Genomic DNA, 57,671 nt, shown 5'->3' with positions numbered 1-57,671 from the left:
TGCCTTACAAGTATCACCCTGCTCGTTATTTCTCCCTGTATTTTAGTATTATAAAAATCATCATCTCTGGCCTTATTTTAGGCTTATTCTCGTGGGTTATTGCTCGTTATTTGCAAAAGCCATTAGATAAATTAAGAGAGGTGAGCCATCGACTTTCTGAAGGTGATTTTACGATTAAAGTGGCGGATGAAATTGGCCATTCAGTGCGCGAGTTTAGTGAGTTGGCACATGACTTTGATAATATGACAGGGGAAATACACTCTCTTGCTGAAAAGCAAAAAAGGTTGATCAGAGATGTCTCTCATGAATTACGAACCCCACTGGCTAGACATAACTTAGCTCTGCATTTATTAAGAAAGAGAACAGATAACGAGCATATGCATTTGCTTGATCGTTTAGAAAATGAATCGGCAGAAATGAATAATTTGGTTGGTGAGATTTTAGAGTTTAGCCAATTAGAGAACGCGCGGTATTCTACAAAATTAGAATCACTGATTTTAGACAGTTATTGTGAAGCTCAAATTACGCAATTACGTTCAGATTTAAAATCAAATCAAACCTTAGAAACACGATTCTCCCTTGGGACAGACGTTGTGATGGTTGATCGTCGCCTTTTAGCTCGATGTGTAAATAACCTCATTAGCAACGCCATTAAATACGCGGGAGATAACGCGACCATTCGGTTATTGATCACCCGTTATCAAGAGAATGAACTGCATTATATTGCGGTTATTGTTGAAGATGATGGGCTTGGTATTCCTGATCATCAACTGAAAGATATTTTTGCGCCATTTGCTCGTTTAGAGTCAGCCAGAGATAAGCAATCAGGGGGCTATGGTTTAGGACTGGCTATAGTAAAAGAAGCAATGTCAGTGATGAGAGGAAAGGTCGTAGCAGAAAATCGTAAAGAAGGTGGGTTAAGGATCTCGTTGTTATTTCCGCTCTAGTTGCCATCTAAGCTATTAACACCACTTATAAAAAACCGAGTACATAAATGCACTCGGTTTAGATTGAACAGAATGTATTAAAGACTATTATCCATTTTTAGGGGGAGTAAACGCCGTTAATGTTGGAGCAACGCCTGTGAATTTTTCAATTTTCACAACACCAGAATTACCACAGTTCCCATTGGCTAAACGAGACGTAGGAATATCCATGGTCAGTACATTTGGTCCACCATTCTTACACATGCCCGTCTTAGGATCTAAATCAGGCCACGCACCTTCGTGGATACAGACGCTGCCTTTTTTGATTCCATCAGAAACATGTGCGCCAACCAGAACTTGACCACGTTGGTTGTAAGCGCGAACTAAATCACCATCTTTAATACCACGAGCTTTTGCATCTTCTGGGTGGATCGTAATCGGTTCACGATTTTGCACAGCATATTCTTCACGAAGATCCGCGTAGTTAAATTGGCTGTGTAAACGGTGAGCTGAGTGGGACGTCATTAACTGCAACTCACCATCAGTGTAATTAAACATCCACTCTGTTGGTTCTATCCACATTGGGTGTGGAGGGCAATCATCCAGTTTGTAACCTTCAATGGTTTTGGAGAAGATTTCAATTTTTCCACTTGGAGTACCCAATGGGTTCATGATTGGGTCTTGACGGAAATCACTAAAGCGGATGAACTCTGCGTTCTTCGCGTTCCACTTCATTTCAATAAGCTTGTTCGCTTCCCAGAATTTAGAGAAATTCATCATAGGTACGCGTGCGTTACGACCGCCTTTTTGTGCTGTTTTATAGAAATCACGAAGCCATTCCATCTCCGTTTTGTTTTCCATATACACATTTTTACCGCCAGGTTTAATGTACTCAGCAAGGTCGGCGAACACATCTAAATCACTACGAGCTTCATGTTGAGGTTCAATCACTTGCTTCATAGGAACAAGGTGCTGATTAGAGTAATCGCCTGTCATTGTCAGGTCATTACGCTCAAATGAGGTCGTAATCGGTAGAACGATATCGGAATGCTTCGCCGCGGCAGTCCAATAAGGTTCAGAAATGACGATCATTTCAGGTTTTTGCCACGCTTTGATTAAACGGTTCGTGTCTTGGTGATGCGTAAAGTTTGCACCGCCCGCCCACCAGATCATTTTCAATTCAGGGTAGGTAAGTGTATGGCCGTTGTGCTGATATTCTGTGCCTGGTTTTTCTAAACATTCAACAATACGAGCAACAGGGAAAGCAGTAACAGAACCTTGAACGGCCCAATCGTTACCACCGGCAGAGCTCCCACCTAACGATGGGGACATCGCAGGTAATACACCCGCATCACGCGTTGGGTTACCGCCGTTTGAATAGTGGTAGGAATAACCAAAACCACCGCCAGGTAAACCAACTTGACCCAACATAGAAGCAAGAACTGTTAGCATCCAGTGACGTTGCTCACCATGTTGTTGACGTTGCATACCCCAACCAGCCATTAGCATGGTGCGGTTTTCTTTGAAGATCTTAGCCAGTAGTTCCATTTGTTTTGCCGGAACACCACAGATCGCTTCTGCCCATTGTGGGGTTTTCTCAATGCTGTCTTCTTTACCCATTAAGTACGCTTCAAATTGATCAAAACCAACCGTGTACTTAGCAAGGAATTCAGTATCGTGTTGTTCTGTTTTGATTAACTGGTAAGCAATACCCATCATCATCGCAACATCAGATTGCGGGTTAGGGGCAATCCATTGTGCTTTATCACCAAAGAACTCAGCCGTTTCTGAGCGCATTGGGTCAATAATAATGACTGTTTTTCCAGATTTTTTCAGTTGATGGAAGAACTCAAGTCCTTGTCCATCACTTGAAGACCACGCAATTTTAAGAGTGTTAAGTGGGTTTAAACCCCATAGAACAACCACATCACTGCTTTCTAAAATAACAGGGTAAGTCGTTTGTTGTTCATATACTTCAATAGAACCAACCACGTGCGGCATAATTACTTGAGCAGCACCTGTTGAATAATCACCTAAGTGACCAGCGTAACCACCGGACATGCTCATGTAGCGTTGAAGTAAAGTCTGAGCTTTATGCAATACACCACTTGAACGCCAACCATAAGAACCTGCGAAGATCGATTCTGGGCCATACGCGTTACGAATTCGTGTATGTTGCTCATGGATCAGTTGATACGCTTGTTCCCACGATACTTGAACAAATTCGTCACTGCCGCGAACCCCTTGAGGGTTACTTGGGTTTTCTAGATACCCTTTACGAACCATTGGGTATTTTACACGTGCTTTAGTGTGAACCTGAGAAGGTCCTGTTTGTTGCAAGCTGTTTGGTACGGTTTGAGCTAACCCACTTTTTGTCGCGATAAGCTGACCATCTTTGACTTCACAAAGTAATGGTCCCATACGACTTGAGGTTAGAATTAATGCATCTGTACGACCAAGCGTAGAGGCGTTCACAGATAACGGAGCGATAGACGTGATCGCTAATGCACCCGCTGATGCACCTGCGCCTTTTAAAAAGCCGCGACGAGTAATAGTAGTCATAGTCACTCCCTTATTGATGAGTTGCCACGTCTTTCGCGTGGTTTTGGAAGAATTTAGTCAAGATCTCAAGGTTAAGCTCTGAGATATCGGTGCGAGCGCCCATGCTTTTAGCGACAGGTCCCCAAGAATTCACAGTGAAGTGATTTGGTGGGATTTTGGCGTGACAGGTTGCACAGTAGACATTATCTAGCTCTTCTGCGTAATCCCATAATGGTTGGTTTGAAGCCAGAACAGGTGCATCGATAGTGCCTGTTAGATCAGCACTGCGCCATTCGTTGCCGTAAGCATCGGTATTTACACTGCCTAATACCAGTGCTTTGATGCCCGTATCAGTCAGGCTAGCAATGATAGAACGTTGGCCTTCACCCATATAGATAACAGATTCGGCGCCCTTCATTTGGTAGCCAGAAACAGTCACCGTACGCTTGCCTTCATCGTTACTAACCGTTATTAGTTCAACCGTTGGATTGATTGTTGCTAAGTCAGCCATTTTGATGCTTTCGATCGGGTAAACTTTTTCTGCATCAGCTTTGGTGTTTTTAGCCATGTCGAAAAGGTGGTCAAACGCAGAGGTATCTAATGTGGCTTGTGGTGCAAAGTGAGCGACGCCTTTATGGCAATCAATACACGTTTGGTTATTTTCTTTCGCGTATAAATGCATTTTTTGTGCACTTGCTGATTGGTCGTAGGTTTCCATTGCATCAAAGCTATGGCAAGAACGACAAGTAGCAGAATCGTTGTCACGCATTTGAGCCCAGACGGTTTCAGCCATCGCTAAACGATGTTCTTCATACTTTTCGTCAGTGTCTATTTTTCCAGTAACAAACTCGTGATAGATGTCTTTAGACGCACGAATCTTTGTAATTAGGTAATCAATAGGTTCTTCTGGAATATGGCAATCTGCACATTCTGCACGGATGCCTTTTGGGTTACTAAAGTGAACAGAACCTTGGTATTCATGTAACGGTTTTTCCATCGTATGACATGAGACACAAAATTCAGTGGTTGATGTAGCGTGAAGTACGGTCTGCGTACCCCCCAAAGTTATCCAACCGATGGCAATACCAACGGCAGCGATTAAAGCGATATAACGTTTTTTCATAATATGATCCTTGATATAGCCATATTCTTTGTATGGTCAATCACGAATCCTACCACTTTTGTATTATTTTTCTATGAATTAAGTGCTATTTATGTCAATAAATTTAACTTTGTTTTCTAAATTGAGCTTTCTATTAATAAGACTTCATTTTATGGCGTTTTTTTAATGTTAGTTTCTTCTTTATTTGTTGTTGGGTTACGTTTTTTTGTTGCACCCTATTTCTTTTCATTTACAAAAATTTACGAATGCAAAGAATGTAAATTTAATACAAATAGAAACGATTATCATTTATATTCCATCTTAGAATTTAATCACCCGTTTTATTAATGAAAGATTTGGAGATAATGGAATATGTTTTCTAAAAGTCAGTTGGCTCTTGTTATTGGCGCAGTTTTATCTACCCCTTTTGCTTACGCTGAAACAGACGCATCAACTACTGATGAGCACATGGTCGTTACTGGTCGTGATTACGGTTATAAAGCAGACACAAACTCAACATCAATGCGTATGGAGGCAACTCAACTAGAAACTCCTGGGCAAGTAACGGTTATTGATGAGCAAATCATTGATGAGCAACGTGCGAGTACACTAGGTGAAGTGCTGAAGAATGATGCGAGTATTGGTGCAGGTGCAACAACGCGTAACCGTGAACAATTTACTCTACGTGGTTTCGGGCTAAGTAGTAGTTCTGGTTTCTTACGTGATGGAAAACAGCATTGGTCTCATTATCGTCAACCTATTGAATTATTAGAACGTGTGGAAGTTTTGAAAGGCCCATCAGGTTTATTGTATGGTCAATCAGCTCCTGGTGGTCTCGTTAATATGGTGGCTAAGAAGCCAACGTATGAAACTCAAGTAAATATCAGCCAAGATCTGGGTTCTAATAATAATTCACGAACAACTGCTGATGTAAGTGGTTCATTAAATGATGCCCAAACATTACGTGGTCGTGCGATTGTTTCAAAACAAACTTACAACTCATGGCGTGAATACAGTGATGGAACGGTTCCTTCAACGGAACGTTTTGTTGGCGGATTATTTCTGGATTACGATGTAACGGAAGATGTGACTGTTTCGCTACATTATGACCGTACTATTGATGATGGTAGCGTAGATTCAGGTGCTTACATTAAAGACGGGAAAACCGTTATTGGTGATGATCATATCTGGGATGCCCAGTGGTCAAAAATTGAAAATGATGTTGAAAATATCGGTATTGATGTCGCTGCAAATCTGACAGAAACATGGCGTATTAATGCGAGTTATAACTACCAAGACTTTAATCGTCATGATGTAGAGAGTTTTCCGAAAGAAGAAACCTATGACCCTACAACGGGTAGCTATACCCAAGGTGGTAGTGATCGTACTGATAAGTGGGTATTCCAAACAGCAAGCATTGATCTTATCGGAGAATTCGATGCGTTGGGTGTAAGTCACCAAATGTTATTGGGCAGTAACTGGTTAGGTTATAGCTACGATCGTTTAGAGTACTCATTTAATAGTACTACTGCAACGGTTGGTGAACCAGCTGAGGCACCGGTACGTAACCCAAATAAAGATCCTCGCGATACAAGTTCAGAATATAATAACTGGGGTTTCTATGCCCAAGATATGATTACATTTAATGATCAGTGGCAAGCACTTGTTGGTGTTCGTTTTGATCGTCAAGTTGAAGAGGGCCTAGCTGAAGAGGCGACTTCTCCAAAATTTGCGGTAATTTATCACCCAACAGATACGGGTTCAATTTACGCAACCTATTCTGAAAGCTTTGAAATGCAAGGTGAAGTTTCGGGCAGTGAATATGTAAATGATGGCCAAAAATTAGATCCTTTACGCGGTAAGCTATACGAATTAGGTACAAAGTGGGAGCTAATGGATAACCAATTGTTCGTATCTGGTGCCGTATTTGATATTACTCAAGAGAATTCAACGATTGATGTTGATTTAGGTAATGGTCAGAAAGAGAAAACGCAATCAGGTGAACGTGTTCACCGTGGTGCCGAATTAGCGCTGCAAGGCTTTATCACTGAAAAGTTATCGATGAGTGGTTCTGCAACTTATTTGGATGCTGAATATGCAAAAGATGAAAAATACCAAGGAAATCGTCCTGCGGATGTTCCTGAGTACTCAGCAACAGTATGGACTCGCTATGCATTCACAAATAATACGGACGCAAACCTAGGTGCGATTTATGTAGGTGAACGTTACGGTGATGCTGCGAATACTTTTAAGAAAGACGGGTACACACGTTTTGATTTAGGTTTATCTCATACCGTCAAATATGATCAAGATCTAACATTTGTGGCTCGCTTTAATGTTGAAAACGTGTTGGATACAGATTATCTAGCAGGTGGTGGTTCAACAGGTAAAAATGGTTATGAAACAGATGGTGCGTCAAATGTTGTTATTGGTGAAGGCCGAAACTACATGGCGACACTACAAGTTAAATACTAAGTTAGCGTAGCGAATATAAGGGAGACTTCGGTCTCCCTTTAATGCGTTTATTTGAATGTGAATTTTATCCTTTAAACATGATAATTAAGAAATCGACAATATGAATATTTTAAAAACCAGTATCGGTATCGCCCTAGCTACCATGATCACAACCGCTCAAGCCTCTACGCTTGATCAAGCACTATCTATCGAAAATAAATCGAATGCAGCCTCTGCTGTGAGCCAAACAAAAATAGATAAGAGTGCTGAAGCGACATTAACGTATAAAGCTGAAATTGAGCAGCTACAAGAAGAAGTCAAAAATCTTGCCGTTTATCGTGATCATTTGACTGGTTTAGTCGATAGTCAACAAAAAGAAATGACCAACTTAAACACTCAAATTGAAACCATTAAAGACACTCGTCAAGGCGTAGTACCCTTGATGTATAAGATGCTATCTGGCCTTACGGTATTAGTTGAACAAGATAAACCAATCAAGATTGCAGAACGTCAGCAACGCATCGAAAAACTTGATCACATGATGACAAGAGCGGATGTGAGCGATGCAGAAAAATACCGCCGTATTCTGGAAGCGTATCAAATCGAAATGGATTACGGCTCAAAACTGGGGTCATACCAAACTCAAATTATGATTGGAAATGACGAAGTGATAGATGCGGATATGCTGCATTTAGGTCGAGTGTCTTTATTGGCTCGCCGTTTAGATTCTTCGCAGTACTGGAGTTGGAATACTTACCGTAACGAATGGGCATTATTAGATTCTTCATTCAATGACGATTTAGCGAAAGCTTACTCAGTGGCTTACAAACAAGTCGCACCGAGTTTATTGGCTTTACCCGTGTCTTTATCACTGAAAGAGGTGAAATAACATGTCAATCAAACCACTTATTTTAGCGATGTCTTTATTCGGTTTTTCCCTAAACACGTTAGCGGCAAGTAGCGAATTAGTTCAAGAAACAAAGCAAGCAAGCCATGTTCAAAAACAACACAATGCCGAACGTGAAGCTGGCTTTATGCTGACAGAGAAAGAATTTAAAGCACAAAAGAACGCCTTGATTGCTGAGCGTAAAAAATTGCAAAAAGAGAGCGATGAACTGAGTTCTGTATTCAGTAATAATGAGCAATCACTTGCCACGCTAGAGCAACAATTGCATTTAGAAACAGGCAGTTTAGGTGAGTTGTTTGGCGTGGTAAGACAAACGGCAAAAGACCTTAATACTGAATTGAAAAACTCAGTGACAGGTTCAATTGATGCTAATAATACACAAGTGATTAATGACATTGTAGAGGCTAAATCATTGCCATCAATGACTCAGTTAACCGGGTTATGGCAAACAATGACTCAACAAGTGCAGGCGAGTTCAGAATTGGCGTTAATGCCGGTGACGGTAATCAATGGGGCAGGGCACCGCTCTGAAATCAATGCTTACCGTTTAGGCAATATGGCGCTTGTTGGCGACGAAGGCTTTTTACGTTGGGATAATAAAAAGAACATCGCAACGTATTATTCACAGCAACCAGAGCTTGCGCCATCAGTCGCTACATTATCTGATATGCAACAGCAGCAAGTGATGATGATGGCAGTTGATCCATCGCGTGGCATCATGTTAGAGCAACTTGCAAATTCACCAACCTTAAAAGATCGTCTTCAAGCCGGTGGTGTGGTTGGACAAATCATTATTGTTCTATTGTCGATTGGTTTACTTATTTCTCTATTTAATGGCGCAAGGTTATTGGTGATTCGCCAGCAGAACCGCACTCAATTAAAAGATCCTGCACAAATCGGTAATAACCCTCTAGGCCGTGTTTTATCTGTTTATGATGCAGAGAAAACTCGTTCGGTAGAGGCATTAGAACTTCGCTTATTAGAAACGATTGTTGATGAGCAGCAAGGCTTAGAAAAAGGCCTATCAATGCTTAAACTTCTTGCCGCGTTAGCACCGATGTTAGGTCTGTTAGGTACTGTTACTGGCATGATCGAAACGTTCCAAGTGATCACGCAATTTGGTAATGGCGATCCTAAAGTGATGGCGGGTGGTATTTCTATGGCATTGGTAACAACCGTATTGGGCTTAGTTGCAGCGATGCCTCTGTTATTAACTCACAATATTTTGAGCTCTCAAGCGGAAAGTATTCGTACCATTCTTGAAAAACAAGGTTTGAGTTTGGTGGCTGAACAAGCAGAAAAAGAAACAATAAATAAACCAGTAGGAATGGCAGCGTAATGACGGCTTTTCTCTCTCATTTTATGGCACAAGGCGGTCCCATTTTATGGTGGTTGGGCGCAGTTGTTGTCGTGTGTTGGTTATTGGTGGTTGAGCGTGTGTTTTTCTTATTATTCACTTTTCCTGCACAACGAAAAGTATGGTTAGAGAAATGGCAACAGCGAGACGATCACGATTCGTGGTATGCGAAAACGATCCGTGATGGTTGGGTAAGCGAAGCTCACCTTCAATTAAATCAATATCTGAATTTTATCAAAGTTCTTGTGGCAATTTGCCCAATGCTCGGTTTGCTAGGCACAGTAACAGGCATGATCTCTGTGTTTGATGTAATGGCAAATCAAGGCAGCAGCCAGCCTAAATTGATGGCGTCTGGTATTTCATTGGCAACATTGCCTACGATGGCAGGAATGGTAGCAGCATTAGCAGGTATGTTTGTTCATGCTCGTTTAGCCAAAGTGTGTCGTCATAAAGAACATAATTTAGAAAAAGCATTAAGGAGTCAGTCATGAGACTTGGCCGTCGTTCTTCAAATCAAGAAGAAGCACAGATCGATTTAACATCAATGCTCGATATCGTATTTATCATGCTGATATTTTTTATTGTGACTAGCTCATTTGTGCGTGAATCAGGGGTAGAAGTGAATCGCCCTCAAGCAAGCAATGTATCGAGTCAAAAAGACGCGGGTATCTTTGTTGCTATTACGGCTTCAAACGATATTTTCATTGATAAACGCATGGTGGATGCAGAGCGAGTTCAAGCCACATTAGAGCATTTATTATTAGAACAACCCGATGCGTCGCTCGTTATTCAAGCTGATGAACATGCCTACAATGGCACGGTTGTGAAAGTGATGGATGCGGCAAAAGGGGCTGGTGTTAAAGGCATCGCATTGGCTGCGGAGAAAAGCTAATGTGGCGATTATTATTGGCGATTCCGATAGCACTTTCTATGACGGTTGGGCTGTTTACGTTTATGGCGTGGATGGTAGACAACGGTCATAACGGTAAACCAGAAAGTGGTGAGACGATTCGCTTTGATATGGTGATGGTAGAGCAAGAACAAGATGTTCAACGCCGTCAACGTCGTGTGCCTGAAAAACCAGAGACGCCAGAACCGCCACCAGAAGCAAAACCAATGGCGTCTCAAACACAAACGTCGATGGCAACGCCGCAAAGTAATATGCCGCCAATCGGTCTTGATTCAAGTATTTCAGGCTTAGCGATAAATGCGCCGAGTTTCGCCGATTTTACAGGTAACCAACAAGCGATGCCGTTGTACCGTGTTGAGCCTCGTTACCCTTCAAAAGCGATGAAAAGAGGTGCCGAGGGGTTTGTTGTTATGTCATTTACTATTGATGAACAAGGCCGTCCGACGGATGTAAAAATCACGGACGCCAAACCACGTCGAATGTTTGAAAGAGAAGCAGTTAAAGCGTTGAAAAAATGGAAATATCAACCAAAAGTGGTCGATGGGAAAGCCATTGCTCAAGTTGGACAAACTGTGAAATTGGAGTTTACGTTAGCAAAATGATGAAATTATCTTTATCTCATACTTCAGATTCGTTGAGATCTTTACGTGGCTTTATTTTAACGCTGAGTTCTGTGTTCTTACTTTGCTTAGCATTTCTATTTAGTTGCGTTTCTCAAGCACAACAATTGAGTCAATATAACGCAGCGAAAGTACAGCGAGCATTGCAATTACAACAGCAAGAGAAGATGACAGAGGCGATTAATGTATTGGCAGTACTCACGCCTTCTAACGATTACGATAAAGCTTATATTCAACGTATGTTGGGTGTTTTTTATTGGCAATCAGGCAACAGTAATTCAGCGGTTAGTTATCTTTCAAAAGCGGTGAATAGTAAGCAGTTAGCCGATGAGCAGGCATGGGTAACTCAGCGTATGTTGGCGGATCTTCTACTTACTGAGCAACGCTTCGCTGATGCTTTACCTCATTATTATCAATTAACAAAAACCATCCCTGAAAAACAAAATATAGGGGATTTATGGTTCCGTATTTCTCAAACGCATTATCAGTTATCAGAGTGGAAAAAGGTACTTACTGCGCTAAATAAGCATGAACGTGTCGCTAAATATAAGAAAGAAAGCGAAAAAAGCCAATCGTTAGTGCTTAAGTTAGGCGCACAGTTGCAATTAAAACAGTGGGAATCGGCCATCCCAACATTAAACAGTTTATTGGAATTAGAACCAAATAAAGCGACGTGGTGGCAGCAGTTATCAAGTATTCAACTTCGCTTAAATAAACCTAAAGAGGCGTTAAATACCTTGGTACTTGCTCAACGACAAGGGATAGAATTGAGTCAATCAGAACTGAAGTTATTGGCTCAACTTTATGCGCAACGCGGTATTCCAGAAAAGGCGGCTTACGTACTTAGTCAGCTAGATGAAGCACAAAGTGATATTGATCTACTGACCATGCAAGCAAGTTATTGGCAGGCGGCAAAAGAGTGGGATAAAGCGATAGTCATGTGGTCAAAAGCCGCAACAATGGATACTCGTTATTACTGGCAAGTTGCACAATTACAAATTCAAGAAGGTCGCCACCAACAGGGCTTGAAAACCTTAGATAAAGTAAAAGATTACAAAAAGACAGAAGATATCGCGTTAGCGAAAGTCAGAGCCTATTATAAATTGAACCAAATAGATTCAGCGTTACTTCATGCGAAAAGAGCCAATGATTTTACCCCTTCAAATGAAGCGAAAGGGTGGATAAAGTATTTGTCTCAATTACGAAAGACAGCCAGTAACTCAGTGTAACTTGTATTTAATGCCCTTATCGAATGATGGGGGCTTTTCCATCGTCCATAAAATAGACAGTCAATAATCCACAAACGTAAATAATGTAAATTGAATGTCAACGCAAATCATTATCAATTACATTAGCGTCTATTATTCTTACTCGATCCTGTCTTATTCATGCTGCTTAAAAACAAACAAGTACAATTGTGGGCGCGTCGCTTACATGTTTACGTATCAATGGCGCTTCTACTCGTTGTCTTATTTTTCTCGATCACAGGGATCACGCTAAATCGCCCTGATTGGTTTGTCAGCAGCTCTCCAGACATCAAAAATACCACTATTTCTGTTCCTAATGATGTGCTTTTTTCTCTAGATGAAACACACCACGTTCTTTGGAATAAACCAAACACTGCCGCTTTGCTTAATTACTTAAATCAGCATTCCGATCTCTCTGGAACGCCTTCTAATGTCGATGTTTTTACCGAGGTTGAAGACGGTGAATTAGTTGAGGGTGAATTGTCATTAAACTATAAAGGGCCGGGTTATAACGCGTCTGTTTATATTGATTTAACGACAGGCATAGCAGACATCGAAAGCTCAAATTATGGCGTTGTTGCGTTATTAAATGATTTACACAAAGGGCGAAACAGCGGTGAGGTCTGGAAGGCATTCATTGACATTACCGCGCTATTAATGGTCTTTTTTGTACTTACGGGCGTGTGCTTAATTTTACCGAAAAAAAGAACACTGATGACATCAATGAAGTGGATGGCATTTGGCTCATCAATCACGCTTGCATTGTATTTTATTGCCGTACCTTAACCCTTTTAATCTTGTATCCATAAGGACATCACAATGGCTTCACTCTCTACCTATTTACGTCATTCAATTGCTGCAATGGTATTAACAACGTCTCTTTTTGTTAATTCAGCGGCTATTTCTGAGAGTGCAAAAGTCGATGTTGCTTTTGAGCTTCCGACGATTACGACAACCATGTACGCGCGTCCTTATGTGGCGGTGTGGATTGAAAACAGCGAACGTAAATCAGTAAAAACGATTGAGCTGTGGGTAGGTAAAGATGAGTGGCTAAAAGATCTAAGAAGTTGGTGGCGCAAAGTCGGTCGTTACGATCGTGAATTAGTTGATGCTGTTACTTCTGCAACTCGACCAGCAGGAAAATACAAATTCAGTTGGGATGGAAAAGACGACTCAGGCCAGACGCTACCACAAGGTGACTATACGTTACACATTGAAGTGGTTCGTGAGCATGGTGGTCGTAACTATTTACGCCAAAAAATGAAATTGACCGACACTGATATGTCATACCAACTTGCTCCAACTGAAGAGACTGGCGTAATCACAATCGAATATAAAAATTAATCTAGATGTCCATTTATCAGGGAATTAAACGAATTATGAAAACGACAATAATGAACAATAAAGTAAAGACCGCAATATTAAGTGGCGTAATGGCAGCTGGTTTACTGGTTGCTACGACTGCGAACGCTCACCCTCGTTGGGTATTGCCTTCTCATTTTACGGTTTCTAAAGAAGGTGGTGATTGGCTTACGTTTGATGTTACCGCTTCACACGGTACGTTTGTATTTGATAAACCAGCGGGCAGTGATCAAGCACAAGTAGTGATGCCTGATGGTCGTACTGAGCGTCCAAACTTTGTCGTTAAAGGCAAGCGTCGTTCAATGTTTGACTTCTATTTTGAAGAAGAAGGCACGCATAAAGTTCGAATTAATAACGAGCCAACGTATTACACCCAATATAAAGCAGGCCGTCGCGATACGGTGAAATGGATTAAAGCAACTAAGGCGGATCGTGCGTTAGTGCTTCCTGAGAAAGCGCGTGATGTGGTAAGCCAGGTAAGTTTTACTCGTGCTGAAAGTTACGTGACAGTAGGCAAGCCAACAACAGAAGCGATGAAGCTTGATAATACCTTGTTAGAGCTTAAGCCATTAACACACCCGTCAGACATTCTTGAAGGTGAACCCGTTACTTTTCAGTTCTTCTTTAATGGTAAACCTCAAGCAGGTGTAACGGCTGATATTACTCGTGAAGGAACATTATACCGCAATCATCAAGAGCAAATAGACGTAGTGAGTGATAAAGAGGGGAAAATTACTTTTACTCCTGAAGCTGCGGGTCGTTACCTAATGAAATCAAATTATAAAGGTGAATTGAAAGACCATCCACTTGCAGAACAAGCAAGCGTAAATGTTCACTTAACGTTTGAAGCTCTACTTCAATAATGCAGTTAGCACCACTTTCCATAAAGGTTTGTGGTGCTTTTTTATCGAGATTTATCCATGACTAAAGTAAACCTGAAAACCCTTTTTGTTTCTTCTCTTCTTTTTTCTTCTGCGAGTTTTGCTCATTTTCCATTAATGAGCTGTTGGTTTGAATCGGATTTAGTACTGTGTGAAACAGGCTACAGTGATGGCAGCAAAGCCGTTGATTATGATGTGAATATGTACGATTACGATGATAATTTGATTGCAAAAGTCACTACAGATAAACGCTCAATTGCGGAATTTACAAATCCTGAAACGGATTTTTATTTGGTGTTTGATTCTGGACATGAAAGTCCTGTTGAAGTCGATGTTGTCGAGATCTCAGAGAAATGATCATTCAATCTGTTACTCCAGATAATGGAAGCGCAGAAGGCAAATGGATCGCACTCATTATTGGGTGCATTTTGCTTATTGCGGTGGTCGCGTTGCCATATCATCAATCGAACGATGAAGGCGTAAAGCTTGAATCACACCAAGTGCTTATCACCGATTTAGCGCAAGACGATTTAGCTATGATTGCTGAGCTACGTTTAGCCTATGAAGAAATTTACGATATTCAGGCTGAATCAACAGAAGAAAATACATGGCCAGATATCGCTTATTTAGCCGATGAGTGGTTGCCTCCTTTTGTACAAGACCAAAGCTGGGAGCGTCGCGGAAAGCACCAATGGCAGCATTTAGGTAATGGCATTTATTTAGGCTTAACCTCTAAAAAAGAAGGGTCTGCGTCATTCATTTTTAACGCGAAAGGCGATGATATTGAGCTTTGGCTGCATCCTGAATTGATGTCTACGTCTATCTCCCCTGATTCAATCTCTTGGAATAAAAGCGAACTCATTCAACAGCAGTGGGTACAAGTTATCTTCCCTGCTCATGACTCCCATTTAAATTGATACCAATAAAAGATAAATAATAATGATGAAATCTATTTTATACGTACGTTCTTTTGTTCTGCTTAGCTTACTCTCTTTGTTTTCTGCGTCGGCGATGTCGGCAACAAAACCTTTGGTGATTGGTATTACCTTACAGCCTTATTACAGTTATGTGAAAGCGGTCGTGGGTGACAAAGCAGAAATTCTTCCTTTGGTTGATGCTGGGTTTAATCCGCACAATTATTTACCTCAACCAAACGATTTAAAACGTTTAAATAAAATGGATGTGATTGTTGTTAATGGCATTGGCCATGATGACTTTGCGTTAAAAGTAATTTCGGCAGCAAACAACAGCGAATTAATGGTATTAGAAGCGAATAAAGATGTTCCGTTGTTGCCAGCAATGGGGCAATCGGTCGGTAAAGGGGCGGTGAACCCACACACATTTGTTGGTCTATCTACAACAATTCAAAAGGTTTACACCATTGCCAATGAACTATCTCGAATTGACCCTGAAAATGCCTCGTTCTACCGTAAAAATGCACGTACATACGCAAAAAAATTCCGATTAATGAAGCGTGATGCCATGCTCTCTCTGGGTGAATTAGACACCGCAGGAATGAAGGTAGCAACAACGCATAATGCGTATGGTTATATTCTTCAAGAGTTTGGTGTGGATGTGGCAGCAGTCATTGAACCCGCTCACGGCGTAGAGCCAAGTGCGAGTCAACTGCAAGGCACGATTGAAAAGATCCGTGAATCTGACATTGATGTTTTATTTTATGAATTGAACATGCCAAACCGTTTTGTCGACACAATCGAAGAGGCGACTGGTGTTCAGTTATACCGTTTTTCGCACATGACGCATGGCCCTTATGAAGACAATAAAGTTGAAATCGAGATGAAATCAAATTTAGACACCTTAATCGAAGCCATGAAATTCGCTGCAGATAAGGACGCTAAATAATGTCAGGACCAGCAATTTCGTTAACCAATGTTGGGCTCACTTATGGTGAAAATACGATTTTAGAGGGCGTGAACCAACGCTTTGAAGCCGGTCAATGCCATGTGGTGATGGGGCCTAATGGCGGTGGTAAAACCTCGTTATTGCGTTCAATTTTAGGATTAACCGCGTTTCAGGGTGAAATTAATATTGAGTGGCCAGAGCAGAAAGGGGTGATTGGTTATGTGCCACAAAAAGCCGTTTTTGAATCTAGCTTGCCACTAACGGTGAAAGATTTCATTTTATTGAATCAAACGCGAGTGCCTTTATTTTTAAGTGCGTTATGGCGCAAGAAAAGCAGCCAAGAAGCATTTGCAATGGCACAGTTAGAGCGCGTTGGAATGTCTAACCGTGCCGATCGCCGCATGGGTCAACTTTCTGGTGGCGAGCAACAACGCGTGTTATTCGCACAAGCGTTACTGGATAATCCTGATCTACTCGTTCTTGATGAACCAACCACAGGAATGGATGAACACGGGGTTCGCTATCTTGAATCCTTAATGCATGAATTTATCGCGCAAGGTAAAACCGTATTAGCCGTTCATCATGATGTTACCGCTGTTCGCCGTCTTAAAGCGCACGTGCATGTTATTAATCGTAATTTGGTTGATTCTGGTTGTTATTCAGAAGTATTAAAACCTGAGAAAATTGAGCGATTATTCAATCATTATACGGGGGCAAGTGCTCAGTATGATGCATCAAAAACTAACAATGGAGAGGCTGCATAATGGAACTGTTTCGTCAGTGGGCGTTATATGGCGTCGAACAAGGCTTTTTAAGTGACAGTTTTTCGTATGCCTTTATGGTTAATGCTATTGTTGCTGCTATCCTTTTAGGGCCATTGTTAGGTGGATTGGGGACGTTAGTGATTGCAAAGCGTTTGGCCTTTTTCTCTGAAGCCGTTGGTCACGCCGCCTTAACGGGTATCGCGTTAGGCGTGTTATTGGGAGAGCCCGCAGAGAACCCAATCATCGGCTTATTTAGTTTCTGTATGATATTTGCTTTGTTGCTGCATTTTGTAAGAAACCGCACCAATGTGCCTTACGATACGTTAGTTGGGGTGTTCCTCGCCTTAGCATTGGCTGTGGGCGCAGCATTACTGATGTACGTAGCACGTAAAATTAATATTCACATGCTAGAGAACGTATTGTTTGGTTCTATCTTAACGGTGACGGACCAAGACATTGCGATTCTAGCAGGCAGTTGCTTATTGATTGTGGTGGTATTAATTCCGACGTTTAATCGTATTTTATTAACTTGTATTAGCCCTGATATTGCCAGAGTTCGTGGTTACAAAACCAATTTTTATGACTACTTGTTTGTGATGATGATTACCCTTGTGACGATTGCATCGGTAAAAATTGTCGGTGCGGTTTTAGTTGGCGCACTATTGCTCATACCTGGTGCGACGGCTCGATTATTAACTAAGAACATGGGCAGTTTTGTATTGATGTCTGCGTTATTAGCGACAATATCGTGCTTGATTGGCACCGTATTACCAATGGAATTAGAGTTGCCAGTGCCTTCTGGGGCAGCAATTATTATTGTTTCAGCCTTCTTCTTTTTACTTGCGACCACCTACCGAATTATTCGTAAGAATTAACAGAGTAGACCTCAACAATAATCGAAGAATATGGGTATAGATAGGATAAGAAATGAAACAGAATTTAATGAAATGGATAGCGGTTGTTAGTGTATGTACAGCATCTCTATTTAGCATGAAAGCAGTAATGGCAGCAGATGTATTAACGGCAACGCCTGTGACGTATATGCTATCAAGCGAGCTATTAAAAGAGACGTCATTAACGACAAAATATTTACCACCAAATCGTTATGGGATTGAGCGTTTACCCAATTGGTTTGCCAATAAAGGGGCGAAAACCGTTCAAGATTCAGCAAAAACAGCCCAAGCGGTGGTGACGATTGGGGCTGTATGGGCTGATGATCCTCTGTATGTGAACGCAAGATACAGTAATATTCAGATTATTGAAGTCGATGCCTCTCAAGCGATAACTCCTCGTGCACAAGGTGTGGCAGCGTTACGTTTATCTGATGGAACGACCTCAAAATACGCATGGTTAAACCCAACAAATTTAATCAGAATGGTCGCGATTGTGAGTGATGATTTTCAACGTATTTGGCCTGATAAATCAGAGCAGATCCAAAAAAACCAAGAGCAGTTTATGTTGTCGGTACGTCAATTAATCAACCAGCAGCAAAAAGTGATTTTAGAGAATGATATCGACTCGGTTATTTTGTTGTCTGAGCAGTTAGAAGACTTTGCCTCTGGCAATCAATTGTTTGTGGTTGACCGTTTAACAAAACCTGCTCTTGAGTGGGCTGAAGACGATAAAGCACAGTTGAAAGACTTAATTGAAGAAGACGATTCAGTTTGGATTATTACAACTCAAAAACCAAACAAACAGATGCAAGCATTACTGCCAATGGATCGCGTATTGGTTGTCGATGCGGTTGATCGTTGGGGAAGAGCAGGAATAAATAATAAAGCGCCATTACAGAGATGGCTATTAACGTTATAGCCTTACCTAGATTGGGCGAGTTTAGTTTAAACAGAAAAGCAGTAGGGGCTTATTGTTACGATCTAGCACCTACTGCTTTTTTTTATGGTTTTATTTAGTGTAGTTTAAATACCAAGGGATTATGACGATGTTTTTCCTAAAGATAGGCGGATTAGATTATCATCGTATACATAATTTAAGTAAGTCGTATTTTTTGATTAACATGAGAGTCAGAAAAGCACTAAACTATCCATGTTCTTATGGTTTTTAACAAATAGGGTTGTGTCGTTTTTTGTGAGGATCGAGGAATTGTTTTATTTTATTATTTTGAATCGCTGTCATTGTTTATAAAAAGGAAAAACTATGTCTTATGTAGAACCGATTAAAACACGTAAACATCTTAAACATGCAGAAAGATATCTTAAAAAAAATCATGATCTTGCTTTTACCCTTGTTTGGAATATTGGTATAGAAAGTGGATTAAGGATTAGTGATATTCTTAAATTACAGTATCGCAATATTAATTTATCAAATGGACAGTGTGAGATCATTGAAAGTAAAGGCACATTGGCTCGTAGAGCAAAAGCAAAGATGAGGGTGTTAAAAAAAGTAAAGGAAGAATTGCTTTTTCATTATCAAGCTAGGGGGTTGTCCAAAAAAATGAGTATTATCTATATTACCCCGCCTCAGCTGATTGTTTCTTTCATCCCTAAATCTTGGGAATCGACAGTGAATGAAAGAGTAAAGCACGCAATAGACTCTGCTTCACCTGTGACACGAACTTTCTATTTAAGTGAATCTATTCTAATAACTCTTAAACAACGAAAACAAGAATATAAAGAGCTAGCTAATGACTATATCTTTAATCGTCAGACGCTCTCAAGTAATCGTGCAAAAGGAGGGGAGGGACTGTTGACTCGACAAGCTTGTTGGTATGTTTTTTCTAAATTGACCGCGATATTGAAAGAGATTGGTGTTGATGTAAAGGTAGGGTGTCATACATTAAGGAAGAGCTTCGCTCGACATTTGTATTTTGCTACGGGTAAAGATATTGGATTGTTGATGACCGTTATTGGACATCAATCTGAAAGCATGAGTTTACGCTATATAGGTTTATCCAAAGATGAGACTGAGTTGGCTCAAAAAAAATTAATTGTCTATTTATCGAGAAAAACTCGCATATGATAACTAGACCACAAATAATGACCTTAATATTAACCATTTATAATGAGTTAAATGTATTTCATATTAAAAATGTATGCATATGTGTTTTAAACACGGCTTTATTTAACAGATGTAAGAAACGGTTCGTTTCATAGATTATTTATTAAATATCAATTAGTTACGACTAAGTTGTTTCGGTGTATTAACGTTATTTTTTATACTAAACTATTTCCTCCTATCTTTGCAAACCACTGCCTATCTTACTTTCTTATCTTTATCTAACAATCTCTTACATTTGTTAAGTAGGATTTTATTAATATACGGCTTCATATTTCCTTAAATTAAAGTAGTTTATTTTGAGATGTACTGTTACGTCTTGGAATTGTGTTTTTATTCATGATATTACGGTGAATTCTAATTATGGACATGTTGAGAAAAAGGGTTTACGGCCGATTTCATAAGGCGGTCAATGTTTTTGGCTACTTATCTCTAGAGTCAATAATCGATAGTTATTTTGTATATCAATCTGGTTATCGAACTGATAACTCATTTGATCCCATAGAAATGGATCACGTAAATATGAATAGCATTATTCAATCTAAAAAAAATCTTACTCTGTATTCATATTTGAAAATGGAAAAATCGCTAAAGATGAGCAATCGGAATAGAAGTATTAAACATAACGGTACTTTTGATAAATTAGATACAGCTAATTCATTAATGTGCTTTTTAAAAAATAATCTATAGATATATCGAGAGCAGCCACATTCACAATTAAAATTATTTATTTAAGGTATGATTTTATGTTTTACATTGAAGATTTGAATAAAATGATCATTAATTATTCTGGGGTTATTAGACTTGAATCTGAAGATATGATGTTTATTTCTGGAGAGAAAAAACACCAATGTTCTCTTTCCGAATTTATGGTTGAATCATTTTATTTTTCTAAAAAAGATCACTTTGTAAATATTAAATTACATCGCCATATAGAATTAAAACCGATATGTTTTAGTGGTGAAGAAATCGAAACTGTCATTATTTGTGTGAATGTAAAGTATTGCCTGTATAACAGAAGGGTATTGGTTCTGGAGTTTGATCGCGATTGCAAAAAAGAAATAGAGGTTAGTCTTTATAATTTTAATTTTTCTATGGATTTTTAGTTAGTTAATTAAGGAATATAGATAATGAGTAATAAACACATATTAGTCGCTAATTCTGAAACATCATTTTTAGATTTATGTACTAATAATTTAGTCAGTGGCTGTGATGTTTATTGCACGTTTGAAGTTTGTGATGAAGATATGGGGTGGATGAAACACAACCTTAAAAGAAGTCATGGTCATGATCTTTTGTTAAGGAAAATACCCCAGAGGAAAGCGAAAAGTAATGGTTTAATAAAAAAATCAAAGCAATATTATATGGCTATTTTTTTAATGATTTTATTCTGTTTTTTCATTCGATTATTAACCGATTAAGTTCGATTTTCTTTATGTTTTCATTAAATAAAAAAGTGATGTGCAGTCTTAGTTATTTGTAAAGAGAACGTGATGACGCATCAAATTATAAAATATATATTATAAGGTTAAAATGAATAAGCTAGCAAATTTACCAACTAAACTACTCATGATTATTGCTTTCTTTGTGACATTCATTTCATTTATGTCTATTTATGTTTCTGTAGATAATTCAAATGAAGAGATTAAAAAGAACAGCGACGCAGTAGAAAAAACATACACGATTATGGGACTGGTTCAGCATTCTTTAGAGCAAGTGATTAACATAGAAACCGGTTTCAGGGGGTATATGTTAACTAATGAAAAATCATCACTAATGCCTTATGAGATAGGAGTAAGTTCGATTAATTCAGATCTTGAGACGTTGTCTACCTTTTTTTCTAATAATCCTACGACAGATCAAACGAATAGATTAAATGCACTTATAAAAACTTATTCAAATTGGAAAGAAAACGTTATAGATCAAGGGATAGAAATTCGGAATACTAAAAGTTTAAGTGAAGCTCTAGAGTTTATAGATAAAGCAGATGGAGAAAAATATGTTAATGAAATTAGAATCGTATTTGACAAGATTTCTGCTGAAGAAAAAAAATTCCTTGCTCAAAGAACGGAGTTGTTGGATGAATCATTAAGTGGATTAATTTCAATTACATTAATCTTAACGTTTATAGGTTGTTTTTGTTCTGCCGTTTTATTCTTTATTATAAATAATATTATCAATAAGAACGTTAATGAAATGTCGTCGGCTATTGCTTTATTGGCGGATGGTGTTTTAAAACCGTTGCCTATTGTTCCATCTAGAAATGAATTTTTTAAAATTAAACAAGAATTCAATAAATCGATTGGAAGGCTATCAAATCTTATTAATGAACTCACTATTTCAGCGGATAATACGAGTTCTTCTTCTGAAGAGTTGACTGCTGTTATGCAAAATACCGCTAAAAATACTCAAAGTGAATTAGCTCAAGTAGAAGAAATATCGACGGCGATTAGTGAATTATCAAGTACTTCAAAAGAGGTATCATCGAATGCGGTTCAAGCTGAAGATGAAACAAGAAAAGCAATTGATAATGTAACTGAAGGAAATAAAGCGCTAGAGCAATCTATTTTATTAACTCAAAACATTAATGAATCGGTTCAAGAAACGGCTTATATGATCGAAGAGCTAAAAAATAGCGCGATTGATATTGGAGAAGTAACAAATGTGATTAGTTCTATTTCTGAGCAAACTAATTTACTGGCTTTGAATGCAGCGATTGAAGCAGCTCGTGCTGGGGAACAAGGTCGTGGTTTTGCGGTGGTAGCCGATGAAGTGCGGAACTTAGCGGCTAAAACTCAAGAGTCGACTAAAAATATTCAAGGCATTATTTCTACACTGCAAGCGCAATCAGAAAAAGCAAATGACAATATGGTAGCAAATGTTAATTCTATTCAAGAGTCAGTGGCATTATCTCATAATGTGAAAGCTTCTTTTGATGATATTGCTCAATCTGTTCAAGCCATCTCAGATATAAATACCTTAGTGGCTACGGCTTCACAAGAGCAATACAATGTGACGGAAGATATCGCTAAAAATACCACGAGAACATTCGACTTAGTAAATGAGAATGTAGCGGCAGTGAATCAGACACAACAAGCTGCGAAAGAATTAGCGCTATTGGCTGTAAAACAAAGCGAAGAGTTGTCTTTCTTTAAGGTGAGTTAAATAAAAAAGAAAAGCAGCAGGGGTTAATCTGCTGCTTTTTTATTGTCTTTGTATAAGGTATTAATGGGGGGATATTAAATTTGGTGCGCTACTTTCATTCCAAGAAAGGCTCACCATTAATTTAACGTGCATTTCAATTAATGAGTGGGCTTTCTCATGCCATGTGGATTGGTCTTGTTGTTGATTACAAAACTCCAAGCTGAGTACCGTGAGGTGTTGTAATCGTTTTAAGCACCAATCTTTAATATCAATATCCGTTGCAGAGTTAAAGGCGGCCACCTCTAACTTAGCGCTGGCGTATTGCAACATTTGGTATGCTTTCTTCGTATTATTATACTTGGTGTGCTCAAATACTCTTAAACACCCATCTAACCAACAGGCTATTGCCTTACTTTGCTCGTCAGTCAATGTTGGCCCCCACACCGAATTAGGCGCGGAGTATAAGAGTGTTTCAAGCGTTTCTATTTGGTCATATTGCTTTGCTTCATACCAATTAGAAATCGAGATTAACCAAGTATCTAATGTCATTATGCTGCCTCATCCCAATGTTTAACGAAATGGTTGTCGCCAACCTGCTTACACCCTTCTATTACAATACTGCTGCGTTTTCGTATTTCTTTCGCTTCTATCGAATAGTTTGGTTCACTTTTGACTAAATTACCAAAAGGTAAATTTAACTGTTTCAATAGTGAGATCTTGTATTAAGTATCTATTTTAGAGTATTGACTTTAATTTTTACGTGGTTTTGTTACAGTGTGCTTAAGGACAAATGTAAACGGATGTAAATACATACAATAATTATAAAAAGGAATGCTGTATGAACAAATTAACAGCGCTACTCGTACTTTGTTTGATGACTCCTGTTTCAGCGAATGCGCAAGATGAAGTGTCTAAACGTGACTTAGCTCAGGAGCTGAGTCGTGCTTTTCCTCAATTAGAGAAGAGCTTAAAAGGTACGATTAATCAGTACCAATTAAGTGCCTCTTTATCTGATTTACCTATTCAACCCAAGCCTCAAGCTCGAACTTTTATGGCAGCAATGAGTGCGGCTAATGATACTGAGATCGAATCTCGCGGGTTACAGCAATATACTGACGAATTGTTGGAATTGCGTCTTGCTGACCCAAGCATGCTTGCTCGTTGGCAGGCGGGGCAAAGTCCATTATTCGCTTTTGAACCTGAAGGGGCAGAAAGTGAATGGCAATACATTGAAGCATTTGATGTTGATGGCAACGTCCATTACCTAGATATTTATGATATTCCAGAGCGTCCTGTTTTAGTGGTTGATACCAATAACCGCGAAGAACTGAAAGCTGGTTTGGCGTTAATGCGTGATGAGTTAAAAGCATTACAAGAACAGCCGAAAGCACAAAAAATCGCTCGTTACTCTATGATGCAAAGTGCACCAGCAGAGCCAACGGAAATCAATACGACTATATTGAAAAAAATTCAGCTAAAGGATGATCATGAACCATGGATCTCTGGTAAAGCCGAAGTGTATGCGATTGTTTCTGGTGTCAGTCCTGATCGTGATGAACCAACGATTGATCTGATTGAAATGCCGTATCTTGATTACGCCGAGCAATCTTACCCTGCAAATCAAATCATGATTTTTTGACAGCGTTATCGTTGGGGTGCCGCGGATATTATCTTGATGGAACAAGATGATAAAACGGATTACAAAGAATTAGCGCAAACTATCTTAAAAGCGGCAAGTGATTTTTTAGCGACTATACCTGATAAAGAAGCGCAGGCTTATTTAATCATTCCTCAAATGACAAGTGCAATTATTGCCTTGCTTCCAGATGATTTATTCATTAATGACGATGATTTTGTTGATGTATTTTATACCATAATGAAAGATACGGAATACACCGATCATTCTGGTGCCGGTAATAATGCGGTTGCCGACTTTGCACCACTGATCATTCAAAAAACAGAGTAATGGGTTCGGTGGCTTAGAGATCTTCATCGTCTTTAAGTCACCGAAGTACGTCTATTTTGGTTAGGGATTCACCTCTGCCATACCATTTAATACAATGTTGTTATAACTGACCATGCCAACTATTTCACCGTGTTTTATCACCGGAGCACGACTAATTCCGAACCGTTCAAAAAGACGAGCGCAATATTTTACGTTCATATCCGGAGAGACTGATAAAGCAGGTTTTGTCATGATTTCATAAATGTTGGTGCGATCGGTAGGGCGGTTCTGAGCAAGTACTTTTTTGGCGATGTCATTCATCAGAACAATTCCATATTCATCTTCTTCATCGCGTTTTTTTACAATGAGTGCTTTTACTTGCTTTTGTTTTGCCAGTTGAATACCTTCAGCTACCGTCATTAACCCATCAACCATGACATAAGTATTAGACATGACGTTTTCTACTTTTATTTTATTCATAGTTTTTCCCCAACAGCCTTGGTGAGTGTTTCTACTTGATGAGCGACCCCTACGGCGTCTTCAATATCGATTTGAATCGCAATGCCTTGACCTGATTCGGTATCAAATTCTCCGACTTGATTTATCGTTTCTAAGATAGATCGTGCTAAGTGCTCTTCAACGACAAACAATAAAACATCCTTTTGTACTTCTAATGTAAGCCCAAAGAAGGTGGTTTTTTTATTCAACCCTTCACCACGAGCATGATTAATAACGGTTGCACCGGTTGCTCCAGCATTGCGGGCGGCGTCAAGAACCGCCTCTGTTTTACTTTCTTCTACAAAAGCGAGTAACAATTTAAAGCGCATAGGCTTTCTCCTGATTAATCGATTAATTCGGTATTTTTTGATCGGTTTCTATAGGCACTGATCTGTGCATAAGCCATTACTGAAATTATGGGGAACAAACTGGCAAAGGCGATTAACCCAAAGCCATCAATCATCGGGTTTCTTCCGGGAACGGTAGAGGCCAGCCCAAGCCCAAGCGCGGTAACTAAAGGTACGGTTACTGTAGAGGTCGTTACACCACCAGAGTCGTAAGCCAATGGAATGATTATCTTAGGCGCATAAAAGGTTTGGATAACCACAATGACGTAGCCCACCATGATGTAATAATGAATAGGATCACCCACAACAATACGATAACTGCCCAGCGATATACCAAAAGCGACACCCAGAGCAACAGCAATTCTTAATCCATTAACGCTAATGCTGCCACCAGAAACCGCATTGGCTTTTATAGCAACAGCAATGAGTGATGGCTCAGCAATAGTAGTACTAAAACCAATTGTGGCAGCAAAAATATAGACCCAATAGTAATCGACCCAATCAAACGTTTGGATTAATAGGTCTTTACCTTCATAGATAAAGTCAGGGGCAGTTAATTGCGTTGCCATTGATTCACCGAGTGGAAATAGCGCGAGTTCTAATCCCATTAAAAATAGGGATAAGCCTAAAATCACATAGAAGAATCCCAGAATAACTTTAGGTAAATTGGCAATTGGCTTTTTTAACACGGCAAATTGAAAGCCAAAAATAATCACCACAATCGGTAATACGTCACGGATGGTAGATAGGAAAGTATCGATGAACAGAATGAGATTATTCATGCTAATACCATCCCGTATATCATGACAAAAATCATAGGGAGTAATGAAGCAAAAGCAATGAGCCCAAAACCATCTAACATCGGGCTGCGGCCTTTAATGGTTGAGGCCAATCCGACACCAAGCGCGGTAACTAAGGGGACAGTAATTGTGGATGTTGTGACACCGCCAGAATCATAAGCAATGCCGATGATGTTTTCAGGGGCAAACCAAGTAAGGGCAACCACCGTGATGTAACCCCCAATGATCATGATATGAATTGGCCAGCCTTTTAAAATCCGTAACACCCCAATGACTATGGCAAAGCCAACAGAGAGAGCAACGGTTAATCGTAATCCATTGGCATAATCGTCCATTTCATCTTCTGTGTGCGGGATCATGCCTCCTTCTGCGGCGACTTCAGCAGCCTCTGCTGCAACCGCGGTGAGGGCGGGTTCTGCAATGGTGGTTCCAAACCCCAAACAAAAAGAGAAAAGCAATAGCCAACCAACGCTCCCTTTTCTGGCAAAGGCTTGTGCCATCGATTCGCCAATAGGGAATAGGCCCATCTCTAGACCAAAGATAAAAAAGGTTAAACCCAATACAACAAGTAGCAAACCAAAGAGAATAGAACCAAGGTTTGGTAGGGGCTCTTGTAATACCACGAGTTGGAAGAAAGCGATGACCAGAATAATTGGGAGAAGATCACGAAAGCTTCCAAGCATGGCAGTTAACATGGCTTTAATGGCGTTCACTGACTCTCCCTTTAAATTCGCATCTGTATATTCTTTATACTGTACGAATTAACGTAAGAGTGTGAGCAACCCCCAATTTTAGTTTATATCTATAGCGAAATATTAAACAGAGCGTCACCTTTTTGATGGGTACGACAAAACTGAATAAAGTCATCGATGAAGACTTTACTTAATCGAGTTAAGTGCTTCCTTGAGAGTTGTCAGGAGATGATTGAAAAATATCACTAATATATAAATTTAACGCCCGTGTTTATTTTTAATTATATCAAGTTTTCACCTTAATATTAGTCTGTATTAAATGCATATATTACAGTTTTTGACGAATATTAATCTTCTTTAACTATAAAAAAACGCTTTTTAAAAGCGTTATCACCAACAAATATAGACAGGTATACCATTAATCAAACTTGTTTTTAGTTGTAACATAATGTTACATTTAATTTCGAACTGTTACACTTTTGTGTGCGTGTTCGTAATAACGATTATTTATGTTGAACTTTTTTAATGCAAATTTATAAACGGTTATGGTTACTTTAGATAGAGGGAATGAACCGTCGAAAATAGCGTTTAAACTTGATATTTATAGCTAAAAATTAGATTTTCATTAAAGCGAGTAACATATAGATATGTCTTCAACTTTTAATATTGAGATTGAGAATGGAAGTCTTAAAATATAAAAATATTCTGTCACGAGGAGGATTGCTAGGCTCAATTCTGTTTATATCAGGATGTAACTCTGCATTACTTGATCCTAAAGGGATTGTTGGTATTCAAGAAAAAGAACTCATTATCACTGCACTGTTATTAATGTTGATTGTCGTTATTCCGGTGATTTTGATGACGGTTTATTTTTCTTATAAATACCGCTCATCGAATACAGAAGCAAAGTACGAACCAGAATGGGCACACTCTACTAAAGTTGAAGTGATTGTTTGGGCTGTACCGATCATTATCATTGTTATTTTAGGCATTATTACATGGCGCACTACGCATGAATTAGAGCAATCTAAGCCATTAGTTAGCGATGTAAAACCCATGACAATAGAAGTGATATCACTGGATTGGAAATGGTTATTTATCTATCCAGAACAAGGCATTGCTACATTGAATTATGTCGCTTTTCCAAAAGACGTTCCGGTTCAGTTTAAAGTCACATCAGATAATATTATGAATTCATTCTTTATTCCTCGTTTGGGCAGTCAAATCTATGCGATGCCCGGAATGATGACGAAAGTTCATTTAATTGCTAATGAAGCTAATGATTATAAAGGGATCTCTGCTAGTTATAGCGGTGCTGGTTTCTCCGGTATGAAATTTACTGCGCATGTTACAGAAACTCGTAAGGAATTTGGGGAATGGGCTAAGAGCTTGAAACACAAAGACGGTGCGTTAGTGATGAGCGATTTTGATGCGTATCGTGAACTGGCAAAGCCAAGTGAAAACGTGCCCGTGACTTATTATTCTAGTGTTCCAGCCCATTTGTTTTCTGATGTGGTGAAACAATATAGGGGTTCTTTAAATTCAAGCGAGAAAAGCATGGGTAAAGAACATCATATGGACATGGCAAATAGCAAAGAATAGGAAATTAGTATGTTAGGAAGACTTTCTCTCGGCAGCGTACCATACCATGAACCAATTATCGTGGTGACTTTAGCGGTAATCGCTATTGTGGGACTTAGCGTTGTTTCAGCCATTACTTATTATGGTAAATGGCAATATTTATGGTCGGAGTGGTTCACCTCGGTTGACCATAAGAAAATTGGTTTCATGTATATTGCAGTGGCCTTAATTATGCTCATTCGTGGTTTCTCGGATGCCATTATGATGCGGAGCCAGCAATTATTATCTTCTGCTGGTGAAGCGGGGTATTTGCCCCCTGAACATTATGATCAGATCTTTAGTGCCCATGGCGTGATTATGATTTTTTTCGTAGCGATGCCTATGATCATTGGTTTAATGAATATAGTGGTACCGCTGCAGATAGGTGCACGTGATGTTGCATTTCCATATTTAAATAACTTAAGTTTTTGGTTATTTGTGGTAGGTGTGATCTTAACCAATCTATCTTTAGGTGTGGGTGAATTTGCACGTACTGGTTGGCTGGCGTATCCACCTCTTTCGGGTATTAAAGCAAGCCCAGGAACCGGAGTTGATTACTGGATTTGGGCTCTTCAGATATCTGGTATAGGTACAACGCTTTCTGGAGTGAACTTTTTTACCACGATTATGCGTATGCGTGCGCCTTCTATGCCTATGATGAAAATGCCAGTATTTACTTGGGCATCATTGTGTGCCAACGTATTGATTATTATCTCTTTTCCAATATTAACAGTGACCATTGCGTTACTTACCTTGGATCGTTACATCGGTACCCATTTCTTTACCAATGACATGGGCGGTAACATGATGATGTACATTAATTTAATTTGGGCATGGGGACACCCAGAAGTTTATATTCTTATTTTGCCAATATTTGGTGTGTATTCTGAGGTTGTGGCTACGTTCTCCCGTAAGAAGTTGTTTGGTTACACTTCACTGGTGTGGGCGACGGTGGTTATTACCATTCTTGCATTTGTTGTGTGGTTACATCACTTCTTTACCATGGGCTCTGGTGCGAATGTGAACGCCTTCTTTGGTATTGCCACTATGATAATCTCGATACCGACAGGGGTTAAGATTTTTAACTGGTTATTTACCATGTACCGTGGGCGTGTGGAGTTTACTTCACCAATGCTATGGACGATTGGTTTCTTCATTACCTTTACTGTTGGTGGAATGACCGGGGTATTAATGGCCGTTCCTGGTGCTGACTATGTATTACATAACAGTGTGTTTCTGATTGCTCACTTCCATAATGTGATTATCGGTGGTGTCGTCTTTGGTTGTTTCGCTGGTGTTAGTTATTGGTTCCCGAAAGCGACAGGCTTTAAGTTAAATGAAACATGGGGTAAACGTGCATTTTGGTGCTGGATCATCGGTTTCTTATTGGCGTTTTTACCTCTTTATGCGCTGGGCTTTATGGGAATGACTCGTCGTTTGAGCCAACACATCGACCCTGAATATTTCCCACTGCTTGCTGTGGCTGCATTTGGTACTTTTGTTATCTTCTGTGGTGTTGCGTGTCAGGTAACTCAATACATTGTTAGTATTCGAGACCGTGAACAAAATCTAGATTTAACCGGTGACCCTTGGGATGCTCGAACTCTAGAATGGTCAACGTCGTCTCCACCGCCGTTTTATAATTTTGCGAAAATCCCGAAAGGTGATGAAATTGATGCATTTTGGTATCAAAAACAACGCGGTGAAGCGGGTGTTGAATTTACATTACGTACTGAAGAAGAATATTCTCCAATCCATATGCCAAAAAATACGGCGACGGGTATTTACATCTCGGGTCTATCTCTGATTTTTGGTTTCGCAATGATTTGGTATATTTGGTGGTTAGCGGCTATTGGTTTTGTCGGAATTATTGTTACCGCGATTGTTCATAGTTTTGATGAAGATCGTGATTATTACGTATCAGTTGAAGAAATTAAGGCAATTGAAGAAGCCAATAAAGCCAAATTAAGAAAAGCAAAACAACAAAATACACATGCCGATGATGAAGATATGGAGGTAGATTATGTACGCTAATCCAACGGCTGAGCATAAACATGATGATCATGATCATCACGATGCGAATGAAATGAAGCAATATGGTTTTTGGATTTACTTAATGAGCGACTGCATTTTGTTTGGCTCTTTATTTGCCACTTATGCAGTGCTTGTTAACGCCACTGCCGGTGGGCCAAGCGGAAAAGACATTTTTGAACTGCCATTTGTGTTCGTTGAAACCATGTTATTACTGCTTAGTAGTATTACGTTTGGTTTCGGTATTATTGCAATGAAACGCGAAGATCTGGCAGGCTTAAAACGTTGGTTATTAATTACAGCGCTGCTTGGTTTAGGTTTTATTTCAATGGAAGTGTATGAGTTTAATCACTTGATTGGAGAAGGGTTTGGACCACAGCGTAGTGCGTTTTTATCGGCCTTCTTTACCCTAGTGGGGACTCACGGTTTACATGTTACTTTCGGTTTGATTTGGTTAAGTGTGTGTTACTTCCAACTAAGTACCAAAGGTTTGAATGACTTGATGAAAGGGCGCTTTTATTGCCTAAGTTTATTCTGGCATTTCTTAGATATTGTATGGATTTGTGTGTTTACGATTGTGTATTTGTTGGGGGTTATCTAATGGCTAATCAATCTGTATCGGGCAGTGATCACCTAGATTTAGGGGCAAAAGGTTATATTACTGGTTTTATTGCTTCTCTTATCTTAACTATGATCCCATTTTACTTTGCCTACACTGGGGTTTTATCTCGTGAGGTGACTATTGTTGTTTTGATTCTCTCAGCAATAGCACAGTTAGTGGTACATTTATTTTATTTCCTTCACATGGATAGCACAGAAAAAGGGCGCTTTAATATGCTGTCTTTTGTGTTTACTGCCGTTATTGTGTTTATTGTGATTGCAGGTTCTATTTGGATCATGTGGAACCTTAATAACAATATGATGATGTAGGGCGCGGATATGTTTAAAGAATACGTATCACTGACCAAGCCCGGCATTATAATGGGTAACTTAATTTCGGTATTAGCCGGTTATTTTCTAGCGGCTAAATCTGAATCAATTACTCTGTCATTGCTTATTTATACTATGTTAGGCGTTGCTTTAGTTATTGCGTCAGGTTGTGTGGTGAATAATATTTTTGATCGAGATATCGATGCTAAAATGTCGCGCACTCGTAATCGAGCGATAGTGACAGGTTCAATCAATATAGAGTTCGCTTTTTTATTTGCGATTATAATGCTACTGATTGGAACAGGCTTATTGTATAAAATGGCCAATCCTTTGTCGGCGGTCATGGTATTGTTAGGTTATGTATTCTACGTATTCTTTTACACGATGTGGTACAAACGTACCTCGGTATACGGCACACTTGTTGGCAGTGTATCGGGGGCGATCCCACCGTTAGTTGGTTACTTAGCGGTGACTAACTACCTCAGTTTAGAAGCCGTGTTGCTGTTTGGTTTATTCTGTTTATGGCAAATGCCGCATTCTTATGCCATTGCGATGTTTAGAATGAAAGATTACCAACAAGCCAATATTCCGGTACTGCCATTGGTAAAAGGCATTCAAAAAGCACGTCAACATATTATGATTTATGTGCTGGTTTTTTCTGTTGTTGCACTTGGCTTATATGCTTTTGGACATACTGGGTATGAGTATTTAGCCGTTGTTGCGATCTCTTGTTATGGTTGGTTTAAAGTGACGTACAGAAACATGGATGAGTCTAACTATGTTCAATGGTCTAAATCGGTATTTAAGACCTCATTATTGGTGATTACCGCTTTTAGTACTGTGTTGGGTATTGAGCTACTTCCTTTCAGTATTACATTTTAATCAATTGGTTAACTATTCATTCATTGAGATCCTAATCGCTGAATGATAGTCCTAAAATTGTCCCTTTTCTTACTAATAATTGAGCTAAAGATTCAATTTCAATACTCACTTCAATTGAAGTGGGTAAAAGCAAGGTGTGTTTATGAAAACTCAATTTACGCCAAATGGTACCGCTCAATCTTATTCCAAAGGTAAAAATCTAGGTATTTTATTCGAGCTAATGACGTTTATTCATCCTTATAAAGGGAAAGTCGCTGCAGCACTGGTCGCGTTAATATGTACCGCTTCACTGACTTTATCTGTAGGCCATGGTGTACGAATCCTGATTGACGAAGGATTTTCTCAACAATCGATACAAGAGTTAAAAAGTGCGATCCAATTTATTCTTGCGATAACAGTGCTGATTTCAATTGGCACTTTTTTTCGATTCTATTTAGTGTCTTCAGTGGGAGAGCGAGTCAGTGCTGACATTAGGCTTGCGGTATTTAATCATGTGATTACCTTGCATCCCAGTTATTTTGAAATCAATGGCAGTGGCGACATTATGTCACGCATCACTACTGATACGACTTTGCTACAGAGTATCATTGGGTCTTCATTTTCGATGGCGATGCGCAGTGCATTAATGTGTGTTGGTGCAATGATTATGTTATTTACGACCAACATAAAACTAACATTGATTGTATTAGTCGCTGTACCATTCATTCTTATACCAATACTTGTCTATGGACGTCGTGTGAGAGCTTTATCACGCAAAAGCCAAGATTCAATGGCCGATGTTGGAAGTTATGCGGGGGAGGCGGTAGAGCACATTAAAACGGTTCAAAGTTACAGTTACGAAGCGCAAGAAAGAAAATCGTTCTCTTATGAAGTAGAAAAAGCATTCGAAATTGGACGTCAACGTGTAAAACAGCGTGCTATCTTGATCTCAGGTGTCATTGTGATTGTTTTTAGTGCGATAACTGGCATGCTTTGGGTCGGTGGTAGCGATGTGATTAACGGTTCTATGTCGGCTGGTGATTTAGGTGCTTTTGTTTTTTATGCCATCATAGTTGCTTCTTCATTAGCGAATATCTCAGAGGTTTTAGGTGAATTGCAACGAGCAGCAGGCGCAACAGAAAGGCTGATTGAAATACTCCAAGTAGAAAGCCATATTGTGGCTCCTAGTCAAAATATGATGTCCCCTCAATCACTTTCTTCTGACGTTGTATTTGAGAATGTTATTTTTAATTATCCTTCAAGGCCCGATCAAGCTGCAGTTGATGATTTAGTATTGAAAGCACAAGAAGGCAAAGTTCTTGCGATTGTTGGTCCTTCTGGTGCAGGTAAAACGACGCTGTTTGAATTATTACAACGCTTTTATGATCCACAATCAGGTCGGGTAACACTCGGTGGTGTCGACATTCGTCAATTTGACCCACAAGAACTTCGTAAACAAATGGCACTTGTACCACAACAGCCTGCACTGTTTAGTCATGATGTTTTCCACAATATTCGTTATGGTAATCCACATGCTACCGATGAACAAATTATTGAGGCGGCTAAAAAGGCACATGCGCATGAGTTCATCATGAATTTACCTGAAGGGTACAGCAGTTTTCTGGGAGAGCGAGGGGTAAGACTTTCTGGTGGTCAACGACAACTTATTGCTATCGCAAGAGCCATTCTAAAAGATCCTAATATATTATTACTTGATGAAGCGACCAGCGCATTAGATAGTGAGAGTGAACAGCATGTGCAACAAGCTTTAGAGGCGTTAATGCAGGGTAGAACTACGTTAATTATTGCCCACCGCCTTTCGACTATTCAACATGCCGATCAAATAGCAGTATTAGATAAAGGACAATTGGTTGATGTTGGGGATCATCAATCGTTACTAAACAGTTGCGATTTGTACCAACGTTTGGTGAAGTTACAATTTAAGAATACGCATTAGTTAATTTGAGTTCTGGATAGTTTGGTTTTGTTGCAATAACGGATTTTAGTTTATATCTACAGTGAAATATTAAACAGAGAGTCGCCTTTTTGATGGGTACGACAAAACTGAATAAAGTCATCGATGAACACTTTAATTAAGCGAGATAAGTGCTTCCTTTTGTCCAATGATTGGTTTTGATCCCGAAGGGGTAAAAAGGCGTTTGGATTATCAGATAATTCAGTACCAACGATGTTGATAACCGTCGGTTATGCGATTGAAGATAACTGGGCACAAAAATTAAGACGTCCATTGGACGAAGTTCTTACTATTTTATAGCTATTGATGATTATAATAAAAAGAGCAAATTGAATCGGTTTGCTTTTTTTATTGGAGATACTTATGTTGTTGCCATTTGATTTTGAAAATACGCCCCTAACTCTGTTGAATAATGATGGGAATATTACCTATTGGGACAATTTTTTAAGTGAAGATGAAGCAACGAATCTGTTTAATGAATTACAAATCAACAGTGACTGGAAAGAAGAAACGATTACGTTGTTTGGCAAAGAGTATAAACAACCGCGATTAACGTGCTGGTATGGAGAGTACGGTGTAGTTGCAAATGGAGGCTATCAAGCGTTAACAAAAGCGGTCCCTTTTACATCTCAACTTATGGTGTTAAAAAATAAAATTGAGAAAGAGACTGGATATAAATTCAATTGCGTATTGGCTAATTTATATCGAAATGAAAACGATGGGGTTGGTTATCATGCGGATGATGAAGCGATTTTAGGTAAAAACCCCGCGATTGCTTCGTACAGTTTAGGGGAAACCCGACGGTTTTTAGTTAAGCATAATCAACATAAATATAAAAATATTAGTATCGATTTAAAAAATAACTCGTTAGTGCTAATGGACGGTTGTTTACAAGATCACTGGAAACACGCGATCCCCAAAACAAAGCGTGCCATGAGCGCGCGTATTAATCTAACGTTTCGATTTTTAGGTAAAAATGATAGCAACTAAATTAGTGTGAATTGCCTCTTAAATACAATTATAGGTATGAAATTCTATTTTAAATGGCATGAAATTTAGTTTGATTGTTTTTCAAAATGGTTTGATTGCTTTTCAAGAATATAAAGGGGCGACTAACAGAGTGAATTACTTATCTGTTTGATTTTTAACATAAATAAAAATGGCACACCTTTCGCTATAAGCATTGTGAATCATTTACTTATTTATTTTAAAAGGAAGATAGTATGCCAACCCCAGCTTATATGCGTATCGAAGGCGAAAAACAAGGACTGATCACTGCCGGTACATTTACTGAAGATTCAGTAGGTAATATTTACCAAGAAGGGCATGAAGATGAAGTGCTAGTTCAAGGTTTTGAACATCAAGTGCTATTGCCTCGAGATCCACAATCTGGCCAACCAACGGGTCAACGTGTGCATAAGCCTGTACGTATTACTAAGGTATTCGATAAAGCATCACCACTAATGTATAACGCATTAACGTCTGGTGAAAGATTACCAAAGGTAGAAATCAAATGGTACCGCACTTCTGCAACGGGTACTCAAGAGCATTATTTCACTACTGTTTTGCATGACGCGATTATCGTTGATATCACCGCATCAATGCCAAACTGTCAAGATCCAAGCCAAGCACATTTCACTCATCTAGAAGACGTATTTATGACGTACCGTGCGATTGATTGGACACATGAAGTCTCTGGTACTTCAGGTAATGATGACTGGCGTACAGCAATGAAAGCGTAGTAACTCGCATTTTTGGGAGAGTCGATACCGTAAACGCCCCTAGCTGTTTATGATATTGGCTCTCCCATTTTTTGCGTTTAGATATAAATAAAAGCAGTAATGTATCAGCAGTGTTTCAGGACGAAACAAAAGGACAATTATGCAGGGTGCTAATCAAGCCAAATTTGAACTCGATGTGGCTACTATCGATATATTATTACAAGTGTATGAATTTGAAGGGCAAGAGAGTCTTGGTGATGCTTACTCGTTTGATGTGACATTTGTATGCGAAGATCCGGCTCTTAACTTAGGTACATGGCTTCAACTTCCCGCGCGATTAGTACTACATTATCAAAATAATAATGCAAAAGAACGCCTTCCTCGTTATGTTCATGGCGTGATTGAATCCATAGAACAATTAACGACGTCTTGTCGTTATAGCTCGTATAAATTGACTCTTGTCCCTGTCTTTTCTCTTTTAAAATATCGAACCAATTTTCAAATATTTCAAAATAAAACCGTGTTAGATATTATTAAAGAGGTATACCACCAGGCTGGTATTTTAAGCCACCAATATGAGATAGAGCTTTTTAATGCACATGAACCCCGTGAATACTGTGTTCAATATGGTGAATCTGATTTTTCATTTATTCACCGCTTAATGGCAGAAGAAGGATTAACCTCATTTTTTGAACATAATGAAGGCGGTTCAATGCTGATTATCTCTGATGGCCAAGAGATCCATATTGAGCTTGATCCCTTATGTGTTGTTGCTGATAACGGAATGACTAAAGACGGTAATACCATTACATCATTGATCAAAAAGAAAAAGATTGGTGTTGGTAAGACTTCTGTTCGTGATTTTAATTTCCATACACCGTCCCATTATTTTATTGAAGAGGCTCACGTTGATAAGGCAGAGAATCATGCGTCTGAATTAGCATTAGAGCACTATCAATATCCTACGGATCAAGGTTCATCAAACAAACAAGCGGCTTTGAATTTACTGCAGCATAGAGTTGAGAATATTGAACTTATAGGAAAGAGTGATTGCGCTCAATTAACCGTTGGGTATTTTCAACCGATTCAAGAACACCCTAATCCAGAATGGAATGATTTATGGTTGTTAACGAAGGTTTATCACGTTGGTAAGCAGCCGCAAGTACTCGAAGAGTTGGCTGATGGTGCGTTTGAATACTATGCAAATTTTCACTGCATACCTTGGATCCAACCTTTTAAACTCCAACCTCAAAGTAAACCATTAATCCATAACGTAGATACCGCCATTGTTACTGGACCTAAGAACGAAGAGATCTATTGTGATGAGCATGGTCGAGTTAAGGTTCAATTTCATTGGGATAGAAACGGGCAAGCAAATGAAAAGACCAGTTGTTGGTTAAGATCATCGCAAGGTTGGGCAGGCAATCAGTACGGTCAATTTATCTTACCAAGAATAGGGCACGAGGTTATCGTCAGTTTTATTCATGGTGATCCCGATAAGCCGATAATTACAGGCTCTCTTTATAATGGAGAGAACAAACCCCCTTACACATTACCTGAGCATAAAACTCGCAGTACGTTTAAGACATCAAGTTCTATTGGAGGGGATAACTTTAATGAATTACGCTTTGAAGACAAAAAAGACAATGAACAAATCTACCTTCACGCCGGAAAAGATATTGATGTTCAAATTAAGAACGATAGAACGATCGAAATATTCAATGATGATCATGAAGTAATACATAACAATCAGTTTAAAGAGATAAAAAACAACAAGAATATGACGATTGACGGTAACCAGTTTATAACGATTAAAGGTAATGACCACCATCAAACAAATGGTTCTCAACACCTTAAAGTGGGTAAGAAAAAACTTGAGGATATTGGTTCAGAATTACATGTCAAAGCAGGTCAGAAAATTGTTATAGAGGCAGGAACTGAAATTACCATCAAAGCCGGTGGCAGTGTTGTAAAGATAGACCCTGCGGGTGTGCACTTAATTGGCTCGGCTATCAATCTTAACTCCGGCGGTAGCGCAGGAAGTGGCAGCGGTTATGCAGGAAAAGCAGCAGTATTGCCTATGGGAAAAGAGGTTGAGCAGGCTGGAGAAGTTTCTAATGCTGTGAATGCGACATCTTATGATGGTGAAGTGTTAGAAGTTGCCAATTATCAGCAGCAAGTCACTACAGGAAGTGCAATTGTTGAAGAGTGTCATTGTGATGGAGAAGGAATATGCTCCGTACATGCAAACTAGATGAATATTCAATAGTCAGACACCTTGAATATCAAGCAATGACCAGTCATAGATACGCTATTATTGAACCTAGCCTATTTGATGATCTGTTAGTGTATGTTTACCAACAAAATCCAGTTCTTGAATGGGATTATCTGTTAGGCCATGAGTTAAAAGCGCGCAGCCCAATTATTATCAAATTAACGGGTAATGAAAGTCATGATGATTTTTTGAATCGGTTTATTGCACAGCCATCAGGGAGTTTATTTTCATCTTCTCTCGACTTTAAAGCGTTTCAGCAGCAGGCTTTTTATTCTTATAATATAGTGAAAGGATCAGGGAATAAAGCAACACTTAGATTCTACGATCCAAGAGTCATATTAAGCCTCATTATTGCCTTAACAGAAGAGCAAAAAACACAATGGTTGAATGGTATAGATACTATTCAATGGTATCAAAATGGACATTGGTATAGGTATCAGTATCGGCATTCCTCTTTAGCTATTGAGTTTAATAATGATAATTCAATAGTGATTACTAATAAGCAATTAGCACTAATGGATGACGTCCGAAAATGGCAAATAGTTGATGAACTATCTACTCAATATCAGCCATTCATACCAGAGCCTTATCAGGCAATAAATATCTTATTAGATGCAGAAAAATATTTCCCATTAATGGCACTAGATTATGAAAACTATCTTCGAATGAGAATGGATATTGGGTGTTTAGAAAAGGAACCTCAGTGGATGAGTGTGAAATTAAGTGAGGCAGAGTTACCATTATCGACAAGGATAAAAGAGATCCACCAGCAAGTAAAAAGTAAGGAGGTAACCTTATGAAGATTGTTTTACCAGAAGAAAAATTCAGCAATGGAAATGATTACGCGGTAAGCGGTGAAGGGACGCCAGTATGTCAGACTGAGATTTTTTATCTAGGCTGGATGCAGGCAGATAAAACCCAAACGCAAGAAGAGTTATTTTCTGGCCTATATACAGAAGAAACATTGGATAAACATAAAGCCCTTATTAAAAAGTATAATACTCACTTAAATGAACCTGTTCGTCAGGGTGAAATGATTATTTTTCTAACAATGGAGCCTGTTGAACAAAAGGATATTAATAAGCTAATCGTATTAAAAGAAGAATGTCAGGTTGCAAGTGAAGGGTTATGTCAACTAACCGAAGAACAATTACAAGTTCATCAAACTTATTTTGAAGTTATTGAAAACAAGTTAATTGAATATTGGAATGCAGGTATGCCAAAGGATGGTTTTGCGTATATGGGAACCGCTATCGGAACCGTAGCCCCTGCAATGAAAAAGAATTTGGAAAATGTATCTTCAACATTAGCTAAGTTGGATGAACTATACCTGAAGATGTTATCTAAAAAGCTTGACCGCTCTAGTTTTACGCAGCAGCGCCAAACATTAAAAGAAATATTGGATAAACAATTAGATAAATTAACTCAGAAAACACTTAATATTCCAGTGAATAAAAGTATTAAGAAGACCTTAGGGGTTAATTCAACAAAGTCTCTTATCCATAATGCTGATGAAATATTGAAGGAAGGTAGTGTTAGTGAGTTAGGTAAGCGTATTGCTAATACGGCTAAATGGGTTAAACATGCAGAATCTGCTGGTAATGTAGCTGTAGGATTGAGTGTAATGAGTGGTGTATATACCGTAACTCAAAACTGTGATGGTATTGAATCATGCGTTCGAAATACGGTAATTGAAACTGGTGGTGTTGTTGGAGGGTGGGTCGGCGGTACCATTGGTGTAGCAGCTGCTGGTAGTATAATTACATTTTTTAGTATTGCTTCTGCTCCTATTGTTATGGTTATCGTTGGTGGTGCTGCATTATTTGGTGGTACTATTTCTTCAGGAATTTCGAAATCTGCTGTTGAGCATTTATATAAACTATCACCGTTGGAGAGCATTTTAAATAATATAGATTCAGATATTGAATCTATTGCTAATGATGAAGTAGAGAAGTACATACTTGATAGTCGATTTAATTCATTCGCAATTGACGGCGTTTTAAAAGGTATTTAAAATGATTGAAAACATAGTGTCATATATAGCTTTGTTTGCGTTAATATGGATATTTCCATTTGGGTATCATTTGATTATTTATAGCCTAGGAGATAAAAAACATATAAACCAATTAGTAGATGATTTGGCAAAAGAGTCTGAATCTTTTAAAAAGAAGCATTATATATCAATGGTAAGCATTGGTGCTGGTGGTTTATTTTCTTATTTTTGTCTTGTATATCCATTCATTAGACATAGAAGGAAAAATAAAAAAATTACGTTTGATTTATTTATGTGGCTGAATTGGGTGTTTTTTATTGTGGTGATCGTTGCTTATATTTATGCGTAAGTTATGCGTCGTTTGAAACGTATTGGAAATATAGCGATAGGTATTTTAGCCTCTAGAGGGTTGGGATATGTAGGTTTATTGATTGGTGCGAATAGTGCAATTGATAATATTTATCAGGCGTGTAAGGTTGATAGCTCTGGTGATTGTGGTAAGACAACGACTCGTGAAGTCGCTGGGTTTGTTGGTGGGGCCGTTGGAGGAATAAAAGCTGGTTCTGTAGGTGCTGGACTTGGGGTCGTAGTTGTTTCTGGTATTGCTTTATTTATTGGCGTTACAGCCTCAGCTCCTGTACTTGCTGTTGCTGCTATTACTGGTGCCATCGCCGGAGGTTCTGTTGGTGGCGGTATCGGTGGTAGTGCGGGTAAGGCTGGTGGAGATCTTGCTTATGACATATATGAATGGGTGATGGAATAAATGTTGGATGTGATGTGGTTTGAATTTTTGATAATGATTCCTGCTGTTTTTTTTGCTGCTTTAGCTATGGCTTGGGCTGTGAGCGCGATTATAATATTACCTACAATTTCCTTAGGGAGCTTTAAACATATTATTTTTATTGATAAGCAATTAGCAAAAGATCTTGATAAATATTATGACAGAAATGGGTATATGCGACCTCAATACCAAGCATCTTGGGATGTTGGTAGTCGATTCATTGATTATTGTATTGCTTATCCATTTATTAGAAAAAGAGCATCAACAGACTCAAAGAAATTTAAAGTCTTTATGTGGTGGAATGCGAGCGGTATATGGAGTTGGTTAGGGGTCTTTATTTTTGGCTTTTTGGCTAAATTTCTTAATTATATTTATTAACAGTGATCCCGAGTTGGATAAACAATCGATGAAATTCAGTAAGGGACTAAAACTTGGAGGAGTCGTAAATACTGGCTGCCGCAACAACCAGTATAATTATCAACGAATAACAATCTTCCTTGGAATTAACTCAATTCCTGCTTGATAACGTTTTGCCGAAGCATTTAAGCCTAACGCTAATGCACTGTCTGCAATCAGTTCGAATTGTTGTGGTAGAGAGTTAACTTTAATCGGTAAAAAATCCAGTAGACGATTATCACCAAAGGTAGCGAGTTTTACGGTTCCCATCAACTCTGGCTTCTCAATAAGTACATCCAATATACCCTCAAGCAAAATATACGAGGTGGTAATAATTGCATCTGGAATTGTACCTTCTTTTATCCACTGCTCAAATATCGCTTTGCCTGACTCACTATTAAAGTGCTCACCATAACCGGTGATACTTGAGAGTCCTTTTTCTGTCACTTTGGCGTCAAAACCAGAATGACGTTGGCGAGAAATATTTAAGTCAGGTAAAGCACCAATTAAACCAATTGATTTTACGTTCTCGCTAATTACTGACTGAGTTAATTCATACGCCGCATCAAAATCTTCACTGATCACACAACAAAAGTGCTCATCATCTAATGAACGGTCAATTGCGATGATCGGAGTACCTCGTTCTTGTATCTTTAAATAGTAGTCGCTGCCATCTACCAAACAACTGGCTACAAATAAAGCATCGATACGACGGCTGATTAACGTATGTGCGACGTTCATTTCCGTTTCAGGGTCATCATCTGAACAGCCAATTAAAATTTGATAGCCAGCTTTACGAGAATTGAACTCCAATAGCTTTGCTAATTTTGCGTAACTGGTGTTTTCAAGATCAGGAATAATTAATCCAAATGAGCGACTGCTGCCGGCACGTAAAGCTGAAGCGGCATGATCTGGGCGATAATTATGTTCATCAACGACAGCCATTACTTTGAGCTGCGTCTTCTCACTGATGCGGTATTTTTGCGCTTTACCATTAATGACATAGCTTGCAGTGGTTTTAGAAACTCCAGCAAGTTTGGCTATTTGATCTAATGTCATGGTGAAGATCCTTAATTCTGTGGGTCGGATCATATAAATTTAGATCCAATCATTTTATGGGTTGAATTATATGCTGAATCGTTTCAGTATAAAAGCTGAAAGGATTCAGCAAATTTGAAAAGCGTGACATTTGCGCTATTTTTATTCTTATGACTTATTTTTGAATAGGAAATATTTGCTGAACTTTTTTTTAATGTTTTGCTGAAACGATTCAGCAAAATATAAAGCAACCCATATTGATTTGATACATCAAGCGAGAGGCGAAGACCCATGCTGACACTGACAAAGAATGACATTACGTTGCAACAAGCGGCAGCGGATAAAACAACAGCCATCAAGGCAATCGCAAAGCAATTAACAGAGAAAGGATTAGTTGCTGAAAAGTATGTAGAAGGCATGCTAAACCGTGAACAACAAAATTCAACGTTTTTGGGTAATGGTATTGCCATCCCACACGGCACAACAGATACCCGTGAACTAGTAAACAAAACAGGCGTTGCTGTTCACCACTTTCCTCAAGGCGTTAATTGGGGCGATGGCAATGTGGTTTATGTCGCGATTGGTATTGCTGCTAAATCAGATGAACATTTAGGAATCTTAAAGCAACTGACAAAAGTGCTTTCGGCAGATGGTGTTGAAGAAAAACTGAAACAAGCGAAAAGCGAAGCCGATATTATTGCTTTGCTTAATGGTGAAGTTCAGTTTGAAGCAGATTTTGATGCGTCATTAATTCAATTGCTTTTTCCGGCAAGCGACATGATTCAAATGAGTGCGGTTGCCGGTGGTTTATTAAGAAATAGCGGTAATGCTGAAAATCAATTTGTTGCAGAGTTAGTAACAAAAGAGCCGACTCACTTAGGTAATGGTTTGTGGTTAGTGAGTACTGACAAAGGCGTTAAACGCTCTGGTATGTCGATTGTGACGACTGCTAATGGGTGTGAGTTTAATGGATTAGCGGTGAAAGGGTTAATTGCTATTGCGTCTTGTAATGCCTCACACAAATCGTTTTTATCGATTATTAGTAAAATGGTGTTTGAACAGAAACAAGATCAATTATTATCTGCTAATTCTGAGCAGTTATTAGCTATGTTCGCAACCTCTTCTGAAGAAATTGTTGCAGAAGTAAGCGCGGATAACACGGCAGTATTTACAATAAAGAATGCACACGGCTTGCATGCTCGTCCAGGAGCGATGCTTGTATCTGAAGCGAAGAAATACGAATCAAAAATTACAGTATTAAATCTTAATGGGGATGGTAAATCAGCAAATGCAAAAAGCTTAATGAAAGTGATTGCGTTAGGTGTGAAGCACGGCCATGAACTGCAATTTACGGCGGATGGCGTTGATGCAAAAGAAGCACTAGTGGGTATTGGTGCTGCCATCGAATCTGGTTTGGGCGAGGGTTAATTAATGACGTCTATTCAAACAAACAAAGTGGTTACTATCACACTAAACCCTGCTTTGGATTTAACGGGTAGCGTAGATGCGTTATCTATCGGTTCTGTAAGTTTAGTGAGTAAAGGCTCACTTCATGCAGCAGGGAAAGGCGTTAACGTGGCAAAAGTGCTGTCTGATTTAGGTGCTGAAGTTACTGTTACCGGTTTTCTTGGGCGTGATAATGAAGAGCTGTTCTGTCAATTATTTGAAGAAATGAACGCAAACGATCAATTTGTTCGTGTTGATGGTGCAACGCGCATTAACGTGAAACTTGTCGAGCAAGATGGCCGAGTGAGTGACATCAACTTCCCTGGTGTCGACGTATCAGAACAAGCGATTGCTGAATTTGAATCACGTTTATTTGAGCTAGCAAAAACGCATGAGTTTTTTGTGCTTGCAGGGAGTTTACCACAAGGTGTTTCTCCTGAGTTGTGTGCAACATGGATTGAAAAATTGCATCAACTGGGCAAGAAAGTGATGTTTGATAGCAGTCGTGCTGCATTAGCGGCGGGTTTAGATGCTCATCCGTGGTTGATTAAACCGAACGATGAAGAATTGTCTGAATTTGTTGGACGTGAATTAAATACACCCGAAGCGTGTCAACAAGCGGCTCAAGATCTTGCTGATAAAGGTATTGAGAATGTTGTCGTGTCACTGGGCTCAAAAGGCGTGATGTGGCTGGGGAAAAATGAAGAAGCTGATGCGTCATGGATCTACTCTCAACCACCGAAAATGAACGTTGTTAGTACCGTTGGTGCGGGTGATACGTTAGTTGCCGGTTTGTGTTGGGGACATGTTAATCAGTGGGAACGTGCTCAAATATTATCGTTTGCTACCGCTCTGTCAGCTTTAGCTGTATCGCAGGTTGGCGTTGGTGTACCTAATGTCGAAGACGTAAAAGAATTACAACAACAAGTAACCCTACACAACCCTATTTCTTCAAACGTGTAACCGCGTTTAGTCATAGATTAAGGACAGAATATGAAAAATATAGCTATCGTAACAGCATGCCCAAGTGGTGTAGCAAACAGCATTATCGCCGCTGGTTTATTAGAACAAGCAGCAGCGAAACTAAACTGGAAAGCCTCGATTGAATGTCAATCAAGTGTGTTACCTGTTGATGTATTAACTCAAGAGATTATTGATACCGTCGATGCAATTATTATAGCAACGAGTACCGATATTGATACGACACGCTTTGTAGGCAAAAAAGTACATCAAGGTTCAATTTCTGATTGCACGACTAACCCACAAGCGTGGTTAGAAAACGCAGTAAATACAGCAACCGAGCTAACGGCTTCAGAAGTAACGACAATCAACGAGGTTGTTGCTGATTCAAATGCAGTTAAAAAGATTGTTGCTATTACGGCCTGTCCAACGGGTGTTGCCCATACTTTCATGGCCGCAGAAGCACTAGAAGAAGAAGGTAAACGCCAAGGTTATCTTATTAAGGTAGAAACCCGCGGTTCAGTGGGTGCTAAAAATCAGCTGACTGATCAAGACATCGCGGATGCGGATCTTGTTATCATCGCTGCGGATATTGAAGTGCCTCTTGAGCGTTTCAATGGCAAGCGTTTGTACAGAACAAGTACGGGACTTGCTCTGAAGAAAACAGAACAAGAAATGAATAAAGCATTTGCAGAGGCAACGGTTTTCCAAGCGTCTGGTAAGGCTCAATCTTCTCAAGCAGAAGAGAGTAAAGGCATGTACAAACACCTAATGACAGGGGTATCACATATGCTTCCTGTTGTAATTGCAGGTGGTTTGTTGATTGCGCTTTCGTTTGTGTTTGGTATTGAAGCGTTTAAAGAACCCGGTACGATTGCAGCAACGTTAATGGACATTGGTGGTGGAGCAGCCTTCGCCTTGATGATCCCTGTTCTTGCTGGTTTCATTGCGTTCTCGATTGCTGACCGCCCTGGTTTAGCGCCGGGTTTAATCGGTGGTATGTTGGCGAGCTCAACAGGTGCTGGTTTCCTTGGTGGTATTGCTGCCGGTTTCATTGCGGGTTATGCAGCAAAATTCATTGCAGATAAAGTGTCTCTTCCTCAATCAATGGAAGCATTAAAACCCATTCTAATCATTCCGTTTGTGGCGAGTTTGTTCACTGGTTTGGTCATGGTTTACATCGTTGGTGGCCCAGTAGCAGGCATCATGTCTGCACTGACTGAGTTCTTAAACAACATGGGTTCAACTAACGCGGTATTACTGGGTGTTATCCTTGGTTGTATGATGTGTTTCGATTTAGGTGGTCCAGTAAACAAAGCCGCTTATACGTTTGGTGTTGGTCTGTTAGCGTCACAAACTTATGGTCCAATGGCCGCAATTATGGCCGCAGGTATGGTTCCTGCACTTGGTATGGGCTTAGCGACATTTCTTGCTAAAAATAAATTTGAAGCGGGCGAGCGTGAAGCGGGCAAAGCGTCATTCGTGCTTGGTTTATGTTTTATTTCTGAAGGTGCGATTCCATTTGCAGCGAAAGATCCAATGCGTGTTATCCCAAGCTGTATGGCAGGTGGTGCATTAACGGGTGGTCTGTCTATGTTGTTTGGTGCTCAGTTACTCGCGCCACACGGTGGTTTATTTGTTCTTCTTATTCCAAATGCGATTACACCCGTGTTCATGTACTTGGTAGCGATAGCTGCAGGTACTGCGGTAACTGGTTTCACTTACGCTTTCTTGAAAAATAAAGCGGATGCGAAAGAAGCAGTCGCTGCATAAAAAGAATAACTAAAAATAAAATGGGCGCTTCCAATGAGAATTGGAAACGCCCATTTTTTTTGATATTAATGCAGAGATTAACATCAAAGCAGTCCTAGAACATGAAGTTCACACCTGCACCAATAACCGAAAGGTAATCGCCAGACGCTAAGTCAATATATTGATATTCAACATTGAACGTGACTGATGGGTATAATTTCATTACACCACCAACAGCAACGTAAGGCTTAGTGGTTGTTGAGTCTTGTTTCATGGTTTGGTTACCTACCGTATTTTTATATTCAACGTTAGTACGGTTTAGTCCCATCTTTCCATAGAAAGAGCCATAGTAAGACATTGGGAAATACATCTTCGCGGCAATTGAAGCGCCATCAACAGCGGCACTGTCGTTGTTACTTGTGACATTATCCATTGATTCCGTCATGTAATAACTGAGATCCAGAGCCACCATTGGCGCAAAATGGTAGTTATAACCCACTTGAGTCATTAAACCATCCACATGGGAACCATCAATTTTCAGGTTAGCAAGACTTGGCTGAATATAGATTTGGTGTAAAGTGTCTGTTGCTTGTGCCGATGTTGTCGCACCTAGCAATAAAAGTGGTATGAATCTTTTCATTGTAAACTCGTCTTTGTAACCGAAGGTGAGATTTTATTGTGAATGAGACGATGTTGTAAAGACAATTTAAGGGAAGAAATGACATTAACTATTTGGTTTTCATTATTATTGATTTCAATGCTGGGTGCGATGTCACCAGGGCCTAGTTTAGCTACGGTTGCAAAACATACGTTATCTGGTCGCCGTATTAACGGAATTGCAGCGGCATGGGCGCATTCTATTGGTATTGGTATTTATGCTTTTATCACGGTGATTGGTTTGGCTGTGGTATTGCAGCAATCGCCAGTAGTCTTTAAAGCGATCAGTTATTTAGGAGCGGCTTATCTTGCGTATTTAGGGTATGGCGCTTTACGCTCAACGGGTGGTATTGCTGCAAAACTGGAATCAGGTGAGCAGGTTACGTTGCTTGAGTCGGCGAAAGAAGGTCTGTTAATTTCATTATTGAACCCTAAAATAGCCCTGTTCTTTTTGGCGTTATTCAGTCAATTTGTTGCTGCGGGTAATACACCAATAGATAAAGCGATTATTGTTATCACTCCAATTATCATCGATGGTTTATGGTATACATTAATTAGTTGTTTATTATCAGCCCCAAAAATTGTTGATAAGCTAAGAAGTAAAGCGCAGTGGATTGATCGTTTATCTGGTGTGGTTTTAATACTATTAGCATTGCGTGTTGTTTTTTATGCGTAATGGATTACGGTTTGAATTCAATACGAAAGGGGAAGGGGTATTAAAGGAAGTGTTCACTTTTTTTGATGCTTGATCTGGCTTAATATAGCGCATTCCCAAAGCATATTGAACATGATGTATTATTGCTATATGTCATGTTGTTCTATTATTTTGTTATTAATACATAAGGTTTCTCATGACATTTCAAGCTGCAATTTTCGATATGGATGGACTGCTGTTAGACACAGAGCGTGTGTGTATGTCTATTTTTAAACAGGCATGTGAGGCTCAAAATGTTCCGTTTATTGAAGATCTGTATCTTTCAATTATAGGCTGTAATGCAAAACGTATTGAGCAACTTTTCCGTGAAGGCTATGGGCCAAGTGTTGATTACCCTGCGTTAAATCAAGAGTGGCGAGTGCGTTACACGGCGGTGGTTAAACATCAAGCTATCCCCGTAAAAGAAGGGGTAGTTGAGCTATTAGATTGGCTAAAAGAGAATAACGTACCAATGGCTGTTGCCACGTCTACACAGCATGATATCGCGATTAAAAAACTAGAGTTAGCTGGACTTGATGGCTATTTTGATGCTCTAGCGACAGGTTGTGAAGTTGAGCATGGTAAGCCGCATCCAGAAATTTATTTTTTAGCCGCAGAGCGTTTGGGTATTACTCCTGATGTTTGTCTGGCATTTGAAGATTCAAATAACGGTACTCGTGCTGCTGTGGCTGCGAATATGATCACGTATCAAATCCCTGATCTTGTTGAGCCAAGCATTGAAGTTATAGAACTTGGGCATAAAATCCTACCTTCCATGATTAATGTATTGGCTGATTTAAAAACACTGCGAGCGTAAATAGAAACGAAAAAAAACCGAGAGAGCAATATTGCTCTCTCGGTTTTTTTTATGCTCATTATTGATTTAGTAATGTGTTTAATTGGGGTTTAAGCTCATTTATCCACTGTGAATAAGCCAATGCGTTGAGGTGTAAATCATCACAAGTATAGTCATTAGATAAAAATCCATCAGGGCTTAAAATGGCATTTACGTTTAAATAAGTAACGTCATTCTGTTGGCAATAAGCCTCTAAACGATGATTTAATTCAGTCACTTGAGGGTTGAGGTGAACTAAGCGATAACCGCAATACAAGGTACTTTGTACCAACACCGTGCAGTTGTTTTTTTGCCAATACGTCAGCATGGTTTGGTAGTTTTCAAATACACTATCCACTGAAAAGCCTTGCGCTAAATCGTTTACCCCAGCCATAACCGAAATTAATTTAGGGTTAACGGCGAGAGTTGTTTCTATTCGGCGCAACATTCCAACGGTTGTGTCCCCTGCAATACCTCGGTTTACATGGGGGATATCAGTAAAGACATCTTGCCACGGACCCCATTCCGTTATGGAGTCACCAAACAATACGACATCAACGTTAGGTGTGAAGGTTTGGTGTGAATCGACTAAGTGAATGTAGCGGCTCATGCTGTGGCCTCGTTGAGCTATATCGACTTCCTTACGAAGCAGTGCAACTTGCTCGCTTGGATCGTTCATTGCGTTTAATTTTGTGGTTAATTGTAATTCACACTTTAGTGTATGTAGCGTGTTTATAATTGCATAAATTGAAGTGGGTTGCAGTTGATGAAAAAGATCATATAAGTCAACGCAATCATTGTTAAGTAAATAGGTTTTTAATTGTGTTTTCATAAGTGTTTGTCTTTTTTATAATTTCTCAAAAGTATGTTCAATTTCCGTGACCATCCATTCCATCACAGTTCCCATGCCACTGTCTCTGCGCTTAACCATGCCACTGTCTCTGCGCTTAACCATGCCAATTTCTATTTTTAGGGCTTGTGGGACATGATAAGTAGATAATTTAATCGCTTGGTTTTTATACCACACAGACTCTAAAATATGCTCCGGAATTAACGCCCATCCGACGTTTCTTATGACCAATGCGGTAATGTAATAGTAACTGTCTATGTACCAATGATTTGCTGAAATCGCTTTTTCTTGAGAGTGGCCAACGCGATCACGGATAACGAGCTGGCGATGTTGGTTTAACTGAATTAATGTCGGCTTTTTACAGTGAGCTAATGGATGCTGTGGCGACACAATGAGCGCTTGATTGAAAAAGCCAAGAGACAAATACTCTAAAGAATCAGACAACGTATTTATTCGAAAAAGAAAACCCAAATCCGCTTTCTTCTCATCAACCCATCGAGCAATATCATCTTGAGACCCATTAATGATGGTTAATTTTAATAATGGAAATTTCACTGATATTTTTTGAAAGAAATCTTCAAATACGTCAATTGGAACCGCCTCATCTATTGCTACGGTTAACGCGATTTCTTGTCCCGTCGCGACGGTGTCTGCTCGTGCCTGAAGGCGTTCACATTGCTCTAAAATTGCTTGAGCTTCAATGAACATGTCTTCGCCGTCTTGAGTCAATACCGGTAAGCGAGCACTTCTGTCGAAAAGTTCAAATCCAAGGTCGGTTTCTAAATTTGAAATTGCGGTACTAATTCGAGATTGTGCTTTCCCCATTTGACGCGCAGCGGCAGAGAAAGAACCGCATTTTACTGAAGTAACAAATGCCGTTAATTGATCAAGAGTCCAATGCATTATTTGTCACCTTCTTGTAAGCGTATATGACGGTTAGAGCAATGTGGGGAGGGTTTTGGATTCACGGTGCGTTTTTCTGACAGTAAGTGACGGATAGCCAATATTGGGTGTTTTAATAGCATTCTTGGGCCAGAAAAACGCATCACAAGACGCATCTGTTCTTTTGGCTCTGGCTTATAGCAATGAATAGGGCAGGTATTACACGTGGGTTTTTCTTCCCCATAAGGACAGCGATCTAAGCGGACTTCGGCGTAATCCATTAAGGCTTGGCATTCTTCGCATAATGAATGAGAGCGATGATTCTTTTTACAATAAATCTCAATCATGGCAGATACGGTCTTAAACTCAGTGTTGAGTTTTCCAAGCAGAATCTCACTGGTTTTCATACATCACTCATTCTTAATAAAGCATCGTTAACTCAGTATAAAGGGGAAATGATATTGGGTGAAGTGTTCACTTTTTTAAAGGATGAGTTTGACTTAAGATAATGCCATCCCCAAAGCATATTGCTCCTAAGTGTATGCGCTAAAAAGCCATTTAGTTAATGACTAAGTGGCTTTTTTTTATCAAATGCAGTTATCATTAGCTATACTATTTCAAATGGACTTAAGTATTTATTTCATGAATAAAAGTAAGCTATTAAGCATCATTGTTACTGCTGGGCTGTTGGCGGCTTGTGATACAGAAGACGATAACGAAATTGATTCTATACTTATCAATCGTAATGATTACAAGGTGGTGGAATTTACGTTAGAGCCAAATCAACAAGCGAATATATCAGTGCAAGATATCAGTCACCTTTTATCTGAATCATACATTATTGATGAAGGTGGTTATCAATATTGGGAAAGTGATACGCAGGATAAAGATTTTGGGAATGCGTTATTGTCGTTTTACTATGCTTTCCCACCATTATCAGGAAAACAAAGCTCAGGTTGGTTAGGGTTGAATGACGGTGGTTCGAGCAGTAAATTATTTTATCTCTTTTTTGAAAATACCGCGTTTGGCGTTATTTCGCCTCCGGTTGCTGGAGATGCGGAATCTTCAACGATGATGTATACCATTGATATTCGAAATAGGCAGGATTGATCATCACGGGTAGAGTATCAGAAAAGGTATGGGTGAAAGTAGTATGGGTGAATGTAGATTGTGGCGGTTAGCTCGTTAAGAATTGAGTCTTACAGTCAATGCCGGAGGAGTTCAAAGTGGTTAATACTTTGAACTCTCTTAGTAAATTAGCATGTTTTGTTATCGAACTTATTTATCTTCAGACGTGTAGCTTGAATACGAGCAATAATAGCAGCCATTTGATTGTGGGTAGATTGCTTTAGCGGCATTTAATGCAGTGCTACAGGCAGTATGATATCCAAGTGGTTCGCATTTTGTTATACCAGGACTGTGAGTACAGTTTGCGGTGTGAATTTCATGATCTCCGTTATCTTGCACATTCTTATCAACATAAAATAAACTCATAACTACCTCTAATCATTAATATTTAATCGAAAGATTTGAATAATTACAATACTCCTATTCGATGCAGTTGATAGGTGAAAATCCAAATAGTTAGATGTACGTCACTTACCATTGCTGATCTTTTTTTTGTTTTTAATTACGTTTTTTTTAAAGGAATTAACGTAAGTTCTTAGAATAAAACGTAAAGACTGAAATTATAGATAAGCAGGTAATTGATAGAGAAGCGAAAAGAATATCAAATCGTTTCTTTAATTTACGGATGAAAAATCGTCAATTAATCACTTTATTTAAAAATAAAACGAAAAGTATCATATTGGATTGTTTATTATTAATATTTGATACTTTCTGGTAATTACGGGTGTGCTAAATATCTAATAATAACCCTGTACTTACTTAACTCTATTATTAAAAGTAAAGGAAATTATTATGAACAAAGCATTATTAGTGTTACTTACTTTAGCGTCTTTTTCTAGCCAAGCGTTTGAAGTATCAAGTAAAGATATTCATGAAGGACAATTGATGAACAGTGAATTTACTTTCTCTGGTATGGGCTGTACGGGAGCGAATATTTCGCCTCAACTGAGCTGGAAAGATGCCCCTGCTGGTACTAAAAGTTTCGCGATTACGTTGTTTGATCCAGATGCACCAACAGGCAGTGGCTGGTGGCATTGGCTAGCGCTTAACATTCCTGCGAATGTAAGCAGTGTTGCTCAAGGTTCACCAATGAAAGATGTGCTACAAACTAAGAATGATTTTGGTACGATGAGCTACGGTGGCGCATGTCCTCCTGCGGGTGATGGAATGCACAGATACCAATATACTGTGTGGGCATTACCAAAAGCAAAAATTGATTTACCTGCGGATATTTCACCTGCTGTTGTCGGTTATACTCTAAATAGCATGGCTCTAGGTAAAGCCGTTTTAACAGCAACTTATGTGCGTAAATAGTATTTTATTAGAACATTTGTAGAAAGTCATAAAACGAGGAGCATAATAATGAATGACGCGTTATTTAAAATACAAACGTATTCAGGGGTGAATGATCAACCTCTACGTAACGTCCATATTTATGCTCCGAGTATTATTTGGGTGAAATCAGGAACAAAGACGGTTTTTCAAAATACAGAATCTTATGATATCGATACTCAATCTTGGTTACTCACGTCTGCAAATCAAGAGTTGAATTTTATCAATAAACCATCACATGAGCCTTTTTATTCGGTGCAATTGTGTTTTTTGTTAGGGCCTTCTAAAGACATGCTTGAAGAGAGTAAAGCGCACAAAACTCGTCGTTTGCATACGAATGCGATTAAGGTGTCTTCTGGATTAGCTTATGGTTTTTCGATGTTGATTGATATGAGTAAGCAAGCGCTGAGTTCTAACGTTCAAAAATTACATTTACTGGCATTTTATCAACAATTAGCTGAGTTAGGCGTATTGCATGTGCTTTTCTCTGAATCGTACGCTTCTTTTCAAAATGAGTTGAGTGCGTATTTTTCCAAAGATCCTGCAGAAGCTCATCAATTAGAAGATGTGAGCCATGCGTTCTCAATGAGCCGTGCCACGCTTATTCGTCGATTGCACCATGATGGTACGAATTTTAGAACGGTATTATCGAATGTGAGGATGACTCATGCCTTGTCTTTAATGCAAGAAAGAAAACAAAGCCAACTGGATTTAGCATTGCAGTGCGGTTATCAATCAGAAAGTCGATTTAGCCAACGTTTTCACCAGCAATTTGGTCTAACGCCAAAGCAGTATATGAAGACGATCCCTCACTGAACATGGTGTTAATTTCAAAATTTTTAGTGCACTTAACCATTAAAGGACTATGATCGAGTCTCTCACTTAAGTTTGATTTAATGGCTAAAAGGCAACATTATGAGCTTACATTTAAAAGATGGTTTTAACGTATTATTCGAGCGACTACCAACCTCAGAAAAAATACTTCATATACTCGTTATGCTATGGGTATTATTACAGATAATTACTTCTAATTTTATGCATGTTCATTCAGATACATTATGGACTGAGATTAATGTTGTCAGTCATATTCATGCCTATGGCGGTCTGCTTTTAATCCCAATCACGTTGCTTTTCTCATGGAAAATTATTAAGCGTAGAAAAATGTCCGATATTTATCCTTGGCTATATAAAGATATCTCTGAGATTAAGAAAGACATTAAAACCTTGAGTACATTTCGCTTGCCAGAGGTGCGCCCTGGTGGGTTAGCGGCAACAATTGAGGGATTGGGATTATTGGCGTTACTGTTGGCATTAGTAACTGGTGCTATGTGGTACATTTCGGCGAGTAATGGCAATCTTAGTTTCAGTCCGCAATTACTTGAGATCCATAAAACCAGCGTGGGTTTCATTGAGGCTTATTTTTATGGTCATGGGTTATTCGGCTTACTGCATTTAGCGGATTGGTGGCGATCTCAACGAACATAATAAACAAAAAACAGCGAGCATTTAGCTCGCTGTTTTTTTTTGTGATTTTTAAGTTGTTAAATAAAACCTTATAAGGAATGCCACATTGTATTGTAATTTATTTTAAACACGGTATTCTGTACGTGTTTAGAACGATGTACTCTATATTATTTAAATTAACTAAAGTGTGAGATTCATGAAAAAGACTGTATTAGCAATGATTTTAGCTGCAACAATGGTTTCTGGTTGTTCAATGATTGGCGGTTCTGATACTGCATCATATACAGACCTTCGAGCTGAAGGTGATGCATTATATGAAGAGTCAAAACCAGCAGTAAGAGATGACGAAGGAAATGTTATCGAAAAAGGCTACCAAGTATCTGATGTTGCTCAATTAGAAGCTATTCGTTTACTTGTTAATTCAGCATTTTTATCAGCGAAACCAGCTTATGAGCGCTACACCAACGAACTTCTTGCTACACCAGAATTAGGCAACTATTTTTCTGCAGTAGAAGCAAAAGATACAGAAGAAGAAAAACGAGCAGTATATGATTCTTTAAGCCCAGAAATGAAGCTAAAGGTTGACGATTTTAATAATTCATCAGTAAGTGATGAGATTATGTCAGGCTTAAAAGATGCAGCATTGGTTGCTTTGGAAAATTCAGCAGTATTCTTAAAATCAGATACAACCGCAATGTTATCTGATGTTGATTTTACAAAGTTAATGGGTGAAAAAGAAGCCGTATCACTGACTGCAGAGCAAATTGTATATATGGACAAGACAGTAGTTTCAGCATATGAAAATTACAGAATCATCTCTGCATTTAGCTCTGCACAATAACATCTATTTAAATTAAATAAAAAACCGGTGATTATTTACCGGTTTTTTTTTGAGAGGAAATAATGAAGAAATTCCCATACCTTTTAGTTACATCTTTATTTTTATTTGGATGCCAATCAACTAGCTTAAAAGTAAATTCAGAGGCTGATATTGAATCAAACTCACAAATAGAGAAGGTTAGTAGAGCTGCCCTATTTGAAAGTGAAAATATAGAATTACCAAGTAATTATGATGTTAAAGCTTTTAATAAAATGACCATTGCAGCATATGTAGATCATGTACGCTTTGAGAAAGATGCAAAAACAACACAAATTGATAATGGCATTATTGCCAAGTTATTAGAAAATGAATTAGCACGAACTAAGCGTTATGAAGTACTGACTCGTAATTGTGATGCTTGTGATTATGAAGTTGCTTTTCAAGCTGAAAATACTGTTGAAGAAGGATCTATTCAACGTGGCGAGCAATTAAATCCTGAATATGTATTCGAAACGTCAATAGCGTTAGGTACAGTAATTAAAAAAATGAGTGATCATAATGAGATCATCTTTAGAAGTCTAGTGACAACAAAAGTTGTTGAACCTACATCGGGTAAAATAATCCACTCATTTGAACCAATTCGTCACAATATGCCAGCTAAACGATTTTTTTCAATGGAAGGAAAGTTTTTAGGTGGTTTTGATTACAGAAAACAAAATGAACTTCAAGAAGCTTATAAAGAAGCAGCTCAAAAGGCAATTCAGGTACTCGTCAATAGAACAATGGATTACTACCCTGTTGGTGGTCGTGTTACAAACTTTAGAAATGGACGTTTTGCAATCGATGCTGGTATTGACCAAGGTTTTGCGACTAAACAGCCAGTAGTTTTATTTTTAAGTGATGATGGCTTAGATATACCAATCGCTTCTGGTGAAGTAACACCAAAGACGAATGGTGGCTCAGGCGTTATGTTTATTTGGAAAGAAGATGACCTTGATGCTGATGATGTGAAAAAGAAACTAGAAGCGATGGGCAAAGATTACCTTAAGCGTAATAAAATTTATGCAGTATCTGTAGGTACACCTGAAGACTGGAAACTATAATAATGCTTAAACTACTACGTAATTTTTATGCAGGAATATTGATAACTACAACAATAAATTTATTTGTTATTGGGTCGGTAAATGCTGAACCGATGGATGATGTTTTCTCTATGTTAGAAGATGGAGGGGGAACTCGGTCAGGAAAAAATAAAATTGATGGTTATTACGTAGTAGCTATGGGTACATCAAGTCGCTCAAATGAAAATAAAGGACTTGAAGAAGCAAGAATGGAAGCATTACGCCAGCTATCTGAAATGATAAATGGCGTTACTATGAGTGGCAATACCAGTGCTTCAATGAAATATATAACAGTATCTGATGAGAATGGGACACGAGAGTTTTCCAGAGAAAGCTTTGTTAATGTTGTTAATACTAGTTTCAAAGGGCAATTGTCTGCTGCAAAGCAATTGAAATCTGGTCAATATGACGGCGATTACTTTGTTGCAATTGTTATTACCCAAACAGATCTTAAACAAGCGGCATCACTTCGCTCAACGGCTAATTCTGGTAATAGCCATTCAGGTAACACATTCATTATTGCCACAGACGCAAGCAATCAATCTATTGCTCAAGTTAAGCAAGGTGCTAAAACAGTAGAATCTAAAGGCTTGGCATCAATGAAAGTTGGTGAAGCAGAAGCTCGAAAAAAAGCATTAAATGATGCGATTCATAATGCAGTGCAGCAAGCTCAGGGCGTTATGATGCAAGGCAAGTCGGGTAAATTTAATGATGCCATTGCGGTTGCAATATCAACA

At 39.0% G+C, this 57,671-nt stretch carries 59 protein-coding genes and 3 pseudogenes (1 of these 62 running past the window's edge); 48 read left to right on the top strand and 14 right to left on the bottom strand.

Annotation, left to right across the window (positions count from 1 at the left end; translation table 11 throughout):
* A protein-coding gene (locus AACV33_RS18665) for a histidine kinase sensor domain-containing protein (protein ID WP_182699508.1) crosses the window boundary here: on the top strand, window positions 1-947 show its 3' portion. The gene continues 439 nt to the left of window position 1, outside the view; only the last 947 of its 1,386 coding nucleotides appear in the window; the start codon falls outside the window, past its left edge; its stop codon occupies window positions 945-947.
* An 87-nt stretch (window positions 948-1,034) separates the two neighbouring features.
* On the opposite strand, the gene AACV33_RS18660 is transcribed toward AACV33_RS18665, so the two are convergent.
* Window positions 1,035-3,488, bottom strand: a complete 2,454-nt coding sequence (locus AACV33_RS18660) for a molybdopterin guanine dinucleotide-containing S/N-oxide reductase (protein WP_182699507.1) — start codon at window positions 3,486-3,488, stop codon at window positions 1,035-1,037.
* A gap of 10 nt (window positions 3,489-3,498) precedes the next feature.
* Window positions 3,499-4,590 carry a NapC/NirT family cytochrome c gene (locus tag AACV33_RS18655; protein ID WP_182699506.1) on the bottom strand — a complete coding sequence of 364 codons (1,092 nt, stop codon included), beginning with the start codon at window positions 4,588-4,590 and terminating at the stop codon, window positions 3,499-3,501.
* A gap of 351 nt (window positions 4,591-4,941) precedes the next feature.
* Between AACV33_RS18655 and AACV33_RS18650 the strand changes: the two genes are divergently transcribed.
* The 20 genes from AACV33_RS18650 to AACV33_RS18555 all read left to right on the top strand — a co-directional run bounded on the left by AACV33_RS18650 (window position 4,942) and on the right by AACV33_RS18555 (window position 23,111).
* On the top strand, window positions 4,942-7,044 hold the full coding sequence (locus tag AACV33_RS18650) for a TonB-dependent siderophore receptor (protein ID WP_182699505.1): 2,103 nt from the start codon (window positions 4,942-4,944) through the stop codon (window positions 7,042-7,044).
* A gap of 100 nt (window positions 7,045-7,144) precedes the next feature.
* Complete coding sequence (locus tag AACV33_RS18645; protein WP_182699504.1) at window positions 7,145-7,912, top strand: DUF3450 domain-containing protein; 768 nt, start codon at window positions 7,145-7,147, stop codon at window positions 7,910-7,912.
* Window position 7,913: 1 nt separating this feature from the next.
* Entirely contained in the window at window positions 7,914-9,269 is a 1,356-nt protein-coding gene (locus tag AACV33_RS18640) for a MotA/TolQ/ExbB proton channel family protein (protein ID WP_182699503.1), read from the top strand.
* Window positions 9,269-9,778 (top strand): MotA/TolQ/ExbB proton channel family protein, encoded by a 510-nt coding sequence (locus AACV33_RS18635; protein ID WP_182699502.1) that lies wholly within the window; start codon window positions 9,269-9,271, stop codon window positions 9,776-9,778. The genes AACV33_RS18640 and AACV33_RS18635 overlap by 1 nt, the downstream gene beginning before the upstream one ends.
* On the top strand, window positions 9,775-10,179 hold the full coding sequence (locus AACV33_RS18630) for an ExbD/TolR family protein (protein ID WP_065609781.1): 405 nt from the start codon (window positions 9,775-9,777) through the stop codon (window positions 10,177-10,179). Before AACV33_RS18635 ends, AACV33_RS18630 begins: the two co-directional genes overlap by 4 nt.
* On the top strand, window positions 10,179-10,799 hold the full coding sequence (locus tag AACV33_RS18625) for an energy transducer TonB (protein WP_182699501.1): 621 nt from the start codon (window positions 10,179-10,181) through the stop codon (window positions 10,797-10,799). Before AACV33_RS18630 ends, AACV33_RS18625 begins: the two co-directional genes overlap by 1 nt.
* Window positions 10,796-12,046 (top strand): hypothetical protein, encoded by a 1,251-nt coding sequence (locus AACV33_RS18620; RefSeq protein ID WP_255458479.1) that lies wholly within the window; start codon window positions 10,796-10,798, stop codon window positions 12,044-12,046. The genes AACV33_RS18625 and AACV33_RS18620 overlap by 4 nt, the downstream gene beginning before the upstream one ends.
* Window positions 12,047-12,205: 159 nt before the next feature.
* Window positions 12,206-12,850, top strand: coding sequence for a PepSY-associated TM helix domain-containing protein (locus tag AACV33_RS18615; RefSeq protein WP_182699500.1), 645 nt, complete (start codon window positions 12,206-12,208; stop codon window positions 12,848-12,850).
* Window positions 12,851-12,925: 75 nt separating this feature from the next.
* Window positions 12,926-13,408 (top strand): DUF2271 domain-containing protein, encoded by a 483-nt coding sequence (locus AACV33_RS18610; protein WP_370527106.1) that lies wholly within the window; start codon window positions 12,926-12,928, stop codon window positions 13,406-13,408.
* Window positions 13,409-13,458: 50 nt separating this feature from the next.
* Window positions 13,459-14,289, top strand: a complete 831-nt coding sequence (locus tag AACV33_RS18605; protein ID WP_182699537.1) for a DUF4198 domain-containing protein — start codon at window positions 13,459-13,461, stop codon at window positions 14,287-14,289.
* Window positions 14,290-14,346: 57 nt separating this feature from the next.
* On the top strand, window positions 14,347-14,664 hold the full coding sequence (locus AACV33_RS18600; protein WP_017021649.1) for a hypothetical protein: 318 nt from the start codon (window positions 14,347-14,349) through the stop codon (window positions 14,662-14,664).
* Window positions 14,661-15,224: a DUF6162 family protein gene (locus tag AACV33_RS18595; RefSeq protein ID WP_017021650.1), complete on the top strand. Its 564-nt coding sequence runs from the start codon at window positions 14,661-14,663 to the stop codon at window positions 15,222-15,224. Before AACV33_RS18600 ends, AACV33_RS18595 begins: the two co-directional genes overlap by 4 nt.
* A 22-nt stretch (window positions 15,225-15,246) precedes the next feature.
* Window positions 15,247-16,170, top strand: a complete 924-nt coding sequence (locus tag AACV33_RS18590) for a metal ABC transporter solute-binding protein, Zn/Mn family (protein WP_370527105.1) — start codon at window positions 15,247-15,249, stop codon at window positions 16,168-16,170.
* Window positions 16,170-16,934, top strand: coding sequence for a metal ABC transporter ATP-binding protein (locus AACV33_RS18585; RefSeq protein WP_012551535.1), 765 nt, complete (start codon window positions 16,170-16,172; stop codon window positions 16,932-16,934). The genes AACV33_RS18590 and AACV33_RS18585 overlap by 1 nt, the downstream gene beginning before the upstream one ends.
* Window positions 16,934-17,809: a metal ABC transporter permease gene (locus AACV33_RS18580; protein ID WP_017021653.1), complete on the top strand. Its 876-nt coding sequence runs from the start codon at window positions 16,934-16,936 to the stop codon at window positions 17,807-17,809. The genes AACV33_RS18585 and AACV33_RS18580 overlap by 1 nt, the downstream gene beginning before the upstream one ends.
* 52 nt (window positions 17,810-17,861) lie before the next feature.
* Entirely contained in the window at window positions 17,862-18,746 is an 885-nt protein-coding gene (locus tag AACV33_RS18575; RefSeq protein WP_182699498.1) for a metal ABC transporter solute-binding protein, Zn/Mn family, read from the top strand.
* Between the two features lie 342 nt (window positions 18,747-19,088).
* Window positions 19,089-19,910, top strand: coding sequence for a tyrosine-type recombinase/integrase (locus AACV33_RS18570; protein ID WP_017021655.1), 822 nt, complete (start codon window positions 19,089-19,091; stop codon window positions 19,908-19,910).
* 782 nt (window positions 19,911-20,692) lie between these two features.
* Window positions 20,693-21,052: a hypothetical protein gene (locus AACV33_RS18565; protein ID WP_017021657.1), complete on the top strand. Its 360-nt coding sequence runs from the start codon at window positions 20,693-20,695 to the stop codon at window positions 21,050-21,052.
* Window positions 21,053-21,076: 24 nt separating this feature from the next.
* Window positions 21,077-21,367, top strand: coding sequence for a hypothetical protein (locus AACV33_RS18560; RefSeq protein WP_017021658.1), 291 nt, complete (start codon window positions 21,077-21,079; stop codon window positions 21,365-21,367).
* A 112-nt stretch (window positions 21,368-21,479) separates the two neighbouring features.
* A complete protein-coding gene (locus AACV33_RS18555) occupies window positions 21,480-23,111 on the top strand; it encodes a methyl-accepting chemotaxis protein (protein WP_017021659.1) in 1,632 nt (543 codons plus the stop codon).
* A gap of 60 nt (window positions 23,112-23,171) precedes the next feature.
* On the opposite strand, the gene AACV33_RS18550 is transcribed toward AACV33_RS18555, so the two are convergent.
* Window positions 23,172-23,639, bottom strand: a complete 468-nt coding sequence (locus AACV33_RS18550) for a transcriptional regulator (protein WP_065609761.1) — start codon at window positions 23,637-23,639, stop codon at window positions 23,172-23,174.
* Window positions 23,639-23,785, bottom strand: a pseudogene (locus tag AACV33_RS18545) (ABC transporter ATP-binding protein); the annotation flags it as partial. The pseudogene AACV33_RS18545 and the gene AACV33_RS18550, both read right to left, overlap by 1 nt.
* 143 nt (window positions 23,786-23,928) lie before the next feature.
* Here AACV33_RS18545 and AACV33_RS18540 point away from each other — a divergent pair.
* Window positions 23,929-25,056: pseudogene (locus tag AACV33_RS18540) on the top strand (DUF3103 domain-containing protein).
* Between the two features lie 60 nt (window positions 25,057-25,116).
* Here AACV33_RS18540 and AACV33_RS18535 read toward each other — a convergent pair.
* From AACV33_RS18535 to AACV33_RS18520, 4 genes are read right to left on the bottom strand one after another with little or no spacing between them, the layout of a single operon-like run.
* A complete protein-coding gene (locus AACV33_RS18535) occupies window positions 25,117-25,515 on the bottom strand; it encodes a CBS domain-containing protein (RefSeq protein WP_012551570.1) in 399 nt (132 codons plus the stop codon).
* Window positions 25,512-25,862, bottom strand: coding sequence for a P-II family nitrogen regulator (locus AACV33_RS18530; RefSeq protein WP_012551569.1), 351 nt, complete (start codon window positions 25,860-25,862; stop codon window positions 25,512-25,514). Before AACV33_RS18530 ends, AACV33_RS18535 begins: the two co-directional genes overlap by 4 nt.
* Window positions 25,863-25,876: 14 nt before the next feature.
* Complete coding sequence (locus AACV33_RS18525) at window positions 25,877-26,662, bottom strand: DUF1538 domain-containing protein (protein WP_065609757.1); 786 nt, start codon at window positions 26,660-26,662, stop codon at window positions 25,877-25,879.
* The gene (locus AACV33_RS18520) at window positions 26,659-27,393 is read right to left on the bottom strand and encodes a DUF1538 domain-containing protein (protein ID WP_017021663.1); all 735 of its coding nucleotides are present in this window, start codon (window positions 27,391-27,393) and stop codon (window positions 26,659-26,661) included. Before AACV33_RS18520 ends, AACV33_RS18525 begins: the two co-directional genes overlap by 4 nt.
* 657 nt (window positions 27,394-28,050) lie before the next feature.
* Between AACV33_RS18520 and cyoA the strand changes: the two genes are divergently transcribed.
* The 14 genes from cyoA to AACV33_RS18450 all read left to right on the top strand — a co-directional run bounded on the left by cyoA (window position 28,051) and on the right by AACV33_RS18450 (window position 41,937).
* Window positions 28,051-28,974 (top strand): ubiquinol oxidase subunit II, encoded by a 924-nt coding sequence (cyoA, locus tag AACV33_RS18515; RefSeq protein WP_023602869.1) that lies wholly within the window; start codon window positions 28,051-28,053, stop codon window positions 28,972-28,974.
* Window positions 28,975-28,983: 9 nt separating this feature from the next.
* Complete coding sequence (gene cyoB / locus AACV33_RS18510) at window positions 28,984-31,026, top strand: cytochrome o ubiquinol oxidase subunit I (protein WP_023602870.1); 2,043 nt, start codon at window positions 28,984-28,986, stop codon at window positions 31,024-31,026.
* Window positions 31,016-31,624, top strand: a complete 609-nt coding sequence (gene cyoC / locus AACV33_RS18505) for a cytochrome o ubiquinol oxidase subunit III (RefSeq protein ID WP_023602871.1) — start codon at window positions 31,016-31,018, stop codon at window positions 31,622-31,624. The genes cyoB and cyoC overlap by 11 nt, the downstream gene beginning before the upstream one ends.
* Window positions 31,624-31,953 carry a cytochrome o ubiquinol oxidase subunit IV gene (gene cyoD / locus AACV33_RS18500; protein ID WP_023602872.1) on the top strand — a complete coding sequence of 110 codons (330 nt, stop codon included), beginning with the start codon at window positions 31,624-31,626 and terminating at the stop codon, window positions 31,951-31,953. Before cyoC ends, cyoD begins: the two co-directional genes overlap by 1 nt.
* Window positions 31,954-31,962: 9 nt before the next feature.
* Window positions 31,963-32,835 carry a heme o synthase gene (gene cyoE / locus AACV33_RS18495; RefSeq protein WP_023602873.1) on the top strand — a complete coding sequence of 291 codons (873 nt, stop codon included), beginning with the start codon at window positions 31,963-31,965 and terminating at the stop codon, window positions 32,833-32,835.
* Window positions 32,836-32,977: 142 nt separating this feature from the next.
* Window positions 32,978-34,771, top strand: coding sequence for an ABC transporter ATP-binding protein/permease (locus tag AACV33_RS18490; protein WP_182699497.1), 1,794 nt, complete (start codon window positions 32,978-32,980; stop codon window positions 34,769-34,771).
* 381 nt (window positions 34,772-35,152) lie between these two features.
* The gene (locus tag AACV33_RS18485) at window positions 35,153-35,779 is read left to right on the top strand and encodes an alpha-ketoglutarate-dependent dioxygenase AlkB family protein (protein ID WP_017021665.1); all 627 of its coding nucleotides are present in this window, start codon (window positions 35,153-35,155) and stop codon (window positions 35,777-35,779) included.
* Window positions 35,780-36,012: 233 nt separating this feature from the next.
* The gene (locus AACV33_RS18480; protein ID WP_017021666.1) at window positions 36,013-36,531 is read left to right on the top strand and encodes an Hcp family type VI secretion system effector; all 519 of its coding nucleotides are present in this window, start codon (window positions 36,013-36,015) and stop codon (window positions 36,529-36,531) included.
* 139 nt (window positions 36,532-36,670) lie between these two features.
* Entirely contained in the window at window positions 36,671-38,764 is a 2,094-nt protein-coding gene (gene tssI / locus AACV33_RS18475) for a type VI secretion system tip protein TssI/VgrG (protein ID WP_182699496.1), read from the top strand.
* On the top strand, window positions 38,743-39,585 hold the full coding sequence (locus tag AACV33_RS18470; protein ID WP_182699495.1) for a DUF4123 domain-containing protein: 843 nt from the start codon (window positions 38,743-38,745) through the stop codon (window positions 39,583-39,585). Before tssI ends, AACV33_RS18470 begins: the two co-directional genes overlap by 22 nt.
* Window positions 39,582-40,799: a hypothetical protein gene (locus tag AACV33_RS18465; protein WP_182699494.1), complete on the top strand. Its 1,218-nt coding sequence runs from the start codon at window positions 39,582-39,584 to the stop codon at window positions 40,797-40,799. The genes AACV33_RS18470 and AACV33_RS18465 overlap by 4 nt, the downstream gene beginning before the upstream one ends.
* A gap of 1 nt (window position 40,800) precedes the next feature.
* On the top strand, window positions 40,801-41,127 hold the full coding sequence (locus tag AACV33_RS18460) for a hypothetical protein (protein WP_065609736.1): 327 nt from the start codon (window positions 40,801-40,803) through the stop codon (window positions 41,125-41,127).
* Between the two features lie 3 nt (window positions 41,128-41,130).
* Window positions 41,131-41,541, top strand: a complete 411-nt coding sequence (locus AACV33_RS18455) for a hypothetical protein (protein ID WP_065609734.1) — start codon at window positions 41,131-41,133, stop codon at window positions 41,539-41,541.
* On the top strand, window positions 41,542-41,937 hold the full coding sequence (locus AACV33_RS18450; protein WP_083198880.1) for a hypothetical protein: 396 nt from the start codon (window positions 41,542-41,544) through the stop codon (window positions 41,935-41,937).
* Between the two features lie 99 nt (window positions 41,938-42,036).
* Here the strand turns inward: AACV33_RS18450 and cra are convergent, their stop codons facing one another.
* On the bottom strand, window positions 42,037-43,014 hold the full coding sequence (cra, locus tag AACV33_RS18445) for a catabolite repressor/activator (RefSeq protein ID WP_182699493.1): 978 nt from the start codon (window positions 43,012-43,014) through the stop codon (window positions 42,037-42,039).
* A gap of 270 nt (window positions 43,015-43,284) precedes the next feature.
* Between cra and fruB the strand changes: the two genes are divergently transcribed.
* From fruB to fruA, 3 genes are read left to right on the top strand one after another with little or no spacing between them, the layout of a single operon-like run.
* The gene (fruB, locus tag AACV33_RS18440) at window positions 43,285-44,421 is read left to right on the top strand and encodes a fused PTS fructose transporter subunit IIA/HPr protein (RefSeq protein ID WP_017021678.1); all 1,137 of its coding nucleotides are present in this window, start codon (window positions 43,285-43,287) and stop codon (window positions 44,419-44,421) included.
* Between the two features lie 3 nt (window positions 44,422-44,424).
* Entirely contained in the window at window positions 44,425-45,402 is a 978-nt protein-coding gene (gene pfkB, locus AACV33_RS18435; protein ID WP_017021679.1) for a 1-phosphofructokinase, read from the top strand.
* Between the two features lie 30 nt (window positions 45,403-45,432).
* Window positions 45,433-47,172 carry a PTS fructose transporter subunit IIBC gene (fruA, locus tag AACV33_RS18430; protein WP_017021680.1) on the top strand — a complete coding sequence of 580 codons (1,740 nt, stop codon included), beginning with the start codon at window positions 45,433-45,435 and terminating at the stop codon, window positions 47,170-47,172.
* 94 nt (window positions 47,173-47,266) lie between these two features.
* Here fruA and AACV33_RS18425 read toward each other — a convergent pair whose 3' ends face one another.
* Complete coding sequence (locus tag AACV33_RS18425) at window positions 47,267-47,791, bottom strand: outer membrane protein (RefSeq protein WP_017021681.1); 525 nt, start codon at window positions 47,789-47,791, stop codon at window positions 47,267-47,269.
* A 78-nt stretch (window positions 47,792-47,869) separates the two neighbouring features.
* On the opposite strand from AACV33_RS18425, the gene AACV33_RS18420 reads away from it, so the two are divergent.
* Window positions 47,870-48,484, top strand: coding sequence for a LysE family translocator (locus AACV33_RS18420; RefSeq protein ID WP_017021682.1), 615 nt, complete (start codon window positions 47,870-47,872; stop codon window positions 48,482-48,484).
* Between the two features lie 175 nt (window positions 48,485-48,659).
* Window positions 48,660-49,319, top strand: coding sequence for an HAD family hydrolase (locus AACV33_RS18415; protein ID WP_182699492.1), 660 nt, complete (start codon window positions 48,660-48,662; stop codon window positions 49,317-49,319).
* 58 nt (window positions 49,320-49,377) lie between these two features.
* Here AACV33_RS18415 and AACV33_RS18410 read toward each other — a convergent pair whose 3' ends face one another.
* From AACV33_RS18410 to AACV33_RS18400, 3 genes are read right to left on the bottom strand one after another with little or no spacing between them, the layout of a single operon-like run.
* A complete protein-coding gene (locus tag AACV33_RS18410; protein ID WP_182699491.1) occupies window positions 49,378-50,169 on the bottom strand; it encodes an SGNH/GDSL hydrolase family protein in 792 nt (263 codons plus the stop codon).
* Between the two features lie 15 nt (window positions 50,170-50,184).
* The gene (locus AACV33_RS18405; RefSeq protein WP_182699490.1) at window positions 50,185-51,090 is read right to left on the bottom strand and encodes a LysR family transcriptional regulator; all 906 of its coding nucleotides are present in this window, start codon (window positions 51,088-51,090) and stop codon (window positions 50,185-50,187) included.
* The gene (locus AACV33_RS18400) at window positions 51,090-51,476 is read right to left on the bottom strand and encodes a nitrous oxide-stimulated promoter family protein (RefSeq protein WP_017021686.1); all 387 of its coding nucleotides are present in this window, start codon (window positions 51,474-51,476) and stop codon (window positions 51,090-51,092) included. Before AACV33_RS18400 ends, AACV33_RS18405 begins: the two co-directional genes overlap by 1 nt.
* A 235-nt stretch (window positions 51,477-51,711) precedes the next feature.
* Between AACV33_RS18400 and AACV33_RS18395 the strand changes: the two genes are divergently transcribed.
* Window positions 51,712-52,179: a hypothetical protein gene (locus tag AACV33_RS18395; RefSeq protein ID WP_017021687.1), complete on the top strand. Its 468-nt coding sequence runs from the start codon at window positions 51,712-51,714 to the stop codon at window positions 52,177-52,179.
* Window positions 52,180-52,347: 168 nt separating this feature from the next.
* Here AACV33_RS18395 and AACV33_RS18390 read toward each other — a convergent pair whose 3' ends face one another.
* Window positions 52,348-52,563 (bottom strand): hypothetical protein, encoded by a 216-nt coding sequence (locus AACV33_RS18390; protein ID WP_017021688.1) that lies wholly within the window; start codon window positions 52,561-52,563, stop codon window positions 52,348-52,350.
* 426 nt (window positions 52,564-52,989) lie between these two features.
* Here AACV33_RS18390 and AACV33_RS18385 point away from each other — a divergent pair, with 426 nt between their 5' ends.
* The 6 genes and pseudogenes from AACV33_RS18385 to AACV33_RS18360 all read left to right on the top strand — a co-directional run.
* A complete protein-coding gene (locus AACV33_RS18385) occupies window positions 52,990-53,511 on the top strand; it encodes a YbhB/YbcL family Raf kinase inhibitor-like protein (protein WP_023602894.1) in 522 nt (173 codons plus the stop codon).
* Between the two features lie 48 nt (window positions 53,512-53,559).
* A complete protein-coding gene (locus AACV33_RS18380; protein ID WP_182699489.1) occupies window positions 53,560-54,345 on the top strand; it encodes a helix-turn-helix transcriptional regulator in 786 nt (261 codons plus the stop codon).
* A 99-nt stretch (window positions 54,346-54,444) separates the two neighbouring features.
* Window positions 54,445-55,014 (top strand): cytochrome b/b6 domain-containing protein, encoded by a 570-nt coding sequence (locus AACV33_RS18375; RefSeq protein ID WP_182699488.1) that lies wholly within the window; start codon window positions 54,445-54,447, stop codon window positions 55,012-55,014.
* 175 nt (window positions 55,015-55,189) lie between these two features.
* Window positions 55,190-55,834 (top strand): hypothetical protein, encoded by a 645-nt coding sequence (locus AACV33_RS18370; protein WP_182699487.1) that lies wholly within the window; start codon window positions 55,190-55,192, stop codon window positions 55,832-55,834.
* A 62-nt stretch (window positions 55,835-55,896) separates the two neighbouring features.
* The gene (locus tag AACV33_RS18365) at window positions 55,897-56,916 is read left to right on the top strand and encodes a penicillin-binding protein activator LpoB (protein WP_182699486.1); all 1,020 of its coding nucleotides are present in this window, start codon (window positions 55,897-55,899) and stop codon (window positions 56,914-56,916) included.
* Between the two features lie 2 nt (window positions 56,917-56,918).
* Window positions 56,919-57,671: pseudogene (locus tag AACV33_RS18360) on the top strand (hypothetical protein); the annotation flags it as partial.

The sequence above is a fragment of the Aliivibrio sp. SR45-2 genome, assembly GCF_963890165.1.
Lineage (GTDB): Bacteria > Pseudomonadota > Gammaproteobacteria > Enterobacterales > Vibrionaceae > Aliivibrio > Aliivibrio salmonicida.
This window is presented reverse-complemented; position numbering and strand designations above follow the sequence as displayed.

Bases quoted from the DNA above. Each gene is read 5' to 3' on its own strand.
- AACV33_RS18660 (WP_182699507.1), bottom strand. From the start codon at position 3,488: ATGACTACTATTACTCGTCGCGGCTTTTTAAAAGGCGCAGGTGCATCA.
- AACV33_RS18655 (WP_182699506.1), bottom strand. From the start codon at position 4,590: ATGAAAAAACGTTATATCGCTTTAATCGCTGCCGTTGGTATTGCCATC.
- AACV33_RS18650 (WP_182699505.1), top strand. From the start codon at position 4,942: ATGTTTTCTAAAAGTCAGTTGGCTCTTGTTATTGGCGCAGTTTTATCT.
- AACV33_RS18645 (WP_182699504.1), top strand. From the start codon at position 7,145: ATGAATATTTTAAAAACCAGTATCGGTATCGCCCTAGCTACCATGATC.
- AACV33_RS18640 (WP_182699503.1), top strand. From the start codon at position 7,914: ATGTCAATCAAACCACTTATTTTAGCGATGTCTTTATTCGGTTTTTCC.
- AACV33_RS18635 (WP_182699502.1), top strand. From the start codon at position 9,269: ATGACGGCTTTTCTCTCTCATTTTATGGCACAAGGCGGTCCCATTTTA.
- AACV33_RS18630 (WP_065609781.1), top strand. From the start codon at position 9,775: ATGAGACTTGGCCGTCGTTCTTCAAATCAAGAAGAAGCACAGATCGAT.
- AACV33_RS18625 (WP_182699501.1), top strand. From the start codon at position 10,179: ATGTGGCGATTATTATTGGCGATTCCGATAGCACTTTCTATGACGGTT.
- AACV33_RS18620 (WP_255458479.1), top strand. From the start codon at position 10,796: ATGATGAAATTATCTTTATCTCATACTTCAGATTCGTTGAGATCTTTA.
- AACV33_RS18615 (WP_182699500.1), top strand. From the start codon at position 12,206: ATGCTGCTTAAAAACAAACAAGTACAATTGTGGGCGCGTCGCTTACAT.
- AACV33_RS18610 (WP_370527106.1), top strand. From the start codon at position 12,926: ATGGTATTAACAACGTCTCTTTTTGTTAATTCAGCGGCTATTTCTGAG.
- AACV33_RS18605 (WP_182699537.1), top strand. From the start codon at position 13,459: ATGAACAATAAAGTAAAGACCGCAATATTAAGTGGCGTAATGGCAGCT.
- AACV33_RS18600 (WP_017021649.1), top strand. From the start codon at position 14,347: ATGACTAAAGTAAACCTGAAAACCCTTTTTGTTTCTTCTCTTCTTTTT.
- AACV33_RS18595 (WP_017021650.1), top strand. From the start codon at position 14,661: ATGATCATTCAATCTGTTACTCCAGATAATGGAAGCGCAGAAGGCAAA.
- AACV33_RS18590 (WP_370527105.1), top strand. From the start codon at position 15,247: ATGATGAAATCTATTTTATACGTACGTTCTTTTGTTCTGCTTAGCTTA.
- AACV33_RS18585 (WP_012551535.1), top strand. From the start codon at position 16,170: ATGTCAGGACCAGCAATTTCGTTAACCAATGTTGGGCTCACTTATGGT.
- AACV33_RS18580 (WP_017021653.1), top strand. From the start codon at position 16,934: ATGGAACTGTTTCGTCAGTGGGCGTTATATGGCGTCGAACAAGGCTTT.
- AACV33_RS18575 (WP_182699498.1), top strand. From the start codon at position 17,862: ATGAAACAGAATTTAATGAAATGGATAGCGGTTGTTAGTGTATGTACA.
- AACV33_RS18570 (WP_017021655.1), top strand. From the start codon at position 19,089: ATGTCTTATGTAGAACCGATTAAAACACGTAAACATCTTAAACATGCA.
- AACV33_RS18565 (WP_017021657.1), top strand. From the start codon at position 20,693: ATGTTTTACATTGAAGATTTGAATAAAATGATCATTAATTATTCTGGG.
- AACV33_RS18560 (WP_017021658.1), top strand. From the start codon at position 21,077: ATGAGTAATAAACACATATTAGTCGCTAATTCTGAAACATCATTTTTA.
- AACV33_RS18555 (WP_017021659.1), top strand. From the start codon at position 21,480: ATGAATAAGCTAGCAAATTTACCAACTAAACTACTCATGATTATTGCT.
- AACV33_RS18550 (WP_065609761.1), bottom strand. From the start codon at position 23,639: ATGACATTAGATACTTGGTTAATCTCGATTTCTAATTGGTATGAAGCA.
- AACV33_RS18535 (WP_012551570.1), bottom strand. From the start codon at position 25,515: ATGAATAAAATAAAAGTAGAAAACGTCATGTCTAATACTTATGTCATG.
- AACV33_RS18530 (WP_012551569.1), bottom strand. From the start codon at position 25,862: ATGCGCTTTAAATTGTTACTCGCTTTTGTAGAAGAAAGTAAAACAGAG.
- AACV33_RS18525 (WP_065609757.1), bottom strand. From the start codon at position 26,662: ATGAATAATCTCATTCTGTTCATCGATACTTTCCTATCTACCATCCGT.
- cyoA (WP_023602869.1), top strand. From the start codon at position 28,051: ATGGAAGTCTTAAAATATAAAAATATTCTGTCACGAGGAGGATTGCTA.
- cyoB (WP_023602870.1), top strand. From the start codon at position 28,984: ATGTTAGGAAGACTTTCTCTCGGCAGCGTACCATACCATGAACCAATT.
- cyoC (WP_023602871.1), top strand. From the start codon at position 31,016: ATGTACGCTAATCCAACGGCTGAGCATAAACATGATGATCATGATCAT.
- cyoD (WP_023602872.1), top strand. From the start codon at position 31,624: ATGGCTAATCAATCTGTATCGGGCAGTGATCACCTAGATTTAGGGGCA.
- cyoE (WP_023602873.1), top strand. From the start codon at position 31,963: ATGTTTAAAGAATACGTATCACTGACCAAGCCCGGCATTATAATGGGT.
- AACV33_RS18490 (WP_182699497.1), top strand. From the start codon at position 32,978: ATGAAAACTCAATTTACGCCAAATGGTACCGCTCAATCTTATTCCAAA.
- AACV33_RS18485 (WP_017021665.1), top strand. From the start codon at position 35,153: ATGTTGTTGCCATTTGATTTTGAAAATACGCCCCTAACTCTGTTGAAT.
- AACV33_RS18480 (WP_017021666.1), top strand. From the start codon at position 36,013: ATGCCAACCCCAGCTTATATGCGTATCGAAGGCGAAAAACAAGGACTG.
- tssI (WP_182699496.1), top strand. From the start codon at position 36,671: ATGCAGGGTGCTAATCAAGCCAAATTTGAACTCGATGTGGCTACTATC.
- AACV33_RS18470 (WP_182699495.1), top strand. From the start codon at position 38,743: ATGCTCCGTACATGCAAACTAGATGAATATTCAATAGTCAGACACCTT.
- AACV33_RS18465 (WP_182699494.1), top strand. From the start codon at position 39,582: ATGAAGATTGTTTTACCAGAAGAAAAATTCAGCAATGGAAATGATTAC.
- AACV33_RS18460 (WP_065609736.1), top strand. From the start codon at position 40,801: ATGATTGAAAACATAGTGTCATATATAGCTTTGTTTGCGTTAATATGG.
- AACV33_RS18455 (WP_065609734.1), top strand. From the start codon at position 41,131: ATGCGTCGTTTGAAACGTATTGGAAATATAGCGATAGGTATTTTAGCC.
- AACV33_RS18450 (WP_083198880.1), top strand. From the start codon at position 41,542: ATGTTGGATGTGATGTGGTTTGAATTTTTGATAATGATTCCTGCTGTT.
- cra (WP_182699493.1), bottom strand. From the start codon at position 43,014: ATGACATTAGATCAAATAGCCAAACTTGCTGGAGTTTCTAAAACCACT.
- fruB (WP_017021678.1), top strand. From the start codon at position 43,285: ATGCTGACACTGACAAAGAATGACATTACGTTGCAACAAGCGGCAGCG.
- pfkB (WP_017021679.1), top strand. From the start codon at position 44,425: ATGACGTCTATTCAAACAAACAAAGTGGTTACTATCACACTAAACCCT.
- fruA (WP_017021680.1), top strand. From the start codon at position 45,433: ATGAAAAATATAGCTATCGTAACAGCATGCCCAAGTGGTGTAGCAAAC.
- AACV33_RS18425 (WP_017021681.1), bottom strand. From the start codon at position 47,791: ATGAAAAGATTCATACCACTTTTATTGCTAGGTGCGACAACATCGGCA.
- AACV33_RS18420 (WP_017021682.1), top strand. From the start codon at position 47,870: ATGACATTAACTATTTGGTTTTCATTATTATTGATTTCAATGCTGGGT.
- AACV33_RS18415 (WP_182699492.1), top strand. From the start codon at position 48,660: ATGACATTTCAAGCTGCAATTTTCGATATGGATGGACTGCTGTTAGAC.
- AACV33_RS18410 (WP_182699491.1), bottom strand. From the start codon at position 50,169: ATGAAAACACAATTAAAAACCTATTTACTTAACAATGATTGCGTTGAC.
- AACV33_RS18405 (WP_182699490.1), bottom strand. From the start codon at position 51,090: ATGCATTGGACTCTTGATCAATTAACGGCATTTGTTACTTCAGTAAAA.
- AACV33_RS18400 (WP_017021686.1), bottom strand. From the start codon at position 51,476: ATGAAAACCAGTGAGATTCTGCTTGGAAAACTCAACACTGAGTTTAAG.
- AACV33_RS18395 (WP_017021687.1), top strand. From the start codon at position 51,712: ATGAATAAAAGTAAGCTATTAAGCATCATTGTTACTGCTGGGCTGTTG.
- AACV33_RS18390 (WP_017021688.1), bottom strand. From the start codon at position 52,563: ATGAGTTTATTTTATGTTGATAAGAATGTGCAAGATAACGGAGATCAT.
- AACV33_RS18385 (WP_023602894.1), top strand. From the start codon at position 52,990: ATGAACAAAGCATTATTAGTGTTACTTACTTTAGCGTCTTTTTCTAGC.
- AACV33_RS18380 (WP_182699489.1), top strand. From the start codon at position 53,560: ATGAATGACGCGTTATTTAAAATACAAACGTATTCAGGGGTGAATGAT.
- AACV33_RS18375 (WP_182699488.1), top strand. From the start codon at position 54,445: ATGAGCTTACATTTAAAAGATGGTTTTAACGTATTATTCGAGCGACTA.
- AACV33_RS18370 (WP_182699487.1), top strand. From the start codon at position 55,190: ATGAAAAAGACTGTATTAGCAATGATTTTAGCTGCAACAATGGTTTCT.
- AACV33_RS18365 (WP_182699486.1), top strand. From the start codon at position 55,897: ATGAAGAAATTCCCATACCTTTTAGTTACATCTTTATTTTTATTTGGA.